Source organism: Heyndrickxia camelliae, assembly GCF_002844575.1.
Classification (GTDB): domain Bacteria; phylum Bacillota; class Bacilli; order Bacillales; family Bacillaceae_C; genus Margalitia; species Margalitia camelliae.
Genome location: NZ_PIQO01000015.1, coordinates 57672 through 115342 on the forward strand (window position 1 = coordinate 57672; position 57671 = coordinate 115342).

The following is a 57671-nucleotide window of genomic DNA, read 5'->3' on the forward strand; positions in this document are numbered from 1 at the left end:
TCAGACAGGGCATATCGTCTGCCATATCAAGTGATCAAGAGCGCTATCTAGATGAATCTAGGGTATTTATTCATAAGGAATTTGAGGATAAGGAAAGTGTCATTCGCTTTATGTGTGAGAAGTTATACGAACAAAAGTTAGTATCGAAAGATTATGTACATTCGGTGTTGGAAAGGGAGGTTGTCGCACCAACGTGCTTTGGTAATCTTGTCGCGATTCCTCACCCACTTACACCGGTAACAGAGGAAACCTTTTGGACCGTGTGTACGCTAAAGAAGCCAATTGAATGGGCAGATAAAAATATGGTTCAATTTATTTGTTTATTAAATATAAGAAGGGTACCTAATGGTGACCTGGAAAGAATGTATAAAAGGCTAATTGCCATAATTGAAAGCAGTACTACAGTCCAAAAAATTCTAAAGAGTGAATCCGCAGATGAAATTATCAAGATTCTTAATCAATCTATTTGAGGTATTCCAATGGGATACCTTTTTTTAGTGCTGTTCTATTAGAAAAATGAATGGATTTTCCGTTACTAACGGAAAAAACCTTTCTGCAATTTTAAACGCTTTCAAATTAAACTATAAACATAAAGTGATCGATGCACTTTAAAACGGTGGCCAACAATAATTGGCATAATGTTTTTTAAAATATCTTTTAACCATTATAGGGGGAATTACTAATGAATATTTTACTATGTTGTGCAGCAGGTATGAGTACAAGTTTACTAGTATCTAAGATGGAAAAAGCAGCACAGGAGCAAGGTATAGATGCAAAAATTTGGGCGGTTGCCTCCAATCAAGTTAACTTAAACATTGACGAGGCGGATGTTCTTCTTTTAGGACCGCAAGTACGCTTCTTATTACCTAAAATGAAACAGTTAGGTGAAGAAAAGGGTATTCCGGTGGATGCAATCAATCCGGTTCACTATGGTATGTGTAATGGACAAGAAGTATTAAAAACAGCAATAAATATGATAGATAACAACAAGTAAGGAAAAAGGGGAAAAACATATGAATAAGTTCAATCGCTTTCTGGAAGAGAAAGTCATGCCTGTTGCAGCAAAAATTGGCGGGCAAAGACACTTATTAGCTCTAAGGGATGGTATTATTGCGACAATGCCATTCATTGTCATTGGTTCATTTTTCATGATCTTGGCTAACCTGCCAATTCCTGGGTATGCAGATTGGATGACATCTATTTTTGGTCCAACCTGGTCTGCTAAATTAAACTATCCAGTGGATGCAACGTTTAATATCATGTCGCTTATTGCTTCTTTCGCAGTTGCTTACCGATTAGCAGAAACCTATAAGGTCGATGCGATGAGTGCAGGAACCATATCAGTGGCAGCTTTCTTGTTATCAACACCATTTAGTTTCAATTTTACTCCAGTTGATGCTGAAACAGGGGTAATGGTAACCGGTGCGATATCGAAGGCTTTCCTAAGCAGTAAAGGTTTATTCGTTGCATTGCTTATTGGTATATTATCTACGGAAATTTATCGTTGGGTTGTTAAAAGGAATATTGTTATTAAATTGCCATCAAGCGTACCATCAAGTGTTGGTAAATCTTTTGCAGCTTTAATTCCAGGATTTCTGGTACTATTTGTAATTTGGGTAATTCGCTTACTTGTTGAACTAACTCCATATGAAAATATTAACAACTTATTTATGACAGTTTTGGGTGAACCACTAAAATTGGTAGGGCTTACTCTTGGAGGAACAATTGTTGCAGAATTATTCGTAACGATACTGTGGGCTTGTGGATTACACGGAACGAACATTGTTAAAGGTGTAATGGAACCAATATGGTATGGTGCTATGGGTGACAATATGACGGCATATCAAGCTCATGAACCTCTACCACACATTGTTACACAACAGTTCTTTGATAACTTCATCCACATTGGTGGAACAGGTGTAACATTTGGTTTAGTTCTTTCAATGGTATTGTTTGCAAAATCTCAACAAATGAAACAACTTGGTCGTTTGACCCTTGCTCCAGGTATCTTTAATATTAACGAGCCAGTCATCTTTGGTTTACCAATTGTGTTAAATCCAATCATGATTATTCCATTCGTTCTTACTTCCATCGTTACAGTCATTGTAACTTTCCTTGGAATGGATATGGGATTAGTTGCAAAACCAGTAGGTATTGCCGTACCTTGGACAATGCCGCCAGTTATCTCGGGTTATCTTGCTTCCGGTGGACATCTTTCCGGAGCTGTTATGAATATCGTAAACATTTTAATTTCATTCTTCATCTATCTTCCATTCTTCAAAATATATGATAGGGCCAAGAAACGAGAAGAGGATGCAATGAATGCAGCAGAATTGAAAGAAAATATTTTGTAAGAAAGTGACAGGGCCTAAGTATTACTAGTACTGTCTTTACACTTACTTTTATCATTAAACAAATTGGAAAAGAAATGCTCTTTCCTAGTAAACAAATGAAAGGCTGTTTAACATGAATAATAAAGAAGAACTTTACAATCTTGCATTTCAATTAATCCTACATGCAGGAAATGCAAAAAGCCTGTCAATGGAAGCGATGTATGCAGCCAAAGAAGGCAATTTTACTGAGGCAGAAACGAAACTAACGGAAGCAGATTCTGCCTTCAATGAAGCGCATCATGTTCAAACGGATCTAATTCAAAAAGAAGCAAATGGTGAGAAATTTGATCTCCCACTTATGATGGTTCATGCTCAAGACCATTTGATGACTTCCATGACCCTTAAAGATTTGGCAAAAGAAATCATCGATTTGCACAAACTTATCAAAAAGGTATAGAAACAATAATTGAAAGAATGTTCGTCTTCTTTAAAAAAGCCCGACTTATTTTGGGCTTTTTTTAATCAAGGTTATTTTAGACCTGATTTTAACAATTATATGGAGAAAGGAAATGAACTTTAATGAAAAAGACATTCCCAGAAAATTTCTTATGGGGTGGAGCTACAGCTGCAAACCAATATGAAGGAGGATACAATAAAGGCGGAAGAGGGCTTGCAACAAGTGACTTCATAACAAATGGTTCTACAGACCATCCACGAAAGATTACAATCAAGTTGAAAGATGGCACAATAACGACGGTGAACCGGCGACCTACTGGGGACCCAAAAATTGATAACATACCAGAAGGTGCATCGGGCTATATTGATGAAAACGTTTATTATCCAAGCCATAAAGCCGTTGATTTCTACCATCATTATAAAGAGGATATTGCTCTTTATGGAGAATTGGGGCTTAAGTGTTTCCGGTTATCTATTAGTTGGTCCCGTATATTTCCAAAGGGTGGAATTGAGGGGGAACAGCCAAATGAGGAAGGGTTAAAATTTTACGAAGATGTATTTAGGGAATGTAAAAAATATGGTATTGAACCATTAGTCACATTGTATCATTTTGAAACTCCTGCTTATTTGGCTGAACATTTTAATGGTTGGGGTGGCCGTGAGACAATCAATTGTTTTTTAAGAATGTGCAATGAGGTCTTTACAAGGTATAAGGACTTAGTTAAGTATTGGATCACCATTAACGAAATTAATGTATTAAATGGATACGCCTTTATGGGAACAAGGGAGGCAACCGCGCAGGTACGTTATCAAGCAAAACATCATATGTTTGTTGCGAGTGCCCTTGCCAATAAGCTATGTCATGAGATAATTCCAGTTGCAAAGATTGGCTGTATGGTTGCATTAAGCTGCATCTACCCCAAGGATTGTAAACCGGAAAATGTATTTGGTGCTTTGGATTATCGAAGAGGAGCATTGATTTATTCTGATATTATGATGAGGGGATATTATCCATCTTACGCAGACCGCTTTTTTGAAGAGATGGGAGTAACTATAAACATGGAACCAGGAGATGAAGAAATAATTAGGGCGAATCCTTCTGATTTTTTATCATTTAGTTATTATCGCAGTAGTGTATATCATACTGAAATCATTCAGAATACAGATACCGGCGGACAAATGGGGGATGCAAATCCTTTCTTAGAAAAAACAGAGTGGGGTTGGGCAATTGACCCTGTAGGGTTAAGATACACCTTATCAGAACTTTATGACCGGTATCAAAAACCTCTTTTTATTGTTGAAAACGGAATGGGAACAATTGATAAGCCAGATGAAAATGGATATGTGGAGGATGATTATCGGATTCGATATTTCCGAGATCATATTGCAGAAATGAAAAAGGCGGTTACTTTAGACGGAGTTGACTTGATGGGGTATACACCTTGGGGATGCATTGACTTAGTTTCAGCAGGTACTGGTGAAATGAAAAAAAGATATGGTTTTATTTATGTAGATATGGACGACGAAGGAAACGGAACATTAAAAAGAACAAAGAAAAAATCATTTGATTGGTATAAGAAAGTGATTGCAACTAACGGAGAAGATCTTAGTTTTTAAAATAAATTTCAAGATTAACTAACATAAGACTTGTGTTTGAGGGCCCACAGATATGGAGTTACAATACTTGTTGTTGGGACCGAAAGCGTTCTAGCAGGAGGGGGGCTCATTTAGTAGGTACCCCTCTTTAGCGTTTTACGAAAAAATTGATTTAAGTCTTCAGTTACATTCTTATCAACCGTTGGAATAGTGTTAACGTAATCCTCAATATGCTTTAATTCCATTTCTATATACTTGTTGACAAAAGGTAAATTAGACACGCATATATATTCGTGTTTTGTTTGTTTCAATTGAATTAGATGATACATTTCCTTTTTAAGGTTTTCTTCTTTTATTAATTTGGCCACTAAGTTAGGAAAGTGGACCGTTGGAAACGAATCTTCGGTTTCTATTGCTTTACATGCTAGCAGGGGACGTAAAACATTTAAATATTGTTTCACCTTTATCTTGTCCTTTTGAAAAATGTCTTTAGCATTTCGCTTTGACATGTTGAGATAGTGGAAAAGACAAGCTTTAGCAGAAAAGGCTTGTTTCGCAAGATTCTTCACTTCATGATAAAATGGTTCCCTTTTTATATAGATGATGTCTGAATGCAGCCACTCCAATAAAGGAGGATTTGATTTTCTCAATAATAATAAAGTTTTTCGTAAATCCCACCCTGATAGATCAAGTGACTGTGTAATTGGTTGTTCAATAACATCACGTTTTTGATCGATATCTAAATACCAGTCAAGTGGGTGCATATAAATAAACCGAACATCATAATCACTATGGTCAGATTGAAGACCCCAAGCACGACTTCCCGCCTCACATGCAAACAATATTTTTACATCATATTTTGTTGCCACTTTTAAAAGCTGATCTTGCATGTTGATTCCCCCGATATTTACGGACGTTTTTCCCAAGGCTGTAATACGCCAATCACTTTCACAGGATTATCTTCTTGAATCGCTTGAATAACCCCAAAAGAAATTTCATGATTGAATAGCCAGCGTGATTGGTTATCTTCAAGGATAAAGCCAAGCTGTACTTGACGGTAAAGACAATTTTTCGGAACAGCGGCTGCCTCTTTTATTTTTTCTAAATGAGAGCTACTTCCCAAAACATGAAACAATCGAAATTCCTTACTAGTTTTTGCAGCTTCTTTTAAAACAATCCCCAATGCATTTGGAGCTGAAGAGTGAATCCAAGCGACTATTAAATGTAATGGACCGTGTTGTCTAATCGTATATTGGATTTTTTGAAGAAGGTGAGCGTCATCGTGATAATCGACCGATAGAAAAGTTGAATGGGGAGAATCAGATAAGCGCTCATATTTTGAGGAATCTCTGCCAATAACTGAAACAAAATATCCTTCTTTTTTCAGAAATAAGGTAACTTCGGACAGCATACCTGTACCGCCTACAATAAGTGCGTGTTTCATTAATAAAGTCCCCCTTTTTTAATATTATAATTATTATTTGATAATTCTAAAACTAATATAATATAGTAATAGAAAAAGGGGATGTATGTATGAGTCAACTCAATGATAAAACGGTGACGGAAATATGGAAGGAAGTTGAACACTTGTTAAATGCAAATCGTACTCCATTCCAGGATATGAATGTTGTGTATCAATTTGAGTTGAGTGGTGATGATGGCGGCATCTATCAGTTAGTATTTTCAGATGGTCTTGCCAAAGTACTTTTTGAAGAATTGAAAGAACCTCAGTGTACACTGAAGATGAAGGTCTCCGATTTTAAAAAGTTTTTACAAGGAAAGATAAATAGCACTGCTGCATTTATGATGGGAAAGCTTAAGATAGATGGCAGTGTTGGGCAGGCATTGAAACTGGATAAGTTGTTAGGTCAATATGAGTTATAAAATAGAAAATATATAAGCATCATCATAGAAAAAGAGTCGTTCCTGTTTAAAACATGGATCGGACTCTTTATTTTCTTGCTTCTTCTGTTTTAACGATGGTATTTAATATTTGCGCAATATATTGCTGATTTTTTTCAGGTAGCAATGTTATCCGGCTAAGTAAGTTTTTAAAATTCGGATGCTCTAACAGGTATTCAAGGATGCGCTGTGATTCTGCGTCCTCAAAGCGTTCTCTTATGACCGTTTTTGCAACAAGGGACTCTGAATCAATTCCATAAGTTAGGTATAAGAGAACCTCATTGGAAAGGTGAAAGGTTTTTCGAAATTCATTTAGTTCTGAAACAGTGAGTTCTTTTTCACCATTTTCTATTTTAGAAATGTCCGGCTGTTGTTTATGCAATCTAGCAGCCATTTCTTGCTGAGTTAATCCAAGATTTTCTCTAAATTCCTTGAACCGTTTTGAAAAAGACATAATTTCACCCGCAGCTTTTTTTTACTATAAAGATAGAGCTTTTTTATTTTGATAAAAGATAGTATTCAAATTAGGAATATATTTTTTAATTCCTTTTTAGAATATAGCAACTTATTTACTATAAAATAAATTACCATTAATAGTAATATTTAACTATTACATAGTTAAATAGTAATAAAAACTGATGAAAGGAGATTATAATGAACCAGCTAAATATTCGGTTTAGAGAGATTCTATCACATGGTCGTTTTATAAGAGGGGATTATTTTCTAGTTTGCCATGGTTATAAGCAATCGAATCAAGTAGTTAAAATACAAACATATTTTTCTCTAAGTCATGCACTTCAAAGCACCTCGCATCAAGACTCCGATTCATCATCCATAATCTATATTACTCCGCTTCGGGAATGGACAACTCTAAAAATTCAAGCCTTAATAAAAGCTCAATACGTCGATATTTATATGTATATTGATTTAAAGAAAAATAGTATTTCTCTGGAAGTTATTCCGGACCAAAATATAGTATTATCAGACACACAAGTTGCAATGATTGTCTCGTGTTTCGGTATTAAGCAAGGCAATAGAGTATTATACTTCAAGAACTTCCACAGAATTAAAGCATGGAAGAAACAAACCACAGAAATTCGACCATAAAAATCAAATAAAATTTGCTTTCATCTTTTCATTCCGACAAAGTTTTATATTCGAAGGTTTTATAATACTGGTGAATGATAGTTATTAGGAGTGCTAATGCCTTGAATAATGAAGATGGAAACTTTTTTATAGGAATGTGTTGGGCTGTTTTAATAAGCATACCATTGTGGCTTTCCTTTTTTGGATGGATAAAGGTAATAACTCGCTTCTTATAATTTGAGTGAAAAGGAAATTGGTCGTTTGTTCCTTTTCTTTTTTTGTTCTGCACACCTTCCGATTTAAATATATCTCAATAATAACGAGAAACAGAGAATTTTCAGAAATGGTTGTTCATTTTTGAATTAATTAAAGAGAGTTAATATAAAGGAACCCTGTAATAACAGCCAGTGAAATAACTAGCAATGTGTATGAATTATTCTTCAGAATTTTCCTCATTAATGGCCCTCCTATAAGAAAAGTACTAAAATTTCAAAGTTTAATAGATTCTATGCACCCTCTTAAAAAAGTATTCCAATAGAGGTTTTGTAAAAAACAGATATAAAATTGAAATAAAACTGTAATGTTTAAATGGCCCAAATTGTCGAAATTTGATGATATAATATCTTTATTAATTAGTGAATACAGGAGTGCGCGAGTCGCTCTTTTATATAATTTTAAATAAAAAAAAGAATCTAGTAGCTTTATTTACATACCATGGAGGAGAAAAAAAAGTGAAAAGAAAACTTTTAACCCTAAGTGTAGCATCCGTTATTAGTGCGGGTACCTTGATTGCCCCGTTATCCAGCAACTATGCATTTGCCCAATCCATTAAAGAAAAGCAAAAAAGTGTTCAATCCGATATTCAAAAGAAAAAGGCCGAAATTTCAACTCTAAGTGCACAGGCTAAAGAAATGGAAAGCGAAATGAATGAAATTACAGCCAAAGTAAACGATACCAATGCAAAAATCAAAGATACTACTCAAAAGGTAAATGATACAAAGCAAGAAATTAATGAATTGCAGGCGAAAATTAAGGAAACAAAACAAAGAATAGCGGAACGTAATAAAGTTTTACAGGATCGTGCTCGTTCTATTCAACAAAGCGATGGTTCCGACAGTTATTTAGATGTGCTGCTAAATTCTCAAAGTTTTGGTGATTTTATTGATCGTGCTGTAGCTGTTACTACCTTTGTAAGTGCAGATCATAAGATTCTTAAAGAACAAGAAGCAGATAAAAAAGCACTTGAGCAGTCAGAAGCAGATCTAAATAATAAATTGCAGGAAGTACAACAAGAATTATCTAAATTGGAAGATTTAAAATCACAATTAAAATATCAAATTAATGATAAAAATAGTATTCTTGCAAAAATTAAAGAAGAACAGGAATCCGCAAAAGGCGAACTTGGAGATCTTCAGGACAAAGCGGCATCATTAGCTGAGCAAGAAAAAGCAGCTGAAGCGGAACAAGAAAAAGAACGTCAAGCTTTCCGGACAACATCATCCAATTCTTCGTCCCATTCAAGTGGAAACAGCAGCGGCAGCCATTCCTCTGGTTCTGCATACAGTGCACCTTCTGATGGTCCTGTTTACCATGGTTCAGGAGCGATCGAAGCGGCTATTAGTGCAGGTTCATCTATTGTTGGTCGTTCTCCATACAACTGGGGCGGCGGACGTTCTAGTGCGGATATTCAGAACAGATCATTTGACTGTTCCTCCTTCGTACGCTGGGCATATGCGATGGCAGGCGTGAATTTAGGAAGCATTACGGGAACATCTACTAATACTCTTGTTTACCAAGGGAGAGCTGTTAGTGCATCGGAAATGAAACGTGGAGATCTTCTTTTCTTCGATACGTATAAAACAAATGGTCATGTAGGGATTTACTTAGGAAATGGACAATTCCTTGACGACAATAGTTCACATGGTGTGTCAATCGACTCATTAAATAACCCTTACTGGAAAGCAACATTCAAAGGTGTTGTAAGACGAGTAGTAGAATAATAGATTATGAAACCCTCCTGAAATAGGAGGGTTATTGTTTTGCAATAATATATAGGAATGAACTAAGAAGGAAGGTTTTAGTAAGATGTAGGTGCTTCTGATTTAGATGAATTAGGGTCTATCGGAAATTTGTCAGCATTTTTTATCATACTGAACATTTTTGCTTGCGAAATAATTTACGGTTTCTTGAGCTACTGTAAGTTCTACTGCATACTGTCTAAATTTTTCTCAATCCGAACAAAACGTTTATCCATTCGACTTTCATTTTGTAAATACGATTTCAAGCTGATTTTTTACATTGCCAATATGGGTTTCAAGTTTACCTTTTACATTAACCAGTTGCTTTTTATTTAGTACTCGCATATCTACTAACTATTCATCCATATGCTTTTGCATTGCTCCATTACTATCACCTCCTAGTAAATAATTATATGATCCCGATGAAATGAACAACAGGAATTACGACAAAATGGAAGAAATAGCTATCTCATCAAATGTTTGATTAAAAACTGTAAGAATTCTTTTATCTACTATTAATTTATCCTTCAATTTGTAAGAAAGCTGTCAAATCTTAAAATGTATTTTCCCTTCAAATGCTATGTTTATTCGCCTTTTTAAATCATTTTTTCGGACATCGACATCTTTTATAATAATTCCCCGGGAAACATGTAAATAAAGTGAAAATGTTGCTGAAAAATAGGAATACTAATGATAATATTCCCGATAAAAATAATAATGGTGGAATGTGGATTACTGTTCGTATTGTTTAATCTTTTGATTGGAGAGGAGGTAGGATTATTGCTAATTCGATTTTCGATTATTTCTGTATGTCATTTCATCGATGCACTTTTTCTTTATTTTAGACGTCTTGAGTATACATTCACAAATCAAAATGAAAAAACGATCTTTAGAGTGAGGATTACAAAGTACAAAGGCCATCGTGTTGACTTATCGGATGGAACGTCCATTAACAAAAATGATTGCTTATTGAAAATACATTTGCATAATGTACGTATTTTAAAGGAAGCATTATCCTTAAGACATCCTCTGCAGCGATCATTGGCTATATACAGGATGGTGGAACAATCGATGCCATCTTTAGCCATGTATATTGATAACCATCCAAAGTCTACCCAAATTAAAGGAATTGTAGGTATTACCATGATTAATAGAGGTGTAACCCATTTAGGGTTTGAAAAATTCCTGCCAAATAGCCGGTTTTATAAGCTTTTTAAATTTTGCACCCAATTTCCAATCTTCCTTTTGGCTACAACCTCCATTTCAATGAGAAATATTAAAAAGCAATGTCCAACCTATTTATTTATGTCCAAAGAAAAATTATTTGAAAAATATTTGGATACAAGACAAGCCACGTAACTTACGTGGCTTTTTCATTCAGCATAAATGAATCATGAGTTTGAATAATTGTATAAAAATACTTAACTGCATTGATTCTCTTTAATTCGCTCTGATGAAATAAATCAGATGACATGTAAAAGTATTTAGTAAAATTATTAGTAAAATTATTGAATATTTTTACTAATTAGGATACGATTAAGTAAAATATGATGCTTTTTTGGAGGGTCAGCTATCGTGAATGATAAAGAATTATCAGCGTTATTTAAGGAGAAGTTTCAAGGTGAACATGAAAAGCAATTTTTTGCTCCTGGAAGAATCAATCTAATAGGTGAGCATACAGACTATAATGGTGGCTATGTTTTTCCGTGTGCTATTACATTTGGAACATACTGCTTTGTAAAAAAAAGAAATGATTTAATCGTTAGAATGTACTCGGTGAATTTTCCAGAAAAAGGGACTATTGAATATTCAATAGATGAACTTGATTATCAAACAAAACATGACTGGGGTAATTATCCAAAAGGAATGCTGCGTTTTATTAGAGAGCGTGGATATCATATCCCAACTGGATTCGATGTATTATTTTATGGAAATATCCCGAATGGAGCAGGGTTATCATCATCTGCATCCATAGAAATACTTACCGGTGTCATGGTAGATGGTTTATTTCAGTTGGGAATACCGCGACTTGAACTAGTCAAACTTGGACAAAACGTTGAAAATCACTTTATTGGTGTAAACAGCGGGATTATGGACCAATTTGCAGTTGGAATGGGGAAGATTGATTCTGGTATTTTAATAGACTGCCAGTCCCATGAATATCAATATGCACCCATACATTTAGAAAAGCATCAAATTATTATTATGAATACGAATAAACGCAGGGAACTTGCCGATTCTAAGTATAATGAGAGAAGAAAGGAATGTGAGGAGGCGCTATCTGATTTACAAAAGATGTTAAATATCAAGACGCTTGGTGAAATAAAAGAGGATATATTTGAGGATTATAAATATTTAATAAGAAAAGAGATTGTAAGAAAACGTGCAAAGCATGCAGTATATGAAAATCAGCGTACATTAAAAGCATTTCATGCTTTAAATAATGGAGATCTTCAGGAGTTTGGTATATTAATGAACGCTTCCCATGCATCACTAAGAGATGACTATGAAGTAACGGGGGAAGAGCTTGATACTTTAGTGGAAGCCGCATGGTCACAGCCTGGGGTGGTTGGTGCACGCATGACTGGAGCAGGATTTGGCGGCTGTGCTATAGCAATTGTGGAAAAAGACAAAGTGGCCGATTTTATTAAAGAGGTCGGAAAATTATACAAACAAAGGATAGGGTATATGGCTGATTTTTATGTAGCAAGTATTGGGGATGGCGCAAAAGAATTAACGAATGAGGTGTTATTATGAGTATTTTAGTGTTAGGTGGAGCAGGCTATATTGGGTCGCATGCGGTATATCAGTTAATGGATCAACAGCATGATGTTGTAGTAGTTGATAATTTGCAAACAGGGCATAGAAAAGCAGTTCATCCTAAAGCAAAGTTCTATGAAGGAGATATCCGTAATCGTGACTTTCTAAGAGGGGTTTTCGAAAAAGAAAGGATAGATGCAGTAATCCATTTTGCTGCTAATTCCCTCGTGGGAGAGTCGATGGAAGCGCCTCTAAAGTATTTTGATAATAATGTATTCGGTACACAAGTGCTATTAGAGATGATGAAGGAATTTCAAGTGAAATATATTGTTTTTTCTTCGACTGCAGCGACATACGGAGAGCCTGAAGAGGTGCCGATTCACGAGGAGATGCCTACTAAACCAACTAATACCTATGGAGAGACAAAGCTTACGATGGAAAAAATGATGAGATGGTGCGAACAGGCATTTGACTTGAAATATGTTTCTCTTCGCTATTTTAATGTAGCTGGAGCGCGTGCTACGGGTGAAATTGGAGAGGATCATACTCCAGAAACGCATCTTATTCCAGTAGTGCTCGAAACTGCATTAGGGAAAAGGAACGCAATCACTGTTTTTGGGGATGATTATGATACAGTTGATGGTACATGTGTACGTGATTATGTTCATGTAGAGGACTTAATAGATGCCCATTTATTGGCGCTACGCTATTTACAAAATGGTGGAAAGAGCGACATCTTCAATTTAGGCAGCAGCCAAGGTTTTTCTGTTAAGGAAATTATTGAAACAGCGAGGAAGGTAACAGGTATTGATATTCCTGCAGTGATAGGAGAAAGACGTGCAGGTGATCCAAGTAAATTAATTGCCTCTTCTTCTAAAGCACAGGAAATACTCGGTTGGAATCCGCAAAGAACTAAAATCGAAACAATTATTAAAGACGCATGGAATTGGCATTCACATTATCCAAATGGTTATGGTGATTAAACATGCAAGAGATTAACCGTGCTATTCAGAAGCTTGTTTCACAAGCCTTAAAAGCAAAGCTAATAGAAAAAGAAGATGTTATCTATGCAAGAAATCAGATTCTCACTATTTTGGGATTAGAAGCTTATGAAGAGACAACGGGGATAGAAGTAGAGAGAGAAATACCCGAACTGTTAGACATTTTAGTAAAATATGCATGTGAAAATAATATAGTGGAGGATTACTTGGATGAGAAGGAAATCCTCGCGAGTAAAATTATGAATTGCTTTGTTGCCAGGCCATCGGAGGTCAATCGCAAATTTCATCAATTATATAAGATGGATCCCCAACTGGCAACGAATTATTTCTATCAATTGAGTCAAAACAGCAACTATATTCAGATGAAACGTATTCAAAAAAATATAGAATATCGAGTGGCAACCGAGTATGGAAATCTAGATATTACCATTAATCTTTCCAAGCCAGAAAAGGATCCAAAACAAATTGAAAAAGAAAAAATGGTAAAGAGTGTTGGATATCCAACATGCTTGCTTTGTGCTGAAAATGAGGGATATGCCGGCAGAGTTGGTCATCCAGCTCGATCCAATCATCGTGTAATAAGGGTGCAGCTTGATGGCGAAAACTGGATGCTCCAGTATTCACCATATCTTTATTATCCGGAACACTGCATCCTGCTATCAGAACAGCATCGAAATATGGTGATTAATCGAAATACCTTTTCTAATCTGTTAAAGTTCGTTGAAAGGTTTCCACATTATTTTATAGGATCCAACGCAGATTTGCCGATTGTTGGCGGATCTATTTTGTCCCACGATCATTATCAAGGTGGGTATTATGAGTTCCCAATGGCTAGAGCGGAAAAGGAGGAAACATTTTCCATCAGTAGCTTTTCCAATTTGGAATGTTCGACAATAAAATGGCCGATGAGCGTCATCCGATTAAGAAGTCATGAGATTAATAGCTTAGTAGAGGCTGCGGATTATATTTTACAGAATTGGAAGAAATACAGCGATAGTTCTGCCGAAATATATGCTTTTACCGGAGATGTTCCTCATAATACGATTACTCCTATCGCCAGGAAGCGTGGGGAAGTCTACGAGATGGACTTGGTTTTGCGCAATAATCGTACAAGTGAGGAGCATCCATTTGGTATATTTCATCCGCATGCAGATGTGCACCATATTAAAAGGGAAAACATTGGCTTAATAGAGGTCATGGGTCTAGCGGTGTTACCAGCTAGATTGAAGGATGAACTGAAAGAAGTGGAAAAATTCCTGTTAGGTAATTCACACTCAATCGCAGAGTATCATCTAGAGTGGGCGGAGGAGTTAAAGGAAAAATATCAAAATCAATTGAACGAGCAAAATGTAGAACAATTTTTACGAGTGGAAATTGGGGCAAAGTTTAAAAAGGCATTAGAGGATGCTAGTGTGTACAAACGGGATGAAAATGGAAAAAGAGCTTTTTATAGGTTCATTGAAACATTATAAGGGGGATTATGAATGGATATATCGAAAGCAAATTTTGGTATATTAGATGGGCAGGAAGTTATTGCCTTTACGCTGGTCAATGATTCTGGAATGAGTGTCACATGTTTAAACTACGGATGCATTATTACAAAAATTTTGGTGCCTGACCGATATGGCAAGATGGAAAACGTTGTGCTTGGATTTGATTCTGTGGAGGAATATTTGCAGCATTCCCCTTATTTTGGTGCTGTTGTTGGTCGCGTTGCTGGCAGGATTAAAGGGGCATCATTTGAATTGGATGGAGAGTCTTTCCAATTAACAGCAAATGAACACGGTAATCATATTCACGGCGGTATAAAGGGATTCAGTCATGTAATTTGGGAAGCTGCAGATTTTCAAGAGGACGGAGAAATTGGTATTGTTCTTACTTATCAAAGCCCGGATGGAGAAGAAGGGTTCCCTGGTGAATTGAATGTCAAAGTCACCTACGTCCTAACGAATGATAATGAACTTAGGATTTCCTATGAAGCGCAGTCTGATCAAAAGACCATTGTAAATTTAACGAATCATTCTTATTTTAACTTGTGCGGAGACTTAAAAGAGGATATTTTAAACCATCAATTAACCATGAATAGTCAAGCAATATTAGAGCTAGACGAGCAGCTATTACCGACTGGACAGGTGCTAGATGTAGAGGGTACTGCATTTGATTTTCGCGAGAGCAGGCTATTAAAGGATGGAACATTCTCTACTCATCCGCAAAATGTCTTAGTCGGCAATGGATATGATCACCCATTTGTATGGAATGAGCAAGAGGAAAGGGTGATTACTTTAGTTGATCCAGAGAGCGGGCGTTCTTTAAGGGTGGAAACAGACCAGCCATCGGTCGTAGTCTACACCTCCAATCAGCTTGAAGGAGATTTTCATATAGCGGGTGTACAAGCAAGGAAATACTTAGGCGTTTGTCTGGAAACGCAAGGGTATCCAGATGCCATTCATCACTCGCATTTCCCATCGATTGTCTTGGAAAAGGGTGAAAGATATCGCTCAACAACAACGTATTACTTTTTAGCTCAGTAAGGAGGAAATAATGGCAACCATTAAGGATATTGCGGAAAAGGCGGGGGTATCAATTGCGACTGTATCGAGAGTTTTGAACTATGATCCCGGTCTTTCCGTAAGCGATGAAACGAGAAAGAAAATATTTGAAGTGGCAGAGGCACTTTCATATAAAAAGCGAAATCCTCGTAAACCCAGTCCAGCCAAAATAGCCATGCTGCATTGGTATACAGAGAAGGAAGAATTGGACGATTTATACTATATGTCAATTCGGATAGGAATAGAAAACCGCTGTCAGCAGCAAGATATTCAAGTAATCAAATGTTATCAAAGCAATCTGGAAGATTTGAAGAAAGAAGGAATTCAGGGAATTATTGCAATCGGCAAATACAGCAATAGGGAAGTAGAAGAAATTGCTGAGATTTCAAGTAATATCGTATTTGTAGATTTTTCACCGGATGAAGACCGTTATGACTCTGTTGTAGTAGATTTTAAAAGGGTGACGGAAAAAGTACTTGACTACTTTGTTGAAAATGGACATACAGAGATCGGTTATATTGGTGGAAGGGAAGCGTTCCGTGATCGAACAGCAGAGATAGAGGATATAAGAGAGGTTACCTTTAGCGAGTATATGAAGTCTGCTAAGTTATGGAAAGAAGAATTCATCTATATTGGTTCATTCTCTGTGAAGGATGGTCAGAGGTGGATGAAAAAGGCCATTCAGGAACATGGAGACCAACTTCCTACTGCCTTTTTTGCAGGCAATGATTCTATTGCTATTGGCTGCCTGCAGGCACTACTAGAGGCGAATATTTCAGTACCAGAACGGGTAGCTATTATTGGCGTCAATGATATTAGTGTATCGAAGTACGTCTTTCCGCCTTTAAGCACTGTTAGAGTTCATACAGAGCTAATGGGGGAGACAGCTGTTGACACTCTAATGGAACGGATTGATGGCAGAAAGGTAGCAAAAAAAGTATTCATCGCTACCGAACTTATTCACCGGGTGTCGGGCACTAGATTATCATAATGATAATCTGGTGCCTGACACCTTATTTTTTTGCTTTACCGGTTTTGTAGCCTAAGTAAAAGATAGGAATATAACTTAGAAGAACATAAGCGACGCGCGGGTCCTTTTCTATGAAGTTCATAATAGATCCTGTAGTTTTGAGGAGTGTATTCAGTAATTGGCCCTGGGTTTGCAACCGATAAAGATAAACAATTATGATTGCAAGAATAACGATTAAGATAATCCATAATATCCGTAATATGGACATTGATTGTTTCTTTGCTTTCGTCTTAGCCACCCAAATCCCTCCTAAATGGTCGATAGGTACCATTTCGAGCCTTTTTGGTGTTTTTCCTTTATTTCTATTAATCTTCTTTGCTTAATTTATTTTACCCTCTATTCATACTTTCAGCTTGTCATTAATAAAATGACAGTGAACCAAATAGAAAAAATAATACACAATCAGAAGGCAGTAATCTTTGATGAAGTGGTTACAAGGTTAACCTTGTAAATAGGTACCTAAGCATAAAATAAGAGGGGGAATTTTCCAGTGAGGAAAAAACAAAAATGGAAGATAGCAGGAGCACTTTTTCTGTCATTAGCTTTAATGCTAGCGGCATGTTCCAGTAAAACGGATAGTACAAATGAAAAAGACAAAGGCACGAAGAGCGGGAACAGCGATAACAAGAAAGTCACGATTGTGTATGCACGCGGTAAGGATGTCACAAAAGGAACGGAAAAAATTGTGGAAGCTTTTGAAGCGTCCCATCCCAATATTCATGTGAAATTTAAAGAAATGCCATCTGATAGTGGGCAGCAGCATGATGCGTATGTGACTCAGTTAAATGGAAAGTCTGATGAAATAGATGTCTTTGACATGGATGTTATCTGGCCAGCGGAATTTGCACAAGCAGATTATGTTCTTCCACTTGACCGCTTTATCCAACAGGATGGAATTGATTTAAGCACCTACAATCAAGGGGCATTAGCGGCATCTCAATTTAATGGCAAGCAATGGGCATTGCCAAAATTCATTGATGCAGGACTTCTTTATTACAGAACAGATTTGGTTAGTAAAGATGAAGTTCCGAAAACATGGGACGACTTATTAAAAATGGCAAAGGAAAAGCAGGGAAAGGGCGGTACAAAATTCGGATATGTCTTCCAAGCGAAGCAATACGAGGGTTTAGTATGTAACGCGATAGAATTTGTTGCATCTTATGGTGGTCAATTTATTAATGAAAAGAATGAAGTCGTCGTAAATAGCCCTGAAACAATAAAGGGCTTGAAGAAACTAGTAGAAGTTGCGAATTCAAGTATTGTTCCGAGCAATGTAAACACTTTTACAGAAATAGAGTCTGATCAGGCATTCATTGAAGGTCAAACAGCATTCTTACGGAACTGGCCATATGAATATGCAAGCGCGAATGATAAGGAAAAGTCTAAAATTGCCGGTAAGGTTGGAATCGCACCTCTTCCTGCAGGGGATAAGGGATCTGCAGCGGCACTTGGCGGTTGGCAAGCTGGCATTAACAAATATTCTAAGCATCCTAAAGAAGCGTGGGAATTCCTTAAGTTTATGGCAGGACCTGAAGGGCAAAAGATTGATGCTATTTACGGGGGGCATGCACCAACTATTACTAGTCTTTATAGCGATGCAGAGGTAGTGAAAGCGAATCCTACTTTCGGTGATAAAGGATTCCAGGATGGTTTAAATGCAGCAGTTCCTCGTCCAGTAGCAGCAAACTATCAAGAAATCTCCGATATTATTCAAATTGAAGTTTCAAAGGCAATTACAAAACAAGAAACAGTGGAGCAAGCAGTTAAAAATATGGAAACGCAAATGAAAGAAAAGCTCGTAAAATAGATTCTTACTCACAAAAATAGAGTGCCTTGTAATCGGGTGCCAGGCACCGGAGGCATTCCTTTTTTATAAAGAATAAAAAAGGAGTGTATAGTTGGATCAATTATTTTACTAGTATATTCTCTTTCTAGCTTACAGCGCCTATCTGCCAGCAGATTTGCAAGGTACTCACACTTTTCTTATAAGGAGTTGAGATAGTGTCAATAAAACGGAAAAATTCTTCTGAAAAAATAAAAGCGTATGCTTTAGTCGCACCGGCATTAGTGCTGATTGCGGTAATTGCGATATGGCCTGTCATTCAATCCTTTTATTTTAGTTTGTTTGATTTAAAGCTTAATAGCCCAACTAAATCCGATACTCATTTAAGTTATTCCTTTAATCTTAAAGACTACTTAGATAATTATCCCTTCCTTGTAAGTGGTATAGATGCTGAGATTAGAAAGGGACATGCTGTAGATGATTTAAATAAGATGAAGGCAAAGCTTCAAGACTTGGATAAAAAAATCCAGGATGATTCAGATATAAAGGATAAATATAAAACAATAAATGAGAAATTAATGAATTTCGAACAAATAGATTCCAGCCTTGCTTTTATAAAAATTGATAGAAAACTGGCAAAGCAAATCCAAGCATTCACAAATGAAATTAACAGTAGCTTTAAATCTATCTCCACAACAACCAAGCTTGAGCAAGATAAAAAATTACTAGGACTATCATCTGCCCTGAATCAGGTTGTAGTAAAACCGAATTTTATCGGTCTTGCACATTATAAGGAAGATTTATCTCAAAAACGAATGTGGAAGGCACTTGCCAATACCTTTACCTTTACGATCATTTCCGTTGCAATCGAATTAATTCTTGGCCTTGCAATTGCACTTGTCATTAATAAAGCTTTCATAGGAAGAGGACTCATTCGTGCCTCCATTTTAATTCCATGGGCGATACCGACAGCTGTATCCGCACTAATATGGAAGTTTTTATATGATGGTCAAAATGGAGTTATCGCTAAAATTTTTGAAACAGTCGGCTTAGTGGATAATATGAGCAGCCTTCTAACAACACAGGTGGGTGCTTTTGTTTCCGTGATTTTGGCAGATGTTTGGAAAACTACACCATACATGGCGTTATTACTGCTTGCTGGTTTACAAGTCATTCCAAGTTCTTTGTATGAAGCAGCATCCATAGATGGGGCATCCAAGTGGAAGCAATTTACGAATATTACCCTTCCACTCTTAAAATCTAGTATGCTAGTAGCTTTACTATTCAGAACTCTCGATGCGTTTCGGGTATTTGATTTAATTTTTGTATTAACTGGTGGAGGACCAGCTAACTCAACAGAGACGATTTCTATATTAGCTTATAAGGTGATGTTCTCGCAAACGAATTTTGGCAATGGCTCCGCTTTAGCGGTCATTGTATTTATATGTGTAGCTATCATTTCGATGATTTATATTAAATTCCTTGGTAAAGACTTATTACAGGATTCAACGGGGAAATAGGAGGGAATTCATGGTGAATCGAAAAACAGGATGGTTGTTTTATGTCATATTATTAATTTTCGTCTTTGTCGTCATGTTTCCTTTCCTATGGATGCTTCTGAGTTCGATAAAACCTGCGACAGAATTATTTGGGGATAAAGCATTTACACCCTTTTCTTCACACCCAACCTTGAAAAACTATATATCTGTTTTCTTTGACTATCCGTTTGTTCGTTATTTGTGGAATAGCTTTGTCGTTTCATCTATTACTACTATTTATACCGTATTTGTTGCGTCATTCGCCGCATATTCGATTGCGAGGCTCCAATTTAAAGGGAAAACACTCATATTGGGAATTGTTTTATCTGTATCCATGTTCCCGCAAATTGCTACGATCTCACCGATTTATATATTTTTGAAAAATGTTGGTCTAACAAACTCTTATTTAGGTTTAATTATTCCGTATACAACCTTTACACTGCCGCTATCGATTTGGATTCTTGTGACCTTTTTTCGGAAGATTCCCCACGATTTGGAGGAAGCTGCGAAAATGGATGGTGCTGCATTGATGCAAACCTATTGGAAGGTTATTTTTCCATTAGCAGCACCGGGAATCTTTACCACAGCCATTCTTGTTTTTATCGCTGCCTGGAATGAGTTTCTCTTCTCGTTAACAATTAATACGGATACAAATTATAAGACGGTCCCTGTCGGATTTGCGATGTTCCAAGGTCAATATACGATTCCTTGGGGAGAAATCTCTGCCGCATCAATAGTTGTGACAGTACCGCTTGTTATTCTGGTCCTCATCTTTCAGCGTAGGATAGTGTCCGGTCTTACACAAGGGTCAGTGAAAGAATAACAAATGGGTTATGGAGAAACACCCTATGATAAATAGAGTTTCGTTTACAGATAAAAAACCTGAAAAATACCATGATTTCGGGCTGTAAAGACAATGTTTCGGGCCGTTCAACCTTTGACATGTGCTATACACCACGATTTCGTAGATGCTTTTACTCAAACGAGGAATACTTGTTCCGTTTTACACATTTGTAAAAATTGTGTAACCGTATTGAGCAAGAAATATGTTACGATAAAAGTAAAATAGAAATGGTGTCACATTGAAAGTGTATAACGGAGGAAACAAAGTGGTCAGAAAATTGAAAGCATTTATTGCTGTTTTCCTCTTAGTGCTTATAGTATTTGTGTTCTTGGCAGTACGAGGAAATTCGGTTAAAGATTTATTAACACAATATGTTCCATTCTTATTTCAACAACAAACTGATAAAGTTTTATCCTATAAATTAGATATTGAAAAAGAGCTTAAGCAATATGGATTAGAAGAGTATACACCACTTCTTCTTGCAATTATGTACCAGGAAAGCAGGGGAGAAGGACAAGATTTGATGCAGGCATCGGAGTCTGCCGGGCTGAAGCCGAATGAAATTCAAGATAAACAAGAAAGCATACATCAAGGGGTATATCATTTTTATCAGATGTACCTCCTAGGAACAAAGAATAAGGTAGATATGAATACGATTATCCAAAGCTATAATATGGGACCAGGGTATATAGAGTACGTTGCTGCAAACGGCAACAAGCATAGTGAAGAACTAGCAAAGGCTTACTCCAAAAAACAAGTAAATAATCATCCGGATTTATATACTTGCGGTGGTTTTAAGGGAAATTTCCGTTACCCATACTGTTTTGGGGATTATACTTACGCGGAAAAGGTCCAAGCAAAATTTGAACTGTTAAAGAAGAATATGAGAAGTATTGACGAACGAAAAATTACGATGAACTAAAATAAATAAAAACCAAGGAGTGTCTCTCCTTGGTTTATCACTTTGCAATGTATATATCTGAACGAAGGGGATCCCGTTCGTTCGTGTTTTTCCCTAGTGTTTTCAAAACAGCGGTAGCAAGTATTTGCATTCCTGATAACATTGCATTCCGATCAAAGGTCATATGAGGATGGTGGAGTCCTGGAATCAATCCGCAACCAAGTCCTAACATGGTTGCTTTTAAGTGAGGGCGTTTGACCGAATAAAAGTGAAAATCCTCACCGCCGGACGTTACAAGTGCTTTGTCCAGTTTATCTCTGCCGAGAACTTCTGCTATGGATTCTGCCATAATCATAGTCGCTTCTGGATTAACGGACGCAGCTGCTAAACTTTCAGGGATAGTTAAAGAAATCTCCACTTTATAGAATTCAGCAATCGAGTTTGCTGCTGATTTTACTTGCTCAATAAGTGTCTCCATCACTTCATTGGTTTGTGCTCGTAAATCAAGACTGAAAGTTGCTTGACCAGGAATAATATTAGCACTCTCACCCCCTGCATGAAGTTTTGTCATTTTGACGGAGTGTGGAATCATTGGATCGACATGAATATATGCCAGTTCATGAATAAGAGAAGCAGCGACCTCAATGGCATTTGTCCCAAGATGAGGGCGGGCACCATGTGCATCCTCGCCGATTATGGTTCCGTTAATATGATTGCTTGCGCCATGTAGGATAGCGGGGGTTGCTCTGCCGTTTTTGGTTTCTTGGATAGGACGAACATGGACTCCATATAAAAATTCCATATCATCCACAACACCCTTTTCAATCATCTTTTTTGCTCCTTGGCCAATTTCCTCTGCTGGTTGAAAAATAAAACGAATCGTTCCCTTTGGCAGTCTCTTTTGCTTCTTTAAAAGCATTAAGGCCCCTAACACCATCGTCATATGGGAATCATGTCCACATGAATGGTTTGCTTTAAATTCTCCGTCTACCTTTTGCCAAAGAGCATCCATGTCAGCCCTGACTCCTACAACAGGTTTGCCTTCTCCAATTTCTGCTATAACTCCTGGACAATCGCCGAATACATATGTTCTGCAGCCAAGCGCTTCCAATTTGGCTCTTAAAAACTTTGTCGTACCATATTCTTTCATGCTAACTTCAGGATGGGCATGTAAATATTCAAAAATCCCCATTATCTCTGTTTGCATATCTTTCACATCTGCTGAAAACATTCCCATCGTTAAATCCCTTCCGTTTCTTTTGCTTATGAAGTATCTTCATTTTTTCGAACATAGCATAAATCAAAGGATATTTGAAGTGTATTATTGTGGATAAAATCGTGGAATTGCATTTTGTTGTTTCGTATTACTAAATGGTATGTCATTTTCGTCAAAAAGTTCCCTTATCCAAAAGAATTTGCATGAAAGAGCAAGCCGTATATCATTCGACATACTTGTTTTACTCAAACGTTTGATTAAAACAGGACCGAGCTTCGCTAATGGAAGGGATATCGGGTCGAACGCCCTACGATAATTGTCGACGTTTATCCTTTTGAAAATGTTCATAGCAAGTTAGCCACTTGCAAGAGGATTTCTCATCTCTATATCTTTTAGGGAGGAGGTTGAGATAAAATTTAAAATCCCAATTTCACCACCCTGTTGTATAAATGCTGGTTTTCATCCAAAATTATGAAAGTGAAATTGGGACTGCAGATTTTCCCTACTCCGTTAACTGTGCGGTAAGGAGTTTATGCATTAATTATTCATTTTAATAGTGTCTTTCGATTACGAAATTTGCTTTATCTCCATGAAATACCGTTTTGGAATATTCAATAATTGAACCATCTTCCAAATAGGCATAGGTGATTAAGGAAAAGCATGGTGCTCCGACTTTGACATTCAACTTATCGGCAATATCCTTATCAGCATGGCATAGCTCTAAGTATTCGATAGTCTTTTTTACCTTCAAGCCATAATGATTGTCAAGAAGTCTATACAATGACTTTTCACATTCCTTTGCATTTAGACCTGGGGTTTTTCGCCAAGGTAAATAAGCAACCTCGTATTGCAGTGGCTCATTGTCAGCGTAGCGAATTCTTTCAAGCCTATTCACGGGATCACCCTTTTGCAGAGAGAAAATCTCTTCAAAAAAGGCATCAGATTGTATAACAGTAAGACCGATTACTTTTATCGTCGGGCTTTTTCCTTGTGTAGTGAGCTGTTCGGCAAAATTACTAACTGTATTGGTTAATATTTGCTTCACTTTCTGACCTGAGACAAATGTCCCTTTTCCTTGTTTTCTATATACATATCCTTCAAGTGTCAATTGTTGAAGAGCTGTTCTCACTGTTGTACGGCTAACACCGAATTTTTCGCAAAACGCCGCTTCCGTAGGTAATTGTGTATGCGGAGTATACTCTCCGGATTTTATTAATTGGATGATGGCTTCCTTTACTTTAAAATGTAAGGCATCTCCGTTACCTTCCCTTTCCACAAAAATCCTCCTTTTTCTGTGCCGAAAAAATATAATGCTTCGTCTTATTTTGGTAATCAGTGAATGATAGTTGGATCAACATTTGCTTACCAGGTAATAAGTTGTTTTTTATCATCATCATATTTGTATCTATACTTGTTTTATATCACATATAGGGACAAATAATCTATTACTTCTTTTTAGATAATAATTATTTATGATTATTTGTTATTACAAATTTACTTTTTGTATTGCATATAACACAACTTGTAATTATAATATTGACTAAAGGCAGTAAACGCTTTCAGTATAGATACTTTAAGATTGGTAATTTAGTATTTTCAGGGTTTAGGTAAGAAGATATTTACTTCATTCTTACTTTTATTTAATAGAATAACATTCTCGATGGATAAAAAAGAAACAGATAATTACGACTTGCTTTAGCAGTTACACAAACAGGAGGAGGATTTTTATGGAAAAGGGATTAAAAATCGCTACGATTGGTGGGGGGTCTAGCTATACACCCGAGCTTGTGGAGGGATTTATTAAAAGATATGATGAACTGCCTATCACTGAACTGTGGCTAGTGGATATTGAAGCAGGAAAAGAAAAGTTGGAGATTGTTGGGAACTTAGCCAAACGCATGATCAAAAAAGCTGGATTACCTATCAATGTTCATCTAACATTAAATCGCCGTGCAGCATTAAAGGATGCAGACTTTGTTACGACCCAATTTCGTGTTGGCTTACTGGATGCAAGAGCAAAGGATGAACGAATTCCACTCAAATACGGTGTATTAGGTCAAGAAACAAATGGACCAGGCGGACTGTTTAAAGGTCTACGAACGATTCCGGTTATTTTAGATATTTGCCGTGAAATGGAAGAACTGTGCCCAAATGCATGGTTAATTAATTTTACCAACCCTGCTGGTATGGTGACAGAGGCTGTTCTTCGCTATAGCAATATTAAAAAAGTTGTCGGTTTATGTAATGTGCCAATCGGTATGGAAATGGGTGTTGCCCGCTTGCTAGATGTAGATCATAGCCGGGTGCGAATTACATTTGCAGGCTTGAATCATATGGTTTTCGGTTTGGATATTTTCCTTGACGGCGTCAGTGTAAAAGATAAAGTCATTGATCTTATCACTAATCCGGATAATGCCATTACAGTTAAAAATGTTCCAGCACTAGAATGGGAACCAGAATTTTTAAAGGCGCTTAATGCACTTCCTTGTTCATATCATCATTATTATTACAAAACAAGTGATATGGTTGAAAAAGAATTGAAGAATGCAAAGGAGCAAGGAACACGAGCAGAAGTGGTTAAGAAGTTAGAAGCAGAATTATTTGAGCTCTATAAGGATCCAAATCTTGATGTAAAACCGCCGCAATTGGAAAAACGCGGTGGTGCATACTACAGTGATGCTGCCGTACGTTTGATCCATTCTATTTATACAGATAAAAAAGATATTCAGCCAGTCAATACGATGAATAATGGAGCCATTGCCGGAATTCCTGCAGATTCTGCTGTTGAGGTAAGCTGTATTATTACTAAGGAAGGTCCTAAACCAATTGTCATCGGTGAGTTGCCGGTAGCTGTCCAAGGTCTTGTCGGACAAATTAAATCTTTCGAGCGTGTTGCAGCAGAAGCTGCAGTGACAGGTGATTACAACACAGCAATGCTTGCCATGACCATTAATCCGCTTGTAGCAAATGACCGTGTAGGCAAACTCATCTTGGATGAAATGTTGGAGGCACATAAGGAACACCTGCCGCAATTCTTTAAGAACTAAACAGGTAGTACTATGCTGCCTGTTTCTTCATTTAAACGAATGAATATTTGATGAAGGCCTATGCCATCAAATTTGGGTGCAACTTTCAAAGGGGGAAACTGTAAAATGATAAAGCTTATTGTAAATGCGGATGATTTCGGATATTCTGCTGGAATAAACTACGGCATTATTGAAAGTCATCTGCACGGGATAGTCAATTCTACTACGATGATGATGAATATGTCCGGCACCAAACATGCAGTGGCACTCGCAAAGCAATATCCTACTTTGAAGGTAGGGGTCCATTTGGTGTTAACTTGCGGGAAGCCATTATTGGATAATGTAAAAACACTTGTCGACGAAAATGGAAACTTTAAATCGCTACACTATTTGATGAAGCATATGGATATCGACTTAGACGAATTAGAACGTGAATGGACAGCGCAAATGGAGGCAATTTACGAGGCGGGTATTACTCCAAATCACTTTGATAGCCACCATCATGTACACGGATGGAATCAACTTTATCCTGTTGTGAAGAGGTTGTCCGATAAATATAATCTCCCAGTTAGGAAACCAAACCACTCATTAGAATTGCCATATTATAGTGATGTCTTCCTGGACAGCTTTTATGGTGAATCAATAAACGAAACTTATTTTCACACCTTAAAAGAAAAGGTAAAAGACGGACAAACGGTTGAGGTCATGGCCCATCCAGGATTTGTAGATCAGGAAGTACTCACTGGCTCTTCCTATAATGTGCTCCGTGCAAAAGAAACGTATATATTGACGCATGTTTCATTACCGGAATCCGTCACATTGAAATAAACCCATATTAATAATCCTGGGCTTATTTTCCTATCTCTTATTATTTTAAAAATTTGTAATAACAAATTTAATTTTGTATTGCCTAAATTTATATTTGTTATTATAATTAATATGAGCAATAAAAACTTAATATTCCAAAAAAAGAGGTGATAATGGTTAGTTGATTTAAAAGAACTACCTTAACATGCTATATTTGAGTATTTAATGATCCAAATGTTTCGAAAAGAAGCAAGACACGTATTTACTCAAGGTTTCATATTCTCCTCATATTTTTTTTGCACCATTAGTAAACGCTTTCAAATAAGTTTTAAAAAATTCCTTCTAAGAATAGGTGAAATTCTACAACAAATTTTTCCTTGAAAGGGGGAATGCATTTGGGTTGGTAAGACAAGGAATGCTTTAATCACTCTGCTTGTTTTACAAAGGTTATTAGAGATTTATAACATGTTTTGTTAGGGGGTATATGGATGAATTTTTTAACTGCATGGCTGGAAAGGTATTTTCTTCCGATTGCAACTAAAATTGGGGGGCAAAAGCATCTAGTTGCTTTAAGGGATGCGTTTATCGGGACTTTACCGGCAACGATGGCTGGCTCTGTGGCTGTAATGCTTAACGCTATTTTGAGGGATTTGCCTCCGCAATTCTTTGATGGATATGATGGGAATACCATCCCGGTTATCAAACAAATTATCACCATCAATGGTTATGTGTGGAATGGTACTCTTGCGATTGCTGGATTGATATTTGTTTTCTCATGGGGATACAATATTGCAAAAGCCTACGGAGTAAACGAGTTATCCGGAGGAATTGTGTCAACTGCTGCTTCGATTGCAGGGATTACATTTTCCTTCTCTGGTGGAATTTCAGGTTTGAAGCTAGATCAGGCCACTGTAGATGCCATTAATGCTGCGGGGTGGACTGCTACTTCCAAAAGTATTACAGCTGCAGGCTGGGGATGGCTGCCGCTGAATAATTTAGACGCTAATTTCTTCTTTACCGCTATGATTATTGGTTTTGTTGCTACCATGATATACGTTAAATTGATGTTGAAGGATATCACAATCAAGTTACCGGAATCCGTTCCACCTGCTGTTGCCAAAGCGTTTGCATCCATCGTTCCGGCGACTGTGGCACTGTATGTTATTGCCATTTTCTATTGGATATTCTCTCTCATTGTACCGGATATGACATTTTTACAATGGCTGCAAAAAACAATCGCTTTGCCGCTTCTAGGACTTTCACAAGGATTTGGAGCCGTTGTCTTAGTTACACTGTTTGTTCAATTGTTTTGGTTCTTTGGAATCCATGGACCGAACGTACTTGCTCCAATCTTAGAGGGAGTCTTTGGAGTAGCTCAATTGACCAACGTTAACCTTTTCCAACAAGGCGGAACAGAATTAGTTCTTTCAGATGGATACAAATGGGTTAGGGGATCTTTTGATGCATATGTTTGGTATGGTGGATCAGGCGGAACAATTGTTTTAATTTTGGCAATTCTCCTGTTTTCGAAACGGAAAGATTATCTAACGGTTGGAAAATTGTCTGTTGGTCCTGGAATATTCAATATCAATGAACCAATCATGTTTGGTTTGCCAATTGTGTTAAACCCTATTATGTTCTTCCCATTTTTGATTGCACCAGTGGTGTCTGTTTCGATTGGGTACTTTGCAACAATATGGGGATTGGTTGATCCAGTTTCGCAAAGTGTGGCTTGGGTAACTCCGCCGTTCTTAATGTCCTTCTTGGCTACTGGAGCGGATTGGCGTGCACCAATTGTCACATTAGTTGCCATGGTTGTTTCATTCCTCATTTGGATTCCATTTGTTATTGCAGCAAATAAAATGAATGCCAATATAGAAGATAAAGCGGCGTAAGCAAAGCCGCAAATGGGTGGGCCGCTTCCATCATAATTGTAAAGAGGCTCACCATTCTTTAAAAGGAAAGGAGTAGAGTAAATGATTGAAATCAGCTCTGCTGTGCAACAAAACAAAATTATTGAATTACTAAATAATTATAACGAAGAAGGGATTCAATTTTCCTTTAAAGAAAAAAAGGGGATCAATCTTTATTTCGAAACAACCGCTAATGATTTAGAGCAAGCTGCGAAACTAGCAAAAAATGCTATTAAGAGTCAGCCATGGGGGTCGGTACTTTATTTACGTTCTGCCCCGGCTGAATAAAAAGGATGAGTATGATGGTTAAAAACGGTTTATTTCTCGCGAGTATCGGCTGTCTTCTGTTGCTAATAAGTGCTAATGCACGAACAGGTAAGTACGATATTTTAAATTTAACTACTGCCCTTTTTCTTATTATGGTTGGCACCTTTCTGGTGCTTAGGGAAAAAAGGAAGTATAAAAAGAAAAAAGATTAGGTGAATCTAATGGAAATAGTGAGAAAATTGAATGTGCCGGCTGAATTTCTTTATGAGACTATTATAAGATCTGTTTTGTCCGATATCCATTCGCAAACAGGAAAAAAGGTAGTGGAGAGTCAACTACCTGGATTCGAATATATTAAGACATTCTCAAAGAATAATAGTGCTAAAGTAAAGATTGAAGAAATAACCAAAAATGAATCCTACCAATATCGCACAACTAGCAATATAAATGATTTTACAGTAACCTATAAGGTTCGTTCACTTACAAAAGAAAGTTGTGAATTACACTATACTGAAAAAATGGAATCCTACGGCTATCTTCAAAAACTAAATGATGCATTTGTCGGCATAATTTGGTCTAGATTAAAGAAAAAAAGGTTTCATGAAATGCTTAAACAAATAGAAGTAAATTATTCAAGGGAAGTCGTCAGACTGTGATAGACGCGTTTCGTTTAAAATATTCAGGTATTATTTTATTACTTTAATTCAATCAGAGGTTGGAAAATGGGTAATATTGAATGTGGAAACTATTAGAGATAAATATTCAATTCTTCCTTTAGCTAACGGAAGTGTCAACGTGAAATAAGCATGACAAACATAACCATTGGTAAAACAACCTAAACTATTAGGAGGTTAAAGGTATGAAAACAATTATGTTAGTATGTTCTGCAGGAATGAGTACTAGCTTACTAGTGACTAAAATGCAAAAGTCGGCTGAAGCTAAAGGGATAGAAGCAGATATATTTGCGATTTCTGCTTCTGAGGTGGATAGTACTTTGCAGAAAAAGAATATCGATGTACTATTACTTGGCCCACAGGTCCGTTTTATGAAGCCTCAATTTGAAAAAAAATTAAAAGGACAGAATATTCCTGTGGAAGCTATTAACATGCAAGACTATGGATTAATGAAGGGTGAAAATGTATTAGAGGCAGCACTTAAATTAATTGATAATAAATAATTAATTCTCTCTTGAAAATAAAATTCTATGTGTGACGAAAATATCGAGTAGTCTAAATGAATAAAGGATGTTGAAATAAATGGTGGATGAAAATCTGGATATGATAAGCTTTCAAATGATTAGTAATGTTGGTACGGCTAGAAGTTTAGCTATGGAAGCACTATTCGCTGCCAAAGGCGGGGACTATGCCTTAGCGGAAGAAAAATTAGAGGAATCGAATAAATATTTTGTCGAAGGTCATAGAGTTCATGCAGGGTTGATTCAAAAAGAAGCTTCTGGAGATAAGGTTGAGTTTTCCTTACTATTTATGCATGCAGAAGACCAACTCATGAGTACAGAAACGATTGTTTTGCTGGTTAAAGAAATGGTTGAAATGTACAAGAGACTAAATAAATAGAGAAAATATCCATTAGGATCATTACGGAATTACTCTTGCAATGATCCTTTTATTATGCGTTTTTATTCACCAGTATCGTGCCAGTCATTAGAAAATTTATTAAAGGGGGTACTAATCATCGTTAGCACCCTAATAATCAATTGTTTATAATCGTTGGTTCACTAACAGCCGATGGGGCGAAATCTGTATTAATATCAAATAGGTTTTCTAATGTTGCAAAATTAGCGGTACTAAGTATGCCGGAACCTCCATACGTATTATTGGAACTAACCGGACTAATAAAAATTCTATCCCCCAATCCAACTACTCCACCATTACTCGTTCTTACTAATTGTACAGGCCCTACTATTCCAGGCATATTCATCATCCCTTTAATTAATAAATAGATAAAACATCATATGCCCAGTCGCAATATGGTGTGACGATGCTTTTGGTAAATTTGTTAGGAGCAAAGATCCTTTAAGGACCATATTACATTATTTCTCTAGGCTTTCTTTCAAATCATTTGTTATTTTTACCCTTTCTTCTTCTGGTACAACTAAGTAGTAAATCCCGTTGATTCTCTCTCCGTTGCCATGTACTTCATATTGAGTAATATGGTTTTGACTGTTTCGATAATTCTTTTGAATATTCATCATTTCATCAAAGGTCATATTTGTTTTTACGTTCTTCCCAAGCGCATGAAGGATATTTGTGATTCGAGTCACCGATGATATGTTTGATGCTTTATCGATGATGGCGGTGATGACTTTACGTTGCCTTTCATTTCTTCCAAAATCCCCTTGTGGATCTAAATGGCGCATCCTGACATATCCCAGGCTTTGCGGACCATCTAAGGTAATGGACCCTTTTTTATAGTGGTATCCTTTTTTGTAATAACCTTCGTCATACCAATCAACATTGTTTTGAACAGTAATTCCTCCAACAGCATCCACAAGCTCCTCAAGTGCCTTCATATTTACTCGAATATAATAATTTATCGGAATGCCGACAAAATTCTCTACCGTATCAATGGACATCTTTGTTCCACCAAAAGCGTAGGCATGGTTTATTTTATCCATTTTTCCTTTACCGATAATTTCTGTCCTTGTGTCACGAGGGATACTAATCATCATCATTTTTTCCTTGCTAGGATTTAAAGTAATGACGATTAAGGTATCTGTTCTTCCGGGATCTCCTTTTCGCTGATCCACCCCCATCAATAAAATGGAAATCGGCTTCGGGTTACCGGTGATGTTTACTTCTGGAGGAGGCTCTTCATTTACATTTGGCTCATGCATTTGTTCAGCTGTTTTTTTGACGGAATGATAAACATAATAAGCATAGCCGCCAAGTCCAAGTAGGAAAATAACAACAATGCTTGCAAGAATAAACATAAATTTTTTCATTGGATTGCCTCACTTTTTTAACAAGCATCATTTACTTACGCTATGTGCAAAATAATATGGAAAACATTATCCATACAGATTTAAGTTAACTTTAAAAAAAAGCATTACAATGAATCAACTAACAATGTTATCATTAGTGTTTGTTAAGCGCATGAATATTAAAAGGGAAACAGTTGGAAAGTAAAGAATTGAAAAAAGATGGCTAGTCAGTGGGGAAATGAAGTCTCGATTAGTTGACATAGATAAAGAAAAAAATAGTTGCCATCGACCTGTTTTTATAAAAAATGAAACATAACAATACAAAAAGGCGTCTAAAGTATGATAAAACTAAATAAGAATAGAAGACAACCCTCATGAAAAAGAAGGGGAAATAAACAAGGGAACAAAAGGAGAAACACAAAATGTTAAAAACGCTAAGTAGATTGATTCTAGTAGCAATTTTCCTATTAGGAATAGGACTGAATGGTGTGGTAAAGGCATCAAGCAATGATAGCAGTGATACCGGTTATGATGAAAAATACGGTTCCCCTATTGTTGTATATGGTGAGACACTAACACCTGCTCAAAAGGAAGAAATGAGAAAAGTTTTTAATGTGACAGATAGCAACCAGGTAAAGGAAATAACGGTTACCGATTCAGATCTTGTTAAATATATTAATGGTGATCCTAATTCCAATTTATATTCATCTGCCAAAATTACTAGAAAAGATAAAGGTACAGGGATTGTTGTAAATCTTGTAACTCCGGATAATATTACGAGAGTTACGGCGGATATGTATTCAAATGCTTTACTCACTGCTGGGGTAGAAGATGCCACAGTTGATGTTGCATCCCCTATCAAAGTAACCGGTGAATCCGCGCTTGTAGGGATTTACAAAGCTTATGACAAATCAGGTACAACCCTGAATAAAGACCGGATGGAAGTAGCAAATCAAGAATTAAATCTAGCAACGGATCTCTCGCAAAAAAATGGCCTAGATCAGGATAAAGTAACACAGCTATTGACAGAAATTAAACAAGAAATAGCGAATCAGCATCCTGCTACAAAAGAAGATATTGAGAAGATTGTGGATGACAAGCTAAAGACGCTGAAAATTGAACTTAGTCCTGAAGATCGTCAGTTGCTTATTAATTTATTTGATAAGATGCGATCTCTTAATATCAATTTTGATAATGTAAAAAGCCAGCTTGGAAGCATTGCTTCCGATATAAAAAAGAAACTGCAAGAAGCTACTGGAGATAAAGGATTTTGGCAAAGTGTCGCTAACTTTTTCAAAAGTATATTTCAGGCAATTGGAGATTTCTTTAGCGGACTATTTGGGTAAATCAATATAATAAATCTTTAAAACTGACTGTTATGTAGAATAGCAGTCAGTTTTTTTATTCTTATTATAAATTTTTATATAGAATAGGTATTTTTTCGGAATATAAATAGGAATTTTTTAATAGATTTTAGTGGGTGCAGCAATTTTAAGTTGCTCATATAGATTGATTTCAAAGGGGGAAATAGTTTGAGAAAGAAAAAAACGTTGTTTTCCATGCTATCTGTACTATTTGCTGCAATCTTGCTTCTTTCGGGGTGTTTTAGTGGACAAGGAAATACCTCGCCAAAGCCTTCATCTAATGGAAAAGGTGGAGACAGTGCAAGTGCTGGGCCGAAAATCTTGCATCTTAATAACAATGAGGAGCCTGGATCGCTTCATCCAGGGACTGCACAAGGTACTCATGATTCATGGATTTTGGAAGGACTTTTTGAAGGATTAACCAAGAAAACGCCTGAAGGGAAAATTGTTCCTGGAATGGCTGAATCATGGGAAACTAGCAAGGATGGGTTAACATGGACTTTCCACCTTAAGGATGGAATGAAATGGTCCAATGGTGATCCTGTTACTGCGGGAGACTTTGAATATGCATGGAAGTATGTTCTTAATCCAAAAACTGCTTCAGAATATGCGTATCAGCTCTATTATTTAAAAGGTGGGGAGGCATATAACTCTGCTAAAAAAAATGCAGACTTAAAAGCACTTGAGGATAAAGTCGGAGTTAAAGCAACAGATGATAAAACTTTGGTCGTTACGTTAGAACAAGAGACCCCATATTTTCTTGATTTAACATCATTTTATACGTATTATCCTGTAGATAAAAAAGTGCAGGAAGAAAATCCTAAATGGGCTTTGGAGGCTTCTACTTATGTTTCAAATGGAGCATTTAAATTAGCGGACTGGAAGCATAAAGAAAGCATGAAGCTAGTGAAGAATGAAAATTATTATGATAAGGACAAAATCAAATTGGACGAAGTCGATTTTGTACAAATTGCAAACGAAAATACAGCATGGCAAATGTATAAATCAGGAGAATTGGATATGGTCTATCCGCTTCCACAGGATGTACAAGGACAATTGATGGCTTCCAAAAATCCTGAATTTCACAATGGTCCTGATTTATCTACTTACTATTACAACTTGAATAATAAGGTAAAACCATTTGACAATGTAAAAATAAGAAAAGCCTTAGCGATGGCGATTAATCGTAAAGTCATCGTGGAAAATGTCGCACAAGGTGGTCAAAAACCAGCCTATTCCATCGTACCGCCTGGAATCCCTGATGTAAACGGTGATTATCAAGAAAACGGGGGCGATTTATTTAAGGAAGATGTGACAGAGGCTAAGAAACTATTGAAGGAAGGTCTTGCTGAGGAAGGTATGTCAAAAATGCCGGAATTCACCATTTTATATAACACAGATGAAGGACATAAGAAGATTGCTGAAGCAATTCAAGAGATGTGGCGTAAAAACCTTGGTGTTAATGTAAAAGCGCAAAATGTTGAGTTCCAAGTCAAAATAGACCGTGAACATGCAGGAGATTATCAAATTTCTCGTGCAGGTTGGGTTGGTGACTACGTCGATCCAATGACATTCATGGATCTATGGGTGTCAAACGGATCATACAATGATGCAAAATGGAGCAATAAAGACTACGATGCCCTTATCAAAAAGGCAAAAACATCTATGGATCCAGCAACGCGCATGACAGCGATGCATGACGCAGAAAAAATCCTAATGGATGAGATGCCAATCATCCCAATCTACTTCTACACAAAACCATACGCACTTAAATCTTACGTATCAGGATTCTTTACACCAATCAACCGCTATCCACAATACATTTATGCAGATATTAACAAAAAATAGCAGGGACAAAGGGACGGAGGAGCCGTCCCAGTTATAAATCCTTAAAGCAGATGGTATGTCTTGGCTGACATACCCTGCTTTTTCAAAGGTATAAATCTTATAGAAACCTTTAAAAAAATGGAGTATCGAGTTATGAGCGCCTAGGGTTAGCGAATATGCAAGGCGCCTAAGCATTTTGGACGAGCGTATAGAAATGATAGTTTACGCTAAAAGAATTGGAGTGAAACACTCATGCTAAGATACACCTTAAAACGATTTTTTTGGGCGTTGGTAACCATTTGGGCGATAATAACCCTAACCTTCATCATTATGCACAGCATTCCGGGGAACCCATTTGCTAGAGAGGGCACAATGCCTGAAGCTGTCTACAATAATCTTCAACAACATTATAATTTGGATAAGCCAAAGATTGTTCAATATGGGCTATATCTAGAATCACTCTTACATCTTGATTTTGGCCCGTCCATGAAATCACAATCCATAACCGTAAATGATTATATAAAAAATGGATTTCCGGTGTCCCTCCATCTAGGGCTGCAAGCAATGGTAATCGCAATTTGTTTCGGATTAATCTTCGGAGTTATTGCATCGTTGAATAAAAACAGGTGGCCAGATTATCTTTCTATGATTCTAGCAATCATTGGAATTTCCGTACCCAGTTTTATTTTAGCAACCTTTCTCATTAACTATCTCGCTGTCAAATGGCCCATTTTCCCAGTTGCAACCTGGACATCTTGGTCCCATACGGTTTTACCTTCGATATCGCTTGCAGCCATGCCAATGGCCTATATTGCAAGGCTGATGCGTTCCAGCATGATTGAAGTTTTGAGTCAGGACTATATTTTAACTGCACAAGCAAAAGGACTGGGAAGAAGTGTTGTCATCATTAAACATGCAATTCGAAATGCTATTTTACCGGTTGTGACGGTCCTTGGTATATTAATTGCCAATATTGTTACAGGAAGCTTTATTATTGAAAATATTTTTGGCATTCCAGGTATGGGGGAAATGTTTGTCAGAGGAATCGAAAATCGTGATTATCCGGTCATACTTGGTTCAACGGTTTTTTATAGTGTGATCCTCATCTTATTAATTTTCATTGTGGATGTTGCTTACACATGGATTGATCCGAGAATTAAGGTGACGGGGGAGAGTAAATAATGGCAAAGGACTTACATTTAACAGAGGAAATGTTCTTACCGGCAGAGGACAATTATAAGGAAGCGGAAAAAATTGCGCGCCCCACCATTTCCTATTGGGCAAATGTGTGGAGGCGATTGCGCTCAAATAAACTGGCAATGATTGGTTTTGTCTTAATTGTATTGCTTGTCATTATGGCAATCATTGGTCCTCATATAAATGGGTATACGTATTACGAACAAGACTTTACCAAGAAAAATCTGCACCCAACTGCAGAGCATTGGTTTGGAACCGATTCTTTAGGACGGGATATGTTCACAAGGGCATGGTATGGAGCTAGAATATCGTTGTTTATTGGCTTTATGGCAGCATTAATGGATTTTCTGATTGGTGTATTATACGGAGGAATTTCCGCATTAAAAGGCGGCCGTACAGATAATTTAATGATGAGAATTGCGGAGGTTCTTTATGCGATTCCTTATCTTTTAATGGTTATTCTTATCATGGTATGGTTTGGAAAAAATAGTGGGATTTTTCCGATGATTATTGCTATGACTATCACAGGTTGGATTCCGATGGCACGTCTTGTCAGGGGGCAAGTGCTGCAATTGAAGGAGTTCGAATATGTACAGGCTGCTCATGCAGCGGGAGCAAAAACATCCTGGATTTTACGGAAACATATGATTCCCAATACGATGGGTCCAATATTAGTGAACATTACATTAACGGTGCCGTCTGCTATCTTTGCAGAGGCTACATTAAGTTTCTTAGGGTTAGGAATACCTGCTCCAAAAGCAAGTTGGGGAACAATGGCCAGTGAAGCACTAAGTAGTATCCTAATCGGGAACTTCTATCAGCTGTTTGTTCCAGCCATTCTTATCTCGATTACCATGTTTGCTTTTAATGTTTTTGGTGATGGGTTACGAGATGCACTAGATCCAAGGTAGAACCTGAGCAGATTTTTGTGTGCCGACCTACCTATTTCTTTTTTGGTTAGGCCAATTCACTGATATTTACACATAGAAATGAACAGGGAATGGGAAGGAGATATTATGGGGAATTTGTTAGAAGTAAGGGACTTGAATATTTCGTTTCAAACGTATTCAGGTGAGGTAAAGGCTGTTCGGGGTGTGAATTTTGAAGTTAAGGAAGGGGAGGCTATTGCGATTGTAGGTGAATCGGGCTGTGGAAAAAGTGTTACAGCTAAATCAATCATGAAGCTATTGCCTACTCCGCCTGCCATGTATAAAGGAGGATCTATTCTTTTTAATGGAAAAGAACTTATCGGATTACCAGAGAAAGAGATGCAAAGAATTCGGGGGAATGAAATCAGCATTATTTTTCAGGATCCGATGACTTCCTTAAACCCAACGAGTAAGGTTGGGAATCAAATTATCGAGGCAGTATTAAAACATAACAAAGTGTCCAGAAAGGAAGCTTTTCAGGTTGCATTGGAAATGTTAGAGCTTGTTGGTATTCCGCAGCCCGTAAAGCGGATGAATCAATATCCTCATGAATACTCAGGTGGGATGAGGCAGCGAGCGATGATAGCGATGGCCCTTGCATGTCAGCCTAGACTATTAATCGCCGATGAGCCGACAACTGCATTGGATGTAACTATTCAAGCGCAAATACTAGAGTTGATGAAGAAACTTAAGGCAAAAACAGACACATCAATTATTCTTATCACTCATGACTTAGGAGTGGTAGCGGAGATGTGTGATAGAGTCATTGTTATGTATGCAGGGAAAGTAGTTGAAACGGGCACGGTGCAAGACATTTTCGATAATCCGCAGCATCCTTATACAAAAGGGTTATTGAAGTCGGTTCCCCGTCTTGATATGGATAAGAAGGTGCCGCTTGCACCCATTATTGGGACTCCTCCCGATTTAATAGATCCCCCAAAAGGCTGCTCTTTTTATGCGAGATGTGAGCAGGCAATGAGAGTATGCAAAGAATATGAACCGGAGCTTAGAGAAATAGGGACAGGGCAAACTTCAGCTTGCTGGCTGCACCATTATATGGCACAGACGAGTATAAAAGGGTAGAGGAGGGGGGCTTACAATGAACGAGAAAAGTGAAAGCATGGACCATCAAGGAATAGCCGTAAAATCCCCTTTGGTTGAAGTGATAGATTTACAGAAATATTTTAGTGTTGGGGATAAGCAACTTAAGGCAGTTGACCATCTAAACTTTGAAATATATCCTGGTGAAACGGTTGGACTTGTTGGCGAATCTGGCTGTGGTAAATCTACAGCCGGAAGAACAATGATTCGATTATATGAGGCTACTGGTGGAGAGGTTCGCTTTAATGGGAAGAATTTGTTTTCCTTCAATCAAAAAGAATTAATGAAGGTCCGCCGTGAAATTCAAATGATTTTTCAAGATCCCTATGCTTCCTTAAATCCACGGATGACCGTTGAAGATATTATAGGGGAGCCACTCACAATTCATGGAATTGTAAAAGGAAAACAAAAGCATGATAGAATTGTAGAATTGCTGGAGTTGGTCGGCTTAAGCCCTGATCATCTGAATCGTTTTCCTCATGAATTCAGCGGAGGGCAAAGACAGCGCATCGGGATTGCAAGGGCGCTTGCGCTAAATCCCAAATTCATCGTTTGCGATGAGCCAATTTCAGCTCTGGATGTGTCGATTCAAGCGCAGGTCGTCAATTTATTGAAAGAACTGCAAAAGAAAATGGGACTGACTTATTTATTCATCGCACATGATTTAGCGATGGTAAAATATATTTCGGATCGGATTATTGTAATGTATCTAGGGAATATGATGGAGTTAACGGAAAGTGAAGAATTATATAGTGACCCGCTTCATCCATATACGAAAGCATTGTTGTCTTCCGTCCCAATTCCAAATCCAAGTGTTCATAGAGAACGAATTGTCATCTCTGGCGATGTCCCAAGCCCAATTAATCCGCCAAGCGGCTGCGTTTTCCGAACTCGCTGCCCGCATGCAATGGATATATGTGCTGCAGAAAAGCCGAAATGGAAAGAAGAGAAGCCAGGACATTTTGTTGCTTGTCATTTATATATATGAACAATCGGGTAGTGGTTCTTGCCCGGTTTATTTTTTTATGTCATGAAAAATGTTCTTCGAATTCTTGGAGGGAGACCAGTCGGTGAAGAATCATGCGCGTTTTTCGGGAGGTGAAGACACTGGAACTATCCGGAAGGAATGGTGACTGTTTGTGTGGGGAAGTTCCCAAAAACTATAACAACAATAAGGAAGTTTGTCCAAATAAAATAATGTTTCCAATTGTTCCAATGCGCTTCGACAATGTGTCCCCCTTTATAGAGTAGTAAGAAATAATAATTAACATTTTCATAGGGAATTTATATATAAAGATATTCTATGCTACAATGAATTAATATCACTTAATTGGAGTGTTCCTAATGTGCGGTAGATTTAATCTATATTCTAATATCGAAATGTTACTAGAAAGATTTCATCTTACAAATATAGATTGGATAGAGCTATCCCCTCGATATAATATTGCACCGAGTCAGGATGTATTAGCAATTGTGCAAGGGGAACATGGCAATAAAGGTGGTTTTTTAAAATGGGGACTTGTACCATCGTGGGCAAACGACCCGAAGATAGGCTATAAAATGATTAATGTTCGTGCAGAAACGCTAGCTGAAAAGCCGAGCTTTAAAAAGCTCTTATCTAGAAGAAGGTGCATAATACCAGCTGATGGATTCTATGAATGGAAAAAAAAGGATGGCGACAAAAAGCCTTATCATATACATTTAAAAAACGGAGAACCATTTGCCTTTGCAGGACTATGGGACCGCTGGGAACAAAATGGGGAATTACTGCAAACCTGTACGATTATTACGACCGAAGCTAATTCATTAATGAAAAATATTCATGATCGTATGCCGGTCATTCTAACAAAGGACACAGAAAAAATATGGCTGGACAGAAGCATCGGAGAAGAGGCAAAAAAGGTACTTACTCCGTATGACTATCGTGAAATGGAGGCATATCCGATTTCCTCTTTAGTGAACAGTCCCAAGAATGAAGGACAAGCATTGATTAATTCAATTTAGTAATGAGGTTTTAAGATGAGAAAAGAAGTTTTTTGGTGGATTATCACTATATTATTGTGCGGAATAATCATTTATTTTACCGGAACTCAAGCATCTACCGGTTCTAACACTCAGCATATCATTGAAAAATTAACAGGTTTGAGCCCGGAGCAGGCGAGCAATGTAAATTTCATTTTTCGTAAGGCGACCCATTTAACAGCATTTGGACTTTTAGGGATTTGCTTTTTTATGGCTTTAAGAAAAAAAGCATTCCTTGCTTGGGAAATCACTACGATTTACGCTGCAACGGATGAGTATCACCAATCATTTGTACCTGGAAGAACAGCATCTTATAAGGACGTAATCATCGATTCAATTGGCTGTATCATTGCGATTTTTATCGTTAGGTATTTCCTGAGTAAAAATGAAAAAAGAAACAGTGTCGTAGAATAAAGAGTTTGGAATACGATGCGGACATACAATCCGTTATTTTGATTAAGTCCCTTTGTTTCAAGGACTAACGGACACTGGGTTTGCTATTTGTGAAAAACTATAAGGAAATCACTGCTTTTTTATAAAATAACGGAACCTTTGTCCGCAAAATGCAGGAAAACTCCTGTTTTGTCACAAATAACGAAACTAGTGTCCTCTAAAGTTCAAATTATTCTAAGGGAATAGCCCTGTTAATAAATCTAAAGGTCCACCATGTTTCGTTTCGTGCGTGGATCCAGAATTTACTGCTCCTGCAGGTGGAGCCTGTTCTTCTACAGTACCAATGTTTTGTTTCGAATCACCGGAAGTAGGGCTATTAGCTCCTGAGTTTTCTTCCTCCGTTGGCTGCAATTTGTCGCTCTGCTGGTTGTTTTGGCTACCATTTGCTTTATCTTCATTATTAGAAGCTTTCGAATCAGTAGGAGGGTCATTATTTATAGACTGCTTCTTCTTATCCTCAGAAGCTGTGACATCTTCTTTTTTTTCCGACTTATTTGGAGGTAAGGCTTTATTTATTTTATCTAATGCCTTGCTATCTGATAGTTCCTTACCGCTTTCCTCTTTTTTAGGTTGTAAAGTCTTATTTAAATCATCCAATGGATGCTGAAGCTTCCCATTCTTGGAATCTTCTAATATCTTTTTGAATAAGTCTGCTTGCTTCTCTAAATTCTCATCAGAGTCACTCGTCGTATCCACATTTGCTGCTCGCTCTTCCATACTGGCAACTAGAGCGGGGAGAATCGCATCATCTGCTGTTTGCTTATGAGCAACAAGCCGAACATTTTTCATTCCGAGTTCACCAAGTTGATTGGGGAGATAAATTCCTCCAAACTCTACCTTCGTCACATCAACCGCCATATTTGATAACTCTACAGGTCCCGTAGATTTAAATTGAATGGTGACTGGGCCATTTGGTGTATTTAATTCTTTCGTGATGGTAAGACCATAAATGGTTGCCTTTTGGAAAGTCAGCCTCAACATGAGCTTGTTTTTCTGAGTAGTAGTTTCACTATTCCTAATGAGTGGGATCCCCATCACACCTTCCACTCTGTCCGCTTCAATGACAAAGCCATTCATAGACAAAGAAGAATCTGCATGAGATTTGTGAGGGGATATTGCAGCACCTATGATAAGGATGGTTATCATGATTATGATAATAGTTTTTTTGATCAAGATTATCACCATTTTCTAATTTTCACTGTAGGTGTATACTGTTCATTCTTGCGTGATTCTTTCAGATAAAACGGAACTTGCAGCGACCTCCGCTTTTGTAAGGTTCCCCATTTGGTTATTGGGCTGGATGACTTCGTATTTCCAAGCGATGGATAAGGAACCACCTACTATACCAAGAATGGTGCCAATCAAAAATCCTCCAAGGGCACCCATTATAGAAAGAACAGATAAAAAGATCGTTACTATTCCGAAGACAACATTAAATCTTGGATAAAAGTAACCAAGAATACCTATAAGGATAATAAGTCCGCCGAAGATAAGACCAATAACAACTATGTTTCCGGGAGCAAAAGCGATATGCAGCAGCTGTATTGGAATATATAAAATAATGATGCCAGCAAGGAGCGACAAGGTCGCTCCCCAAAATGGGCGGCTCATTCTCCAATGTTTAAATTTACTCTTCTTTGAAATGTCGGGATTCATGTAATTCAACTCCTTGAAGAAAAGCCATATACTTATTTTTTAATAAACTCTACTTTCATGCCTGGTAATGTAACTGCTTGTTGGAATAGGTAATTTGTGTCCAAACTGCCATTTGTAATGGTTACTGTATCCGCACCTTGCGTAAACGCCTTGCTTACCGCTTGTGGATCACTATAATTTACATAGTTTTCGCTAATATCCATATTTGTAAATTTGGCATCGCCCTGAATTAACGCGGCCTTTTGAATTAATCCTTGAATCTTAACAGGCGAATTTTTTCCGGCTGTTATTCTCACCTCATATTTTCCTAATATAGGGATCGTAACATCTCTTGAAATTACAAGGTTATTAATTTCAACGTTTTTAATATCGTTAACAAAGACGGGTGTTACTTTCTCCTTATCTCCTGTTTTAGGGTCGCCGTAAAGACCTCCATATAATTTAAATCCATGGCCAACCATTTTATCGAAGGAAACATTAAACTTTCCAATCCCCCCGATAGGAGTTGCATAAGCAACACCAGTTATGCCAAACACTGCAAACAATCCTCCTAACATTAAAAAACCACATAAAAGTGCACTGAAAAACAATTTCTTTGACGTCTTCCCCTGGATCATCACAACGCCTTCATTCATCTTAAACCCCTCCCTTTTCTCTTTGTCAAAAAGTGAAAATAGCGATAAGTTCTGTACCCTCCACATCACCTCCGGAAACGCTTACAAAAATCCTTTGTTTTCAATTCTATTCGAAAAAGTCTGATAATTGTATTCCTACTAATGTAGGAAAATGGGAAGAGTACCCCTACAATTGTCGTGTATGTAATTTAGCGAAAAATGGCGTTTATGCAGGTTTTTGACGAAAGAAAAGTAGTTTACCCTTCTAGAATTGGTGGTACTATGGTGGAAATAGGGCTTGATTATTTCATTTGAAAAAGTTCGAATTTTATCCAATGGGAATGGGGGATCTCTATGTCTCTGTCATTAAACACCCATATGAAGACTGTTCTAAAAAATGGTGTGGAGCTTCTATACGATCATAAAGACTCAATCATGGCGGAGTGGAAGGATATTTTGGAGTATATGAAAAACGCGAATAAGAAATCGGCAGAGGCCTTCGAATTTGCATTTCATTTTTTTGAGCACTTTTTGCAGAACGAAAATCTTCAAACGGATACATTGCTAATGGATATTAGTTCTGAATGGTATCGACAATTTCAAAGACCCCCTGAACCGAATATGTTAATTTTTATTTTGACCCTGCTGGAAAATGCCGTTCATAAGGTCATTAAGGCCAATACGACACGTTCTTTTCATTTACATCCAGCTGTACAATTTCTTTTTTCAAAAATATGCGAAGAAATGCTGTCTATTTCGAGAAAAAGACAATTTCATATTGATATCCTTTGTCATCAACTCGTGCAATCAAAACAGCTTCATATCGAGTGGGTTGCACGCATAGGCCATGTTGAGAATGGCTACCGATTCAAAAAAATTATTGGTATCCCGGAGGATGCTATTCAAAATAATTTATATGAAGTCATAAAACCATCATGGTTTCTGTTAACGGAATCGCTTCTGCAATTAACAGGAAGTCAGGATAACCGTGATGTTTTTCCAATCCCATGGAAAGGTGAAACATTATTATTTTGCACTAAGAATCAAAATGTTACTTCCATAGCCCCTTTTTTAACCTATGCGATGCACTTACTGCAAATAGAAGAAGGAAAAAGACAAGAACAATGGGGAAGTCAATGGAAGGATGCTGTTATTCTATTTAATGAATGGATTATGAAGTCTCATAACTTAGAGGAGGCTATTCAAAATATTGCCTACGGATATGCACAGTATCTTCCTTTTGAAAGATGTGCGTTATTTAAGTATTCTAATGAGGATGAAACAGGGTTAGGTCTGTTCGGATACCATTTTAATAATGAAGATATCCGAAATATAAAAGAACATGTTGATAACATCCCATCCTTATATAAAAGTATTACGAAGCTGAATCCGCAAAATGAGGCGCTGAAAAATTTCCAGCCTATTTATATTTCCAATGCATCGAAGGAATTTCCTTCTCGTTATGTTCAGCATTTTCAACTGGAGTCTGTTGTGGTAGCTCCAATCTATGTGCCGTCTGAAGGGGAATTAATCGCTGCAGCTATCTTAGACCAAGGCCCCGGCAAGCATTTTCAAGTAGACAGTAATACTTTCACAGCCCTTCTTAAATTCGGTCAAAGTGCGGGGGAATTATTAATGAAATTTTCTGGGGCCAATAAGTGGATTGGATTGGATTCTGGACTCGTGTCTCTATCTTCACGGGAGATTGATGTTTTAGAGCTGCTAGCAGAGGGTGCTTCGACAACAGAAGCGGCAGAGAAGCTTCATTTAAGTGAATATACCGTCCGAGATTATATATCAAATATAATGAAACGACTTCATGCGAAAAATAGAACCGAGGCCGCAGTAAAAGCCATTCGCTATGGAATAATTAAATAAAGTTAAAATGAAAAGGTTTTCATCTGGAAAGTCTTTTTTTTTTATTTTAGGGTGTCCATTTTTATCCCAGAAGCCTATATAAAAGGTGAAGGGAGGTGATACAAATGGCAGAAACACTATTGAAGGAATCCAAGCTTAAATTGGTCTTTGATAATGGAGTGGATGGTGAAGGAAAGCAATTGTTTAAAAGTAAGACTTTCAGCAATATCCGTCTAGATTCTACTCCTGATGAGTTGCAAAGCGCGGCACAGGCTATTGCATCTTTATCACAAAAGGCGCTTTATGGAGTGGAACGTAATGACAGCTCAGATGTTCAGCCGTAGTGAGTGTTAATGCTGTTGATCACTAGTAGAAAGGGAGGTGGAAAAATGAAGACACTCGAATTACAATTTGTCACAGCCAATAATAAAACGGCTACGATTTCTATTGATGACCCAATTGAACCTGTGGATGTAGCAAAGGTGAAGTCAGCGATGGAGCAGATCATCGCATCTAATATCTTTCATAATGCCAGCGGCTATGCGTATACAGAAATGAAAGGTGCTAGGTTAGTTGATCATAATGTTACAGAATATACGATTGAATAATGTCGGAAATGGAAGGCCTAGTTCGATTTGGACTGGCCTTTCGCTATTTAAAAAGCTTAGTTCCGTGCCGATTCTCTTAAGAAAGGAGGGGAATTGAGTTGGACAATATCATGTCCTTCATCAATGAGGTTGGCTTTCCAATTGTTGTTACACTGTATCTTTTGTATCGTATAGAGACCAAACTGGAGGCAGTGATACAATCAATCCAAAGTCTGCCTGATCGTTTGAAGAACAGCGATTAAACAATGGATTGAAGGGGAAGTTTGCCCTTCAATCCTTTATGATTGTTTGTCACAAGCATGTGAAATCGATTACACTCATAATATAATACTTTTATGAATAGAGGTGTCTTCATGTCGCCAATATGGGATCCGCAAGAGGTTGTCACAGAATCACTAGCAAATCGATTAATAGAGGAGCAATTCCCGCAGCTTAAACCAGTAAAGGCGGATGTAATCGGAGAAGGCTTTGATAATACTGTTTTTCAGGTAAATAATGAATATATTTTTCGATTTCCACGCCGGCAAGTTGCTGCGCAATTATTAGAAACAGAAAATACAATTTTACCTAAATTGGCAGACAAGCTTCCTATCCCTATTCCAAAACCTACTTTTATAGGAGTTGCAGGTGAAAGGTATCCATGGCCGTTTACGGGATATCCTATCGTGAAAGGTACAACGCCTGGATTACTGCCAGCTCCAAAAAGAATGCAGTCAGTGGAAGAATTAGCGCAGTTTTTAAAGACCTTGCATCGTTTTCCTGTAAGGGATGCCTTACAGTTAAAGGTACCTTATGATGAATTGAAGCGGCTCGATATTAAAAGCCGCAAACCGAAATTAATGGAAAATCTAGATGTTGCTGCAGAGTTAGGTCTATATACCTCTCAAAAGGAACTTATCCCATTTATTGAATCTCTTCCCCCGGACAAAACAATAACAGAATTAGCATTAGTCCATGGGGATCTTCATCCGAGAAACATGCTGGTCGATAGGAAAGGGAAAGTTTCCGGCATTATTGACTGGGGAGATACCCATATTGGAAACCCTGCCATTGACTTGTCTATCGTTTATACGTTTATTCCTCCCGAAGGACGAGCATTATTCTATAGCATTTACGGAAGTGTGGATACACAAACGGAAAATCTAGCAAAATTCAAAGCAATCTACACAACAACCCTGCTCCTACTATATGCACATGATAACTCCAACCATCAACTAATAGAAGAATGCCAAGAAATTCTTCGACAAGTCCTCTGAAAGTAAGCGGAATTTGTCGAAAAATAAACCTGTGTGATATTAGGTAAAAAGTCACGAAAAGTTGTAAGAGTAATTTTAATCAAATCCTGTTATACAGGTGGAGAAGGACACAAAATGAAGCTTGTGGAGAGAATAAGAAATCATCCCTTAAATGTGAATAGTAAAATCGTAAAGGAAGATATAATCTCTATCAATAACCATCGCATTTATCTCCTTTCGATTATCTTAATGTTGATTCATTTAGCGCATGGATTTATTTTTTTGATGTATGATCCCGGTTTTAAGTCAGCGGAAAATGTTCATAGATGGAGAATAGGTGTAGCTTTTACCCACTTTACTATGTTTATTATCATTCTATTAATCGGTGGGACTGCATTTATTTTAAAGCAAAAGCGGCTAGATAGAGGAAGAGTGGCCAATTATTTGCAATTCATTACGATAATAAGTTATTTCCTTTTCGGCATTGTTCTAAGTGCTTTTGACCAATACGTGAATGCAGGTATCAATGCTTTTATAAGTGTATGCATCGGAATTGCCGTTATACTTTTCATGCATCCCATTTATTCCTTATTGATTTACGTTTTCTCCTTTATCTTCTTTCATTACGGTATATCGTTAACTCAGAGTAATCAAAATATATTGTTATCAGAAAGTGTTAACAGCATTTCCGTTATCGGCATTAGTTTTGGAATTGCCTTAATAATGTGGAGAAATAGTATCTATAAGATTTTTCAAGAGAAGGAAATCGATAAACAAAATCAAATTCTGGAGGAGCAAAATACCCAGCTTGAGTTTCTGGCAACTCATGACTCTTTAACTGGTCTCTTGAATAGAATGGAGTTTATGAAACGTACGGAAATAGAAATGGTGAGGATGGATAAATCCAAAAAGGAAATCTGTATTATTTTGATGGATATTGACCACTTTAAGCATGTAAATGATCATTATGGTCATCCTGCTGGAGATCAAATTTTAAAAGAGGTTGGAACGCTGATAAAAAATTTGTTGGGGGATAAATATTTTCCATCTAGGTTAGGCGGGGAGGAATTTATTTTTCTTTTACCTGATAAAGCACTTTCAGAAGCTATGTTGATTGCAGAGGAAATAAAATCGGCCATTCAAGCGTATTTATTTGCGGTGGGGGATGAAACCATTATCGTTACAGCCAGTCTTGGAGTTGCCTCACTCAATATGGAGGAGGCAGATCCTTTCACATCTTGCTATCATCGAGCAGATATTGCACTATATGAGGCAAAGAATAATGGCAGAAATCGTGTTGCTTATGCATAAAAAGAAGGTGGACAATTGTAATTGACCACCTTCTTTTTATTTATTCTAAGTCGATAAACCCATTGTCACCGCGTTCAATCTTTCCTTCTTTTAACAATATAACTTTTTTATCCTGCTCCAGATTTGTAAAAATAATTGGTGTTACGATAGAAGGAACTTTATCTTTAATAAAATCAATATCCAAGTTTGCCAGCTTTTGTCCTTGTTTGATACAATCGCCATCTTTAACATAGACAGTAAATCCTTCCCCTTTAAGGTTAACTGTATCAAGTCCCATATGTATCAGTAATTCCAAACCATCTTCAGATTCTAAGCCAATGGCATGATTGGTTGGGAATACGGATTTCACCACACCATTAAAAGGTGACAGAACTTCTCCATCAGATGGTTCAATTCCAAATCCATCCCCCATCATTTTTTCGGAAAATACTTTATCTGGAACATCACCAATTTTTAAAAGCTTACCGCTAATCGGTGCTATAAAGGAATCTTTTTCGAACTTTTTGACAGCATCGGACTTATTGACCGGTACCGTCTGTGTTGCTGGTGTTTCTGGCTCTGGAGGATGATCTAAAGAATATAGTCTTTTCAATGCATTGGCTGCGAATTCTACATCTGGACCGACGATAATCTGTACACTGGATTTGCTAGTTTTCATTACTCCCCTTGCACCAAAGCGTTTGATCATCGATTCATCAATATTTCCGCTATCCCTTACATCTAAACGTAGACGAGTAGCACAGTTATCAATATTCGTTAAATTTTCTTTTCCACCTAGCCCTTTTAAAAATCCAGCAGCCATATGGGTATATTTATCCTCGCTAGATAGATTAACGGTATCGTCATCTGTAAATTCATCTTCATCCTCACGTCCAGGTGTTTTTAAATCTCTCCATTTGATAACGAAGTAGAAAACGATAAAATAGATAACCCCGTAAATCAAGCCAACTAAAAGTAATAGAATAGGCTTTTGGGCAATTCCAAAGTTTAGTATGTAATCAATTAAGCTTGCTGAAAAGCTGAAGGAATCATGGATTCCCAGCAAGTACGTCACGGCAAACGATGAAGCCGTTAGTAAAGCATGAATAACATAAAGCAGTGGAGATACAAACATAAATCCAAATTCAATTGGTTCGGTAACCCCTGTGACAAAAGAGGTTAAGGCCATACCAAGCAATAGACCAGCTGTTTTTCTACGTCTATCTGTTTTCGCAGTTGCCATCATTGCAAAACATGCTGCTGGCAAACCAAACATCATAATAGGGAAGAAACCGGTCGTAAAAGTTCCTGCCGTTGGATCATGGTGCAAGAATCTTGTAATGTCTCCATGATATACACTTCCGGCAGCATCCTTAAAGGTACCGAAATCAAACCATACAAGAGTGTTGATAATATGATGCAACCCTAAAGGAATAAGCAGTCGGTTTAAGAAACCATAAGCGGCGTAACCGATAGCGCCGGCGCTTGTTATCCAGTGAGCTAACGCATCAATTCCATCTTGTACATACGGCCAGATATAGCCGAATATAATTCCCAGAATAACTCCTGCTAATGCTGTAATAATGGGAATAAATCTTCTCCCGCCGAAGAAAGCAAGCCATGTAGGCAAATGGATATCGTGGAATCGATTATACAGTATACCGGCGATTATCCCGGAAATAATGCCTCCAAGAACCCCCATATTAACCGCAGGATTAATAGCATGAGTGGTAAAGGTTAAAACCATATAGCCAATGGCACCAGCTAATGCAGCTGCTCCATTATTATCCTTTGCAAAGCCAATGGCGACACCAATAGCAAATAATAGTGCCAGGTTGCTAAAGACTGCATCTTGTCCAATCGCCATGCTTCCAAAAAAAGCATTTCCAGCTTCCGCAATAAATTTGATATTAAGTAAGTCCGGCTGACCAAGGCGCAATAATAAACCTGCTGCGGGCAGCACCGCGATAGGCAGCATCAAGGATTTACCGATTTTTTGCAGAAATCCTAACATGTAACGTCCCTCCTAATCTCTTGTTGTGATGAATATAGTGTTTAAATTGAGACAGAGTCTGCTTGCCTATTTTAACAGATTTTCTTTAATCAATAGAAATTTTTGTTTCATCTTTATCCTTTTTTGGCTCCCTTTTATCCATTTCTTGAATAATCCCGACTAGGTCGTCGATTGCCATTTCTCGCACATAGCTTTGATTATCTTCCAACTGGGCAGCCACACTGATAATCATTCTTTTAACATAGGTCCAATCTTCTTTAAAGGTCAAAAATTCTATTGTTTCCAAAGCCTTCTTCCTCCTACAATAATTTACCTTTAAGGTAACCGCTTTTTGGAATTCCTATTCTGTTGTTCGGTATCATTGGAAATCCTTTATTATTGAAAAAAAAGGGGAATTTAGTATAATAATAGAGGAATCATTTATTTGGAGGAGTACCCAAGTGGCTTAAGGGGGCGCACTCGAAATGCGTTAGGGGTAGTAAACCTGCCTGCGTGGGTTCAAATCCCACCTTCTCCGCCAGATGATTTAAATACATATATTTATAATTATGTGTGACTTCAACTAAGTTTTCGTAAAATGAAAGCTTATGCATTGAATATACTTTGCGAAATTATATACTTGAATTTTTTAGAAAGATATAATGAAATTAAACAATGGAAAAGAGGCTGGGACAAAAGGTTTTCAGCTAAAGAAAAACCCGAACTATCATGCGAAATTCTAATTTAGAGTTTCGTAATAGTTTGGGTTTTTTATTCATATCACTTAGTTTAAATAGAAACTATTCGGATTTAAAAATAGTTAAATTAGTTATGTCCCAACCTCTTTTTATAATATAAAGGCATAATAGTTCAACATAGGATGGTATTTCTTATTGAAGTAAAGGGGCAGGTTAGCTAAAAAACAATATAAATAACATTCTTTGTGTGGGAAATGTAATACTGAGGTGAAAGTAGGTCTCGATTAGTACGGAAGTGGAATTGAATATTATCGTATTGTTTATTTTCTTGATGTTTGGGCTTGCTTGGGTAGTCAGCGGAAAGTCATAATTCAGAAAGATAAAATTAATATTGGTCAAAATAATTCTGGAATACAATTGGCTCTAGATCTAATAGAGCTCATAAACCGATCCGGGTAAGTTATAGATGTACGATCAATTTGGGGGCTTTTTTATTCGACTAACGTGGCAGTTGTGTGAAACATTGTTTTGCTTCAAAAAATTCACATTTCCACTTGAACCTTACATAACGCAATGATTTATAATGAACGAAACAGCAGGATGAAACGCAGACAACGGTCAAAAAAATCGAACAAAATAAATTCGAAATCGGAGGAGAAACGGACATGAGAAAACTCGTATTGTTCATGCATGTATCGCTGGATGGGTATGCGTCGGATTTGAACGGAGGACTCGATTGGATTCCGTACAACGAGGAATTAGAGAAATACGCCGAGGAGGTCGTAGCCCAAGTTGGAGCTCCCGTTTACGGACGGAAGACGTATCGCATGATGGAGAGCTACTGGCCCAAAGAGCTGGACAATCCGAATGCGTCAAGGCACGATATGGAGCATGCCAAATGGCTGCAGGATGTTAAGAAGATTGTCATTTCCGGCACAATGGACAAGGTGGAATGGAACAATACGATTCTGATCAAGGACAATATCGCAGAGGAAATCAAGGTACTCAAAGAGCAGCCCGGCAAAAATCTTGTTATCTTCGGCAGCCCGGGAGCGGCGAAGACGCTGCTTAAGCTCGGCCTGATCGACGAATTCTTGCTTACAATTTGTCCAGTCGTCCTAGGCGGCGGAAAATCGGTATTCGACGGCAGCGAGAAAATCAGGCTTAAGCTACTGTCCAGTCGAACACTCAAGTCGGGCATTATCGCGGCCCGCTATGAGTTGGAGAAATAGACGTACAAGGTGTTCCGCTAACGGAGAACGATAGCTTAATAAACCGCCCTTAATGAGTAGGTTATAGTTTTGGCTGAAAATCAACATTGAGAATTAACAAAGACTTGTAATAAAATAATAAGTTTTGCAACTAACGGAGGCATTCCTTTTATAAGGAATGTTCTTTTTTTATTCAAGAAAAGGGGCAGGATAGTGACAAAGAAAAGAAGGAGTTTGTAGTAAAAAAGATGAATTATTTTAGAATAATTAGATTGAGAGGAATTTTGAGGTAATCTTTAATTGGCTTTATCGTGATATTTTTATTTTTCTTATCTTATTACAAGTGCAACTCAACAAAGGTACCAACAATACTATTTGAAATGAGGGGACAGATTTGATAATTAGACAAATGGAACCCCAAGAGTTACCGGTTGTCGCAAAAATCTATGTAGATAGTATGAAGGCAACCCATCAGGGGATTGTGTCAGAAAAGTTTATGGAGTCAATATCGAACGAAAGTACAGTTGAAAGATTCAAGGGGATTTTGGAGAATAGCAATCTACAATCATTTTGTTATGTAGCTGAAAGACAAGATAAAATTATAGGATTTTCAATGGGCTCCTTACCTGATCATGCACCTCAAGGGTATCAAGGCGAGTTAAACACGCTATATATTTTGCCTCATTATCAACGTATTGGTGTGGGAAAAAAGTTGTTACATGCCGTTACTAATCACTTTAAACAGAATGAGATAAGGTCAATGTTTTTGGGAGTCTTTAAGGACAACTCTTCCGCAAGAAAGTTTTATGAGTCTGTTGGGGGTATCAAAATTGGTGAATTCCTTGATGAGCGTCTTAGTAAAATTAACGGACATGATCTAGTCATAGCCTTCTATGGGTGGAGACGTATATAATTTTATGAATATTCCATATTTAGAATGTATAGCGTCAATCCATCTTCTCAATAGATTTCAGCAGAGAGAAATTAAAAGTTTTCGGAGGATGCTGGATTAGTAGAGAGTGTTTTAGAAGTTCGAAAAACGTATTGGAAAGGTGAAGCCTATGCCGAATTCTGCTCCTAAACTTCCTTTAACGCAGGAAGAAAGAGCCAAATTAAGAACTTGTAAAATTAAATTAAACGATATTTCGCATATTAGTACATTGGAACTTTCTCAATGCTTGGGAATATCCAGTGATAGATCCAAATATCTGCGTGCTTTAGCTATATTTCAAACGGTTCCCTCGATTGGTCCAAAAGTTGCCCAACGGATAGTAGATTTAGGTTACTATTCGCTTGAAGAAATAAAGAACATGGATGGTTCTGATCTAATTAATTGTTGGGAAGAGAAGTGTGGATACTGGGAAGATCCCTGTTTAGAAGATGCTTTTCGTTGCATTGTCCATCATGCCAATAATCCAGAAAGTAATAAATGTTGGTTTGATTTTACAGAAGCACGAAAGGAATATCGCCAGCAATTCGGATACCCTGATACAAGACCTAAACTTGCCTGGCATGAAGTTAAGAACTAATTTGCTTATTTTATTAACAGATGCTTATGTTTAAGATCCAGCTGCCAATTTGGTGGCTTTTTCTTATTCGACTAAAGGAGTTTAATTGAATAAGGAAATCAAGAATTGTGGAAGAAAGTAATCCACGAAACTCTAATATCCAATCCTTATGGTACTATACTATATTGTGGAATGTCCAAGGATGCTTTCATAATAATTTTTAACTACATATAACCGGTACACAAATTTGTTTAGTAAATTCTATATATTTTTGAAATTACACCTAACAACTTGTTGGGTGTTTTTATTGACATAATTTGATGACATTAGGAAAAAATAAGATAAATAATGAGGAGGATATATTATGTATAAACTTGCTTTTGCACTCCCCTTTTTGTTTGCTTTATTGCATGTAAATCCAGCATATGCAGTTGAAGTAACTGGCGTTGTTCAGATTATGGATCAAAACAATAAAGTTATAGTAAAGAAAAATATAACATTTGAAGAGGGAGACAATATATACGACATAACCAAGAACAACTTTGATGTGACGGAAACAAACGGTATGATTACAGGAATCAATGGATTGGTTGAAAAACCTACAGAAAACATCCATTGGGCTGCATTTATTGATGGTAAATTTGTTGAAATTTCACCAGATGATGTAGGACTTTACGCAAATGATATTTTAACATGGGCGTTAAGGGATCTCGATAAACAAGAGATAATGAAATAAACAGAACTGCTCACCACGGAGGTTATATGTTTTTCCTTGTTAGCTAATAAGAGTTGAAGAGTAAGCTGTCAATCTCGGCAGCTTTTATATTTTTAAGTAAAGGGCAGGTTAGCTCAATAGGAATATACCTACTTTCAAATTAATTTTTGAATGGTGGATGAAAGCTCTGTATATTGTTCATCAATATGTTATACTGTAGTGAACCTTTAAAGCTTAAAATCATTTTACTGTACCTGTTTTAGATTCCTACTCACTGTTGAGTAGGTTTTTTTATTTAAGATTAATCTAGAAATACATAAAAAAACAGGCTCTATTAGGGCCTGTTTGTATAATTTTATTTAGATTAAGCTTTTTGAACGTTAGCTGCTTGATCTCCACGAGGTCCTTGCTCAACATCAAATGTAACTTTTTGACCTTCGTCTAAAGATTTGAAACCGTCACTTTGGATAGCTGAGAAGTGTACGAATACGTCGCCTCCATTAGCACGCTCGATAAAACCAAAACCTTTTTCTGCATTAAACCATTTAACTGTACCTTGTTCCATTTTTGTTGCCTCCTAGTGTGTAACCAGACAATGTGTTACTATCCTTGCCCAAAGTGATCATCAAGACGAAAAGTCGACACTTATACTATCCTTTACACCGAACAAAAATAATTCTTTTTTATCATAACAGAAAATGAAAAAGCTTGCAAACTCTTAGCTTCGTTGATTTCTTTTAATCATTATGTACTTGTGCTTAGCAGAAATTTTGGCAGGTTAGCGAAAATTGTGGTTGAAAACCATACTCTTCCTAGAAACTTGTGGTAATAGAAAAAATGGTTTACCCTTTTTAGGGAGTGAAAATAATGTTTGAAAGTATTTGGGATATTATTACAAGGAAGTAGTCGAGTTTGCATTAGAGCCATTGATTGTTCTTTCACAATTTAAAATAATTTATATCAATGGAGCAACCGGAAAATTTTTTTTTAGAGCTTCCAAAGAAAATGTAATTGGGACCCTTTAGATATATTTAGAGATAATTTAGTCATAGAAAAAGAATAGCAGGGGTATATTATCATCCGACATTCTTTCTATAGTAGCAATTGCCAATTCAGAATTTAAGTGATAATAACGATTATTGGACTCTTTTTTTCACATTAGTACGGGGAGTGTGGAAGGATATTGAGATGCTTGGTTAATAACCGAGTAAAATGACTAAAACTAACTCGATAGGTAAATATCAACTTAGAATAATAATGGAGTGATTTTATGAGTAAAGCTAAAGGAAAAGGCGGTACAGGGAGAGGAACAGACAAGAAGGGGTGGAATCGTTGGCAAGCTAGTACAAACAAAAAAAAGAGTGCAAAACCATATAAAAGTAATGGTACAAAAAAAGTTTTTAAAAATGACCCCACGAGCAATAGTTAAAGTCACTTATCCAATATTTAGATGATTGTGGAACAAATACAGCATACGAGGTACCTTTGAGTGGACTATCCGACTGCCAGTGTTGGGAGCTTTTTTCTTGTTGCACTCCCTTTGAAAATAAAAGCTGAAAAAAGACATGTAAAAAGAAACCCAGAAAATCACTTTTAAAAAAGGCTGCTGAGCCTACTAAAAGATCATTATAAAATTGAAAAACGCTTAGAATAATCCACCTTTCTACATATATTAAAAATTAAGGTTCAGGTAGCGCAACGATCAGAAAAAGATTAATCTCCTATGAGTGCTCTCCATCTACACCTCATGTAAAGGTTGGACGAAGGAATTTTTAGAGCGAAGACTCTGTGAGGCATGGGAGGGTTGACCTCCATGAGAAATGTGGACATCCATCAGTGCAATCATATTTTAATTCATCCACCATTTTTTTGTAATTGCGTGGCTAATGAGTCATAAGTCTTTTTGTTTCAAAGGTCCAATTTTATCCTTATGTGATAAATCTAACCATAAAACCGAGCGTTTAACTCTAAAATTTCTTTCTATAAAATACTGAGAATACTGGACAAAACGTGAGTTTTTATTTTGTTTATTGAGGGAGGTTAGTGAAATAAAGGAAAAAAGTTAATGCAAATAGAATTATGTAAGATAATCAATATGAGGTGTGATTTTTAATGATGATAACTGATTTGTGTGAAGCCTGTAAAAGAAACGAGATTAATGTTGTAGAAACGTCTGACGACCCTAATCAGCCTTATAAATTATGTAATCAATGTCACGAAAGGCTATTAAAATATTCGTTACGACCTATTGAATGGTACAACTTAGCTGTTGTCCATTCTCCTAATAAATTTTTATTACACGATGATTTTTATGAAGAAGACGGAGAGGCTTGTCAACCAGAAGAAGATGTATTTACAACTAAAAAAGATAAAGCACCAACATTACGAGCCGTTCGAAATGATTTGGAGTCTTTATTAGATTTTTCAATAACCAGATGGTTTCTTGAGAATGATGTAATAAGTGCTCTTAAAAAGCACGATACCCAAAAGACCTTGAGTTCTGTAAAATCTAGGTTTTATGGAACCAAAAATTATGAAGTAAAATCACGAATGCTGGAAATCGTAGCTGATGTTTTAGGTACTTCTGCTTCGGGATGGGTAAGGGAACTTTGGGAGAATTATGACGAGGAATTTCTTTACTCAATTTCTTGGGCAACAGCCAGTAGTTTGCCAGCCGAAGAGGGATTAAAAAATATATTTGAGAAATTGAAATTGGTAAGTGAAAAAGAATTGCCAATAGCGGCTTTTACCTGCCTATACCGTTTTCGTTCAAGCAATATACTTGATTGGATTGAGTCAACTTGCACAATTTTTAACGATAATTGGGGGAGGTTGGCAGCCGTATGCTTCCCAACTTGGGAAAGAATGAAATATTGGCTAAATAAAGAAAGACCTTTAAGTTTAATTGCACTGGATACAATGGCGAACTGTGTCAAAGGTTATGGTGACATTTATGTTGAGCAATTTTCGCCTAAGATACTTGGTACAGACAAAAATGAAGTAGAGCAAATATTAAATGATTATTATCAAAAAGATGGTGTTCCTCGCGTCAAAATGAAAGTAGCTAGAATAGTGGAGAATAAAAAAGAAATATTTGAATAAAAATCGGATTATTTTCATTAATTGAGGTAATTTGTGAAAAACTGTACTTAAAGTAACGGGTGCTTGAGCGAAACAAGGAGTTGTAGTTGCGGTCCTTTTTCTTGTTTCACTAACGGGGCAGAATAGTAGAATATAGTTGAAAATCAATAATGTCGCTGTTGATGTGAAATAACAAAAGCCGATTGCCATTCCAATTAGCTTTTGTTATTTAGAATCTTACCAATTTCAGTACCCGCATTAAAGCTTCTATTAAAAATCGTATTTTGCCTCTTTAGCTTCACGAATACTTCTATATGTTTCAGTTAATACAACTGTATCTTCTAC

The 57671-nt window shown here is 37.1% G+C and carries 61 protein-coding genes and 1 tRNA gene (2 of these 62 cut by a window edge); 47 read left to right on the top strand and 15 right to left on the bottom strand.

The features are described 5' to 3' along the window. From CWO92_RS17335 to CWO92_RS17355, 5 genes are all read left to right on the top strand, one after another. Nucleotides 1-470: the end of a BglG family transcription antiterminator gene (locus CWO92_RS17335; RefSeq protein ID WP_101355469.1), read on the top strand. 1468 nt of this gene lie to the left of the window's left edge; the window shows 470 of its 1938 coding nt (coding positions 1469-1938); the start codon falls outside the window, past its left edge; its stop codon occupies nucleotides 468-470. A gap of 212 nt (nucleotides 471-682) precedes the next feature. Beyond that, nucleotides 683-994 carry a PTS sugar transporter subunit IIB gene (locus CWO92_RS17340; protein ID WP_101355470.1) on the top strand — a complete coding sequence of 104 codons (312 nt, stop codon included), beginning with the start codon at nucleotides 683-685 and terminating at the stop codon, nucleotides 992-994. A gap of 19 nt (nucleotides 995-1013) precedes the next feature. Then, nucleotides 1014-2354, top strand: coding sequence for a PTS cellobiose transporter subunit IIC (gene celB, locus CWO92_RS17345; protein ID WP_101355471.1), 1341 nt, complete (start codon nucleotides 1014-1016; stop codon nucleotides 2352-2354). Nucleotides 2355-2466: 112 nt separating this feature from the next. Beyond that, nucleotides 2467-2790 (top strand): PTS sugar transporter subunit IIA, encoded by a 324-nt coding sequence (locus CWO92_RS17350; RefSeq protein ID WP_101355472.1) that lies wholly within the window; start codon nucleotides 2467-2469, stop codon nucleotides 2788-2790. Between the two features lie 122 nt (nucleotides 2791-2912). Then, nucleotides 2913-4406 carry a family 1 glycosylhydrolase gene (locus CWO92_RS17355; RefSeq protein ID WP_101355473.1) on the top strand — a complete coding sequence of 498 codons (1494 nt, stop codon included), beginning with the start codon at nucleotides 2913-2915 and terminating at the stop codon, nucleotides 4404-4406. A gap of 110 nt (nucleotides 4407-4516) precedes the next feature. On the opposite strand, the gene CWO92_RS17360 is transcribed toward CWO92_RS17355, so the two are convergent. Together CWO92_RS17360 and CWO92_RS17365 are read right to left on the bottom strand one after the other, a co-directional pair. Further along, a complete protein-coding gene (locus CWO92_RS17360; RefSeq protein WP_101355474.1) occupies nucleotides 4517-5275 on the bottom strand; it encodes a nucleotidyltransferase domain-containing protein in 759 nt (252 codons plus the stop codon). Between the two features lie 17 nt (nucleotides 5276-5292). Further along, a complete protein-coding gene (locus CWO92_RS17365) occupies nucleotides 5293-5829 on the bottom strand; it encodes a short-chain dehydrogenase (RefSeq protein ID WP_101355475.1) in 537 nt (178 codons plus the stop codon). An 89-nt stretch (nucleotides 5830-5918) separates the two neighbouring features. On the opposite strand from CWO92_RS17365, the gene CWO92_RS17370 reads away from it, so the two are divergent. Next, on the top strand, nucleotides 5919-6269 hold the full coding sequence (locus tag CWO92_RS17370) for an SCP2 sterol-binding domain-containing protein (RefSeq protein WP_101355476.1): 351 nt from the start codon (nucleotides 5919-5921) through the stop codon (nucleotides 6267-6269). A gap of 67 nt (nucleotides 6270-6336) precedes the next feature. On the opposite strand, the gene CWO92_RS17375 is transcribed toward CWO92_RS17370, so the two are convergent. After that, complete coding sequence (locus CWO92_RS17375) at nucleotides 6337-6741, bottom strand: helix-turn-helix domain-containing protein (protein ID WP_101355477.1); 405 nt, start codon at nucleotides 6739-6741, stop codon at nucleotides 6337-6339. Between the two features lie 200 nt (nucleotides 6742-6941). Between CWO92_RS17375 and CWO92_RS17380 the strand changes: the two genes are divergently transcribed. The 8 genes from CWO92_RS17380 (at nucleotide 6942) to CWO92_RS17415 (ending at nucleotide 16692) form a co-directional block, all read left to right on the top strand. Continuing rightward, nucleotides 6942-7394, top strand: a complete 453-nt coding sequence (locus tag CWO92_RS17380) for a hypothetical protein (protein ID WP_101355478.1) — start codon at nucleotides 6942-6944, stop codon at nucleotides 7392-7394. A gap of 710 nt (nucleotides 7395-8104) precedes the next feature. Beyond that, nucleotides 8105-9373: a coiled-coil domain-containing protein gene (locus CWO92_RS17385; protein WP_101355479.1), complete on the top strand. Its 1269-nt coding sequence runs from the start codon at nucleotides 8105-8107 to the stop codon at nucleotides 9371-9373. Nucleotides 9374-10171: 798 nt separating this feature from the next. Continuing rightward, entirely contained in the window at nucleotides 10172-10750 is a 579-nt protein-coding gene (locus tag CWO92_RS17390) for a YkoP family protein (RefSeq protein ID WP_233269738.1), read from the top strand. A gap of 216 nt (nucleotides 10751-10966) precedes the next feature. Further along, a complete protein-coding gene (locus CWO92_RS17395) occupies nucleotides 10967-12148 on the top strand; it encodes a galactokinase (protein ID WP_101355480.1) in 1182 nt (393 codons plus the stop codon). Next, entirely contained in the window at nucleotides 12145-13134 is a 990-nt protein-coding gene (gene galE, locus CWO92_RS17400; RefSeq protein ID WP_101355481.1) for a UDP-glucose 4-epimerase GalE, read from the top strand. The genes CWO92_RS17395 and galE overlap by 4 nt, the downstream gene beginning before the upstream one ends. A 2-nt stretch (nucleotides 13135-13136) precedes the next feature. Next, complete coding sequence (gene galT / locus CWO92_RS17405; protein WP_101355482.1) at nucleotides 13137-14624, top strand: UDP-glucose--hexose-1-phosphate uridylyltransferase; 1488 nt, start codon at nucleotides 13137-13139, stop codon at nucleotides 14622-14624. Between the two features lie 12 nt (nucleotides 14625-14636). After that, entirely contained in the window at nucleotides 14637-15683 is a 1047-nt protein-coding gene (locus CWO92_RS17410; RefSeq protein WP_101355483.1) for an aldose epimerase family protein, read from the top strand. A gap of 10 nt (nucleotides 15684-15693) precedes the next feature. After that, nucleotides 15694-16692 (top strand): LacI family DNA-binding transcriptional regulator, encoded by a 999-nt coding sequence (locus tag CWO92_RS17415; protein ID WP_101355484.1) that lies wholly within the window; start codon nucleotides 15694-15696, stop codon nucleotides 16690-16692. Between the two features lie 22 nt (nucleotides 16693-16714). On the opposite strand, the gene CWO92_RS17420 is transcribed toward CWO92_RS17415, so the two are convergent. After that, nucleotides 16715-16969, bottom strand: coding sequence for a hypothetical protein (locus CWO92_RS17420; RefSeq protein ID WP_101355485.1), 255 nt, complete (start codon nucleotides 16967-16969; stop codon nucleotides 16715-16717). Nucleotides 16970-17278: 309 nt separating this feature from the next. Between CWO92_RS17420 and CWO92_RS17425 the strand changes: the two genes are divergently transcribed. The 4 genes from CWO92_RS17425 to CWO92_RS17440 all read left to right on the top strand — a co-directional run bounded on the left by CWO92_RS17425 (nucleotide 17279) and on the right by CWO92_RS17440 (nucleotide 21818). Continuing rightward, nucleotides 17279-18538, top strand: a complete 1260-nt coding sequence (locus CWO92_RS17425; protein ID WP_101355533.1) for an ABC transporter substrate-binding protein — start codon at nucleotides 17279-17281, stop codon at nucleotides 18536-18538. Nucleotides 18539-18738: 200 nt separating this feature from the next. Continuing rightward, complete coding sequence (locus tag CWO92_RS17430; RefSeq protein ID WP_101355534.1) at nucleotides 18739-20034, top strand: carbohydrate ABC transporter permease; 1296 nt, start codon at nucleotides 18739-18741, stop codon at nucleotides 20032-20034. A 10-nt stretch (nucleotides 20035-20044) separates the two neighbouring features. Beyond that, on the top strand, nucleotides 20045-20875 hold the full coding sequence (locus tag CWO92_RS17435) for a carbohydrate ABC transporter permease (RefSeq protein WP_437177562.1): 831 nt from the start codon (nucleotides 20045-20047) through the stop codon (nucleotides 20873-20875). 286 nt (nucleotides 20876-21161) lie between these two features. Beyond that, on the top strand, nucleotides 21162-21818 hold the full coding sequence (locus CWO92_RS17440; protein ID WP_233269739.1) for a lysozyme family protein: 657 nt from the start codon (nucleotides 21162-21164) through the stop codon (nucleotides 21816-21818). Between the two features lie 37 nt (nucleotides 21819-21855). Here the strand turns inward: CWO92_RS17440 and CWO92_RS17445 are convergent, their stop codons facing one another. Both CWO92_RS17445 and CWO92_RS17455 read right to left on the bottom strand, forming a co-directional pair. Then, a complete protein-coding gene (locus tag CWO92_RS17445; RefSeq protein WP_101355486.1) occupies nucleotides 21856-23034 on the bottom strand; it encodes a M20 peptidase aminoacylase family protein in 1179 nt (392 codons plus the stop codon). A 529-nt stretch (nucleotides 23035-23563) separates the two neighbouring features. Then, a complete protein-coding gene (locus CWO92_RS17455; protein ID WP_235851629.1) occupies nucleotides 23564-24289 on the bottom strand; it encodes a GntR family transcriptional regulator in 726 nt (241 codons plus the stop codon). A gap of 451 nt (nucleotides 24290-24740) precedes the next feature. Between CWO92_RS17455 and CWO92_RS17460 the strand changes: the two genes are divergently transcribed. The 8 genes from CWO92_RS17460 to CWO92_RS17495 all read left to right on the top strand — a co-directional run bounded on the left by CWO92_RS17460 (nucleotide 24741) and on the right by CWO92_RS17495 (nucleotide 30600). Next, entirely contained in the window at nucleotides 24741-26060 is a 1320-nt protein-coding gene (locus tag CWO92_RS17460) for a 6-phospho-beta-glucosidase (RefSeq protein WP_101355489.1), read from the top strand. Nucleotides 26061-26165: 105 nt separating this feature from the next. Then, complete coding sequence (chbG, locus tag CWO92_RS17465) at nucleotides 26166-26867, top strand: chitin disaccharide deacetylase (protein ID WP_101355490.1); 702 nt, start codon at nucleotides 26166-26168, stop codon at nucleotides 26865-26867. A 467-nt stretch (nucleotides 26868-27334) separates the two neighbouring features. Further along, on the top strand, nucleotides 27335-28741 hold the full coding sequence (locus CWO92_RS17470; RefSeq protein WP_101355491.1) for a PTS sugar transporter subunit IIC: 1407 nt from the start codon (nucleotides 27335-27337) through the stop codon (nucleotides 28739-28741). 81 nt (nucleotides 28742-28822) lie between these two features. Then, nucleotides 28823-29047: a hypothetical protein gene (locus CWO92_RS17475; RefSeq protein WP_101355492.1), complete on the top strand. Its 225-nt coding sequence runs from the start codon at nucleotides 28823-28825 to the stop codon at nucleotides 29045-29047. A 14-nt stretch (nucleotides 29048-29061) separates the two neighbouring features. Continuing rightward, nucleotides 29062-29238 carry a DUF3188 domain-containing protein gene (locus CWO92_RS26760; protein ID WP_101355493.1) on the top strand — a complete coding sequence of 59 codons (177 nt, stop codon included), beginning with the start codon at nucleotides 29062-29064 and terminating at the stop codon, nucleotides 29236-29238. 9 nt (nucleotides 29239-29247) lie between these two features. After that, on the top strand, nucleotides 29248-29682 hold the full coding sequence (locus tag CWO92_RS17485) for a DUF3284 domain-containing protein (protein ID WP_101355494.1): 435 nt from the start codon (nucleotides 29248-29250) through the stop codon (nucleotides 29680-29682). A 203-nt stretch (nucleotides 29683-29885) separates the two neighbouring features. After that, nucleotides 29886-30203 carry a PTS sugar transporter subunit IIB gene (locus tag CWO92_RS17490; protein ID WP_101355495.1) on the top strand — a complete coding sequence of 106 codons (318 nt, stop codon included), beginning with the start codon at nucleotides 29886-29888 and terminating at the stop codon, nucleotides 30201-30203. A gap of 79 nt (nucleotides 30204-30282) precedes the next feature. After that, nucleotides 30283-30600: a PTS sugar transporter subunit IIA gene (locus CWO92_RS17495; protein ID WP_101355496.1), complete on the top strand. Its 318-nt coding sequence runs from the start codon at nucleotides 30283-30285 to the stop codon at nucleotides 30598-30600. Between the two features lie 136 nt (nucleotides 30601-30736). Here CWO92_RS17495 and CWO92_RS17500 read toward each other — a convergent pair whose 3' ends face one another. Together CWO92_RS17500 and CWO92_RS17505 are read right to left on the bottom strand one after the other, a co-directional pair. Then, nucleotides 30737-30958, bottom strand: a complete 222-nt coding sequence (locus CWO92_RS17500; RefSeq protein ID WP_158175523.1) for a spore germination protein — start codon at nucleotides 30956-30958, stop codon at nucleotides 30737-30739. 118 nt (nucleotides 30959-31076) lie between these two features. Then, nucleotides 31077-31988 (bottom strand): LCP family glycopolymer transferase, encoded by a 912-nt coding sequence (locus CWO92_RS17505; RefSeq protein WP_101355498.1) that lies wholly within the window; start codon nucleotides 31986-31988, stop codon nucleotides 31077-31079. A gap of 401 nt (nucleotides 31989-32389) precedes the next feature. On the opposite strand from CWO92_RS17505, the gene CWO92_RS17510 reads away from it, so the two are divergent. From CWO92_RS17510 to CWO92_RS17545, 8 genes are all read left to right on the top strand, one after another. Continuing rightward, the gene (locus CWO92_RS17510) at nucleotides 32390-33313 is read left to right on the top strand and encodes a DUF1002 domain-containing protein (RefSeq protein ID WP_101355499.1); all 924 of its coding nucleotides are present in this window, start codon (nucleotides 32390-32392) and stop codon (nucleotides 33311-33313) included. 186 nt (nucleotides 33314-33499) lie between these two features. Next, complete coding sequence (locus CWO92_RS17515; RefSeq protein ID WP_233269741.1) at nucleotides 33500-35179, top strand: peptide ABC transporter substrate-binding protein; 1680 nt, start codon at nucleotides 33500-33502, stop codon at nucleotides 35177-35179. A 231-nt stretch (nucleotides 35180-35410) separates the two neighbouring features. Continuing rightward, nucleotides 35411-36340 (top strand): ABC transporter permease, encoded by a 930-nt coding sequence (locus CWO92_RS17520; RefSeq protein WP_101355500.1) that lies wholly within the window; start codon nucleotides 35411-35413, stop codon nucleotides 36338-36340. Beyond that, the gene (locus CWO92_RS17525; protein ID WP_101355501.1) at nucleotides 36340-37266 is read left to right on the top strand and encodes an ABC transporter permease; all 927 of its coding nucleotides are present in this window, start codon (nucleotides 36340-36342) and stop codon (nucleotides 37264-37266) included. Before CWO92_RS17520 ends, CWO92_RS17525 begins: the two co-directional genes overlap by 1 nt. Before the next feature lie 105 nt (nucleotides 37267-37371). Then, nucleotides 37372-38367, top strand: coding sequence for an ABC transporter ATP-binding protein (locus tag CWO92_RS17530; protein WP_101355502.1), 996 nt, complete (start codon nucleotides 37372-37374; stop codon nucleotides 38365-38367). 16 nt (nucleotides 38368-38383) lie between these two features. Then, nucleotides 38384-39373: an ABC transporter ATP-binding protein gene (locus tag CWO92_RS17535; protein ID WP_302466786.1), complete on the top strand. Its 990-nt coding sequence runs from the start codon at nucleotides 38384-38386 to the stop codon at nucleotides 39371-39373. A gap of 356 nt (nucleotides 39374-39729) precedes the next feature. Further along, on the top strand, nucleotides 39730-40389 hold the full coding sequence (locus CWO92_RS17540) for an SOS response-associated peptidase (RefSeq protein WP_101355503.1): 660 nt from the start codon (nucleotides 39730-39732) through the stop codon (nucleotides 40387-40389). 15 nt (nucleotides 40390-40404) lie between these two features. Further along, nucleotides 40405-40821, top strand: a complete 417-nt coding sequence (locus CWO92_RS17545) for a VanZ family protein (protein ID WP_101355504.1) — start codon at nucleotides 40405-40407, stop codon at nucleotides 40819-40821. Nucleotides 40822-41034: 213 nt separating this feature from the next. On the opposite strand, the gene CWO92_RS17550 is transcribed toward CWO92_RS17545, so the two are convergent. The 3 genes from CWO92_RS17550 to CWO92_RS17560 are packed head-to-tail and all read right to left on the bottom strand — an operon-like array spanning nucleotide 41035 to nucleotide 43151. Continuing rightward, a complete protein-coding gene (locus CWO92_RS17550) occupies nucleotides 41035-42033 on the bottom strand; it encodes a hypothetical protein (RefSeq protein WP_101355505.1) in 999 nt (332 codons plus the stop codon). A gap of 42 nt (nucleotides 42034-42075) precedes the next feature. Continuing rightward, the gene (locus CWO92_RS17555) at nucleotides 42076-42516 is read right to left on the bottom strand and encodes a DUF6114 domain-containing protein (protein ID WP_233269742.1); all 441 of its coding nucleotides are present in this window, start codon (nucleotides 42514-42516) and stop codon (nucleotides 42076-42078) included. Between the two features lie 32 nt (nucleotides 42517-42548). Then, nucleotides 42549-43151: a DUF6230 family protein gene (locus tag CWO92_RS17560; RefSeq protein ID WP_101355506.1), complete on the bottom strand. Its 603-nt coding sequence runs from the start codon at nucleotides 43149-43151 to the stop codon at nucleotides 42549-42551. Between the two features lie 333 nt (nucleotides 43152-43484). Here CWO92_RS17560 and CWO92_RS17565 point away from each other — a divergent pair, with 333 nt between their 5' ends. The 6 genes from CWO92_RS17565 (at nucleotide 43485) to CWO92_RS17590 (ending at nucleotide 48141) form a co-directional block, all read left to right on the top strand. Next, nucleotides 43485-45008, top strand: coding sequence for a response regulator transcription factor (locus tag CWO92_RS17565; protein ID WP_101355507.1), 1524 nt, complete (start codon nucleotides 43485-43487; stop codon nucleotides 45006-45008). A gap of 104 nt (nucleotides 45009-45112) precedes the next feature. Beyond that, nucleotides 45113-45331: a DUF1659 domain-containing protein gene (locus CWO92_RS17570; protein ID WP_101355508.1), complete on the top strand. Its 219-nt coding sequence runs from the start codon at nucleotides 45113-45115 to the stop codon at nucleotides 45329-45331. A 45-nt stretch (nucleotides 45332-45376) separates the two neighbouring features. Then, entirely contained in the window at nucleotides 45377-45595 is a 219-nt protein-coding gene (locus tag CWO92_RS17575; protein WP_101355509.1) for a DUF2922 domain-containing protein, read from the top strand. Nucleotides 45596-45705: 110 nt separating this feature from the next. Then, the gene (locus CWO92_RS17580) at nucleotides 45706-45837 is read left to right on the top strand and encodes a YvrJ family protein (RefSeq protein ID WP_437177564.1); all 132 of its coding nucleotides are present in this window, start codon (nucleotides 45706-45708) and stop codon (nucleotides 45835-45837) included. Between the two features lie 111 nt (nucleotides 45838-45948). Next, on the top strand, nucleotides 45949-46851 hold the full coding sequence (locus CWO92_RS17585) for a phosphotransferase (protein ID WP_158175525.1): 903 nt from the start codon (nucleotides 45949-45951) through the stop codon (nucleotides 46849-46851). Nucleotides 46852-46965: 114 nt separating this feature from the next. After that, a complete protein-coding gene (locus CWO92_RS17590) occupies nucleotides 46966-48141 on the top strand; it encodes a GGDEF domain-containing protein (protein WP_101355512.1) in 1176 nt (391 codons plus the stop codon). Between the two features lie 40 nt (nucleotides 48142-48181). On the opposite strand, the gene nagE is transcribed toward CWO92_RS17590, so the two are convergent. Both nagE and CWO92_RS17600 read right to left on the bottom strand, forming a co-directional pair. Then, nucleotides 48182-50134, bottom strand: a complete 1953-nt coding sequence (gene nagE / locus CWO92_RS17595; RefSeq protein ID WP_101355513.1) for an N-acetylglucosamine-specific PTS transporter subunit IIBC — start codon at nucleotides 50132-50134, stop codon at nucleotides 48182-48184. Between the two features lie 85 nt (nucleotides 50135-50219). Next, nucleotides 50220-50420 (bottom strand): hypothetical protein, encoded by a 201-nt coding sequence (locus CWO92_RS17600; protein ID WP_101355514.1) that lies wholly within the window; start codon nucleotides 50418-50420, stop codon nucleotides 50220-50222. A 140-nt stretch (nucleotides 50421-50560) separates the two neighbouring features. Between CWO92_RS17600 and CWO92_RS17605 the strand changes: the two genes are divergently transcribed. From CWO92_RS17605 to CWO92_RS17625, 5 genes are all read left to right on the top strand, one after another. Then, nucleotides 50561-50654 (top strand) — tRNA-Ser (locus CWO92_RS17605). Nucleotides 50655-51476: 822 nt separating this feature from the next. Further along, a complete protein-coding gene (locus CWO92_RS17610) occupies nucleotides 51477-52043 on the top strand; it encodes a dihydrofolate reductase family protein (RefSeq protein ID WP_101355515.1) in 567 nt (188 codons plus the stop codon). A gap of 373 nt (nucleotides 52044-52416) precedes the next feature. Then, nucleotides 52417-52935, top strand: a complete 519-nt coding sequence (locus CWO92_RS17615; RefSeq protein WP_101355516.1) for a GNAT family N-acetyltransferase — start codon at nucleotides 52417-52419, stop codon at nucleotides 52933-52935. Between the two features lie 148 nt (nucleotides 52936-53083). Further along, entirely contained in the window at nucleotides 53084-53551 is a 468-nt protein-coding gene (locus CWO92_RS17620) for a helix-hairpin-helix domain-containing protein (protein ID WP_101355517.1), read from the top strand. Between the two features lie 343 nt (nucleotides 53552-53894). Continuing rightward, on the top strand, nucleotides 53895-54266 hold the full coding sequence (locus CWO92_RS17625) for a DUF4430 domain-containing protein (protein WP_101355518.1): 372 nt from the start codon (nucleotides 53895-53897) through the stop codon (nucleotides 54264-54266). Between the two features lie 343 nt (nucleotides 54267-54609). On the opposite strand, the gene CWO92_RS17630 is transcribed toward CWO92_RS17625, so the two are convergent. Continuing rightward, nucleotides 54610-54810: a cold-shock protein gene (locus CWO92_RS17630; RefSeq protein ID WP_101355519.1), complete on the bottom strand. Its 201-nt coding sequence runs from the start codon at nucleotides 54808-54810 to the stop codon at nucleotides 54610-54612. 705 nt (nucleotides 54811-55515) lie between these two features. On the opposite strand from CWO92_RS17630, the gene CWO92_RS17635 reads away from it, so the two are divergent. Both CWO92_RS17635 and CWO92_RS17640 read left to right on the top strand, forming a co-directional pair. After that, complete coding sequence (locus tag CWO92_RS17635) at nucleotides 55516-55674, top strand: DUF3934 domain-containing protein (protein ID WP_101355520.1); 159 nt, start codon at nucleotides 55516-55518, stop codon at nucleotides 55672-55674. Nucleotides 55675-56357: 683 nt separating this feature from the next. Then, nucleotides 56358-57347, top strand: a complete 990-nt coding sequence (locus CWO92_RS17640; RefSeq protein ID WP_101355521.1) for a hypothetical protein — start codon at nucleotides 56358-56360, stop codon at nucleotides 57345-57347. A 249-nt stretch (nucleotides 57348-57596) separates the two neighbouring features. Here CWO92_RS17640 and CWO92_RS17645 read toward each other — a convergent pair whose 3' ends face one another. Continuing rightward, nucleotides 57597-57671: the end of an NADPH-dependent FMN reductase gene (locus tag CWO92_RS17645; protein ID WP_101355522.1), read on the bottom strand. Its footprint extends 492 nt past the window's final position; 75 of the gene's 567 nt are visible here — the last part of the coding sequence; the start codon falls outside the window, past its right edge; it ends in the stop codon at nucleotides 57597-57599.

Bases quoted from the DNA above. Each gene is read 5' to 3' on its own strand.
- CWO92_RS17555 (WP_233269742.1), bottom strand. From the start codon at position 42,516: ATGAATCCCGACATTTCAAAGAAGAGTAAATTTAAACATTGGAGAATG.
- CWO92_RS17535 (WP_302466786.1), top strand. From the start codon at position 38,384: ATGAACGAGAAAAGTGAAAGCATGGACCATCAAGGAATAGCCGTAAAA.
- CWO92_RS17500 (WP_158175523.1), bottom strand. From the start codon at position 30,958: ATGCCTGGAATAGTAGGGCCTGTACAATTAGTAAGAACGAGTAATGGT.
- CWO92_RS17470 (WP_101355491.1), top strand. From the start codon at position 27,335: ATGAATTTTTTAACTGCATGGCTGGAAAGGTATTTTCTTCCGATTGCA.
- CWO92_RS17510 (WP_101355499.1), top strand. From the start codon at position 32,390: ATGTTAAAAACGCTAAGTAGATTGATTCTAGTAGCAATTTTCCTATTA.
- CWO92_RS17580 (WP_437177564.1), top strand. From the start codon at position 45,706: ATGTCCTTCATCAATGAGGTTGGCTTTCCAATTGTTGTTACACTGTAT.
- galE (WP_101355481.1), top strand. From the start codon at position 12,145: ATGAGTATTTTAGTGTTAGGTGGAGCAGGCTATATTGGGTCGCATGCG.
- CWO92_RS17460 (WP_101355489.1), top strand. From the start codon at position 24,741: ATGGAAAAGGGATTAAAAATCGCTACGATTGGTGGGGGGTCTAGCTAT.
- nagE (WP_101355513.1), bottom strand. From the start codon at position 50,134: ATGTTAGGATTTCTGCAAAAAATCGGTAAATCCTTGATGCTGCCTATC.
- CWO92_RS17425 (WP_101355533.1), top strand. From the start codon at position 17,279: ATGCTAGCGGCATGTTCCAGTAAAACGGATAGTACAAATGAAAAAGAC.
- CWO92_RS17375 (WP_101355477.1), bottom strand. From the start codon at position 6,741: ATGTCTTTTTCAAAACGGTTCAAGGAATTTAGAGAAAATCTTGGATTA.
- CWO92_RS17490 (WP_101355495.1), top strand. From the start codon at position 29,886: ATGAAAACAATTATGTTAGTATGTTCTGCAGGAATGAGTACTAGCTTA.
- CWO92_RS17410 (WP_101355483.1), top strand. From the start codon at position 14,637: ATGGATATATCGAAAGCAAATTTTGGTATATTAGATGGGCAGGAAGTT.
- CWO92_RS17570 (WP_101355508.1), top strand. From the start codon at position 45,113: ATGGCAGAAACACTATTGAAGGAATCCAAGCTTAAATTGGTCTTTGAT.
- CWO92_RS17350 (WP_101355472.1), top strand. From the start codon at position 2,467: ATGAATAATAAAGAAGAACTTTACAATCTTGCATTTCAATTAATCCTA.
- CWO92_RS17635 (WP_101355520.1), top strand. From the start codon at position 55,516: ATGAGTAAAGCTAAAGGAAAAGGCGGTACAGGGAGAGGAACAGACAAG.
- CWO92_RS17640 (WP_101355521.1), top strand. From the start codon at position 56,358: ATGATGATAACTGATTTGTGTGAAGCCTGTAAAAGAAACGAGATTAAT.
- CWO92_RS17495 (WP_101355496.1), top strand. From the start codon at position 30,283: ATGGTGGATGAAAATCTGGATATGATAAGCTTTCAAATGATTAGTAAT.
- CWO92_RS17620 (WP_101355517.1), top strand. From the start codon at position 53,084: ATGCCGAATTCTGCTCCTAAACTTCCTTTAACGCAGGAAGAAAGAGCC.
- CWO92_RS17355 (WP_101355473.1), top strand. From the start codon at position 2,913: ATGAAAAAGACATTCCCAGAAAATTTCTTATGGGGTGGAGCTACAGCT.
- chbG (WP_101355490.1), top strand. From the start codon at position 26,166: ATGATAAAGCTTATTGTAAATGCGGATGATTTCGGATATTCTGCTGGA.
- CWO92_RS17625 (WP_101355518.1), top strand. From the start codon at position 53,895: ATGTATAAACTTGCTTTTGCACTCCCCTTTTTGTTTGCTTTATTGCAT.
- CWO92_RS17340 (WP_101355470.1), top strand. From the start codon at position 683: ATGAATATTTTACTATGTTGTGCAGCAGGTATGAGTACAAGTTTACTA.
- CWO92_RS17445 (WP_101355486.1), bottom strand. From the start codon at position 23,034: ATGGGAATGTTTTCAGCAGATGTGAAAGATATGCAAACAGAGATAATG.
- CWO92_RS17475 (WP_101355492.1), top strand. From the start codon at position 28,823: ATGATTGAAATCAGCTCTGCTGTGCAACAAAACAAAATTATTGAATTA.
- celB (WP_101355471.1), top strand. From the start codon at position 1,014: ATGAATAAGTTCAATCGCTTTCTGGAAGAGAAAGTCATGCCTGTTGCA.
- galT (WP_101355482.1), top strand. From the start codon at position 13,137: ATGCAAGAGATTAACCGTGCTATTCAGAAGCTTGTTTCACAAGCCTTA.
- CWO92_RS17545 (WP_101355504.1), top strand. From the start codon at position 40,405: ATGAGAAAAGAAGTTTTTTGGTGGATTATCACTATATTATTGTGCGGA.
- CWO92_RS17370 (WP_101355476.1), top strand. From the start codon at position 5,919: ATGAGTCAACTCAATGATAAAACGGTGACGGAAATATGGAAGGAAGTT.
- CWO92_RS17590 (WP_101355512.1), top strand. From the start codon at position 46,966: ATGAAGCTTGTGGAGAGAATAAGAAATCATCCCTTAAATGTGAATAGT.
- CWO92_RS17540 (WP_101355503.1), top strand. From the start codon at position 39,730: ATGTGCGGTAGATTTAATCTATATTCTAATATCGAAATGTTACTAGAA.
- CWO92_RS17585 (WP_158175525.1), top strand. From the start codon at position 45,949: ATGTCGCCAATATGGGATCCGCAAGAGGTTGTCACAGAATCACTAGCA.
- CWO92_RS17415 (WP_101355484.1), top strand. From the start codon at position 15,694: ATGGCAACCATTAAGGATATTGCGGAAAAGGCGGGGGTATCAATTGCG.
- CWO92_RS17520 (WP_101355500.1), top strand. From the start codon at position 35,411: ATGCTAAGATACACCTTAAAACGATTTTTTTGGGCGTTGGTAACCATT.
- CWO92_RS17485 (WP_101355494.1), top strand. From the start codon at position 29,248: ATGGAAATAGTGAGAAAATTGAATGTGCCGGCTGAATTTCTTTATGAG.
- CWO92_RS17360 (WP_101355474.1), bottom strand. From the start codon at position 5,275: ATGCAAGATCAGCTTTTAAAAGTGGCAACAAAATATGATGTAAAAATA.
- CWO92_RS17365 (WP_101355475.1), bottom strand. From the start codon at position 5,829: ATGAAACACGCACTTATTGTAGGCGGTACAGGTATGCTGTCCGAAGTT.
- CWO92_RS17435 (WP_437177562.1), top strand. From the start codon at position 20,045: ATGGTGAATCGAAAAACAGGATGGTTGTTTTATGTCATATTATTAATT.
- CWO92_RS17610 (WP_101355515.1), top strand. From the start codon at position 51,477: ATGAGAAAACTCGTATTGTTCATGCATGTATCGCTGGATGGGTATGCG.
- CWO92_RS17560 (WP_101355506.1), bottom strand. From the start codon at position 43,151: ATGAATGAAGGCGTTGTGATGATCCAGGGGAAGACGTCAAAGAAATTG.
- CWO92_RS17505 (WP_101355498.1), bottom strand. From the start codon at position 31,988: ATGAAAAAATTTATGTTTATTCTTGCAAGCATTGTTGTTATTTTCCTA.
- CWO92_RS17575 (WP_101355509.1), top strand. From the start codon at position 45,377: ATGAAGACACTCGAATTACAATTTGTCACAGCCAATAATAAAACGGCT.
- CWO92_RS17565 (WP_101355507.1), top strand. From the start codon at position 43,485: ATGTCTCTGTCATTAAACACCCATATGAAGACTGTTCTAAAAAATGGT.
- CWO92_RS17380 (WP_101355478.1), top strand. From the start codon at position 6,942: ATGAACCAGCTAAATATTCGGTTTAGAGAGATTCTATCACATGGTCGT.
- CWO92_RS17525 (WP_101355501.1), top strand. From the start codon at position 36,340: ATGGCAAAGGACTTACATTTAACAGAGGAAATGTTCTTACCGGCAGAG.
- CWO92_RS17530 (WP_101355502.1), top strand. From the start codon at position 37,372: ATGGGGAATTTGTTAGAAGTAAGGGACTTGAATATTTCGTTTCAAACG.
- CWO92_RS26760 (WP_101355493.1), top strand. From the start codon at position 29,062: ATGGTTAAAAACGGTTTATTTCTCGCGAGTATCGGCTGTCTTCTGTTG.
- CWO92_RS17630 (WP_101355519.1), bottom strand. From the start codon at position 54,810: ATGGAACAAGGTACAGTTAAATGGTTTAATGCAGAAAAAGGTTTTGGT.